This window comes from Paenibacillus wuxiensis (assembly GCF_040195695.1).
Classification (GTDB): Bacteria; Bacillota; Bacilli; order Paenibacillales; family Paenibacillaceae; genus Paenibacillus_B; species Paenibacillus_B suaedae.
The window spans coordinates 1-57671 of the sequence record NZ_JBEFZI010000013.1 but is presented as its reverse complement, the minus strand read 5'-3'; the positions used below and the strand labels follow the sequence as shown (position 1 = coordinate 57671).

The following is a 57671-nucleotide window of genomic DNA, read 5'->3' as shown; positions in this document are numbered from 1 at the left end:
TTCAGTTAATACATCCGGATCCTTCGTATATGTACCGTAATCTGCCAGTGTTTCGAATATGGTCACCAGATCGCGAATGGAGATCTTCTCTCGCAGAAGCTTCGCCAGAACTTTCTGAACATCCCCGATCGTCAATACATTTGGAATCAGTTCATCCACAAGAGCAGAATATTGTTCCTTAACCGTTTCAACAAGCGATTTCGTCTCCTGACGTCCAATAAGCTCGTGTGCATGCTTTTTAACGATTTCAGTCAGATGCGTAGCCACAACAGAAGGCGGATCTACTACCGTGTATCCCGCCAATTCGGCACGCTCCTTCATCGCATCATCCACCCATAATGCTGGTAGTCCGAATGCCGGCTCTACCGTTTCAATTCCTGATACCGATTCATCATCATAACCGGGATTCATCGCCAGATAATGATTGAGCAGAAGCTCCCCTCGGGCTACCGCATTGCCCTTAATCTTGATGACATATTCATTCGGCTTCAATTGGATATTGTCTCGAATGCGGATGACAGGAACGACCAAGCCGAGCTCTAACGCGCATTGGCGTCGAATCATAATAATACGGTCGAGCAAATCCCCGCCTTGCTGTGTATCCGCAAGCGGAATGAGTCCATAACCGAACTCAAATTCAATCGGATCAACCTGCAGCAAATTGATTACACTCTCTGGACTGCGCACTTCTTCAATCTGCAGTTCTTCCTCAAGCTGCTCTTCTTCGATTTGCCGCTCATCGATGTTCTTCTGCATCCGATATCCGGCAATCCCAAGAATGACAGCAAATGGAATCGTAGATCCAATTCCAATTGGCGTAAGTAATCCAAGTAACGCGATCGTGCCTGATACGATATAGAGCAGCTTCGGATAAGCAAACATCTGCGCTCGCAAATCTTCTGCCAAGTTTCCATCAGATGCCGCCCTTGTTACGATAAGACCTGCTGCGGTCGAAATAAGAAGCGCTGGAATCTGGCTGACAAGTCCATCACCGATCGACAATATCGAATAAGTAGATGCTGCATCGCCAAATGATTTTCCATGCATCGCCATTCCGATAATGAAGCCGCCGATCAAGTTAATAAGCAGGATGATGATACTTGCAATCGCATCCCCTTTTACGAATTTACTGGCACCGTCCATGGCGCCATAGAAATCCGCTTCTCGGCTAATCTTATCGCGGCGATCACGGGCCTGCTGTTCGTTGATAAGTCCTGCATTCAAGTCTGCGTCAATTGCCATTTGCTTACCCGGCATCGCATCGAGCGTAAAGCGTGCTGATACTTCAGCGACCCGCTCAGAGCCTTTCGTAATAACAATAAACTGTACAATGACAAGAATGAGGAAGACGACAAGACCAACCGCAATATTTCCCTGGGTTATCCACTCACCGAATGTGGCAACAACGTCACCAGCTTCGCCATTCGTAAGGATTTGCTTCGTAGTGGATATGTTCAATGCGAGTCGGAACAATGTCGTAATGAGCAGCATAGCCGGGAAAATCGAGAAGTTCAACGCTTCCCTCGTATTCATGGCAATGAGCAAAATCATGAGCGCGATCGATATATTGATTACGAGTAAAATGTCAAGCAACCAGGTCGGTATAGGTAAAACCATCATGAGTACGATACCGATAATACCGACCAAGACGAATAAATCTCTCGTTTTCACGGAATGCACCCTCCATCCTTGATCAAGATTAATCAATTGCCTTTGCCTTTTACTTTGTATACGTATGCCAGTACCTCAGCCACGGCTTGGAACAAATCGGCCGGAACGGTATCGCCAATATCGGCCCTCTGATACAAAGCACGGGCGAGCGGCTTGTTTTCCATCGTTATGACGCCGTGTTCCTTGGCAATCTGTTTAATTCGGAGCGCGACGTAATCCTGTCCCTTGGCTACAATTTCCGGTGCTTCCATCGCACCACCATCATATTTCAGTGCAATTGCGAAGTGCGTCGGGTTTGTAATGACGACGTCTGCTTTCGGAACCTCCTGCATCATACGCATGAGTGCCATACGTCGCTGTCGTTCACGAATTTTACCCTTAATGAGAGGGTCACCTTCGGTCTTCTTGAATTCGTCCTTAATGTCCTGTTTTGACATCCGTAAGCTTTTCTCGTATTCATATCGTTGATACATGTAATCCAGAGCGGCAAGCACACATAACGCCACTCCAATCTTCATGCCAAGCATAAGTGTCAAATGCCCTGTAAATGACATGATGTCATTCAAAGGAACATGGGATAGCATGACGATCGTATCTCGCTCCCCCCACAATGAGGTGTAGACGATTACACCGATCGTCGTGAGCTTCATAATGGATTTCAGAAATTCAACTACAGAACGCATGGAAAAAATATTTTTGAAACCTTTTACCGGATCAATCTTCTCCAGCTTCATCTTCAGCGGCTCACCAGTAAATAAGAAGCCCACCTGCATGTAGTTGACGACGAGCGCAATAACGATTGCTGAAATAAACAACGGTGCCAGTATAACCATCAGTTTAAGAAATATGGAACTGAAGTAGTCCAGCACATTGTTCGCCGTCACATCCATAGTAAGCCGATTCTGCAGCACATCTTGGAACAGCTCGACGATCCGATCCTTCATAAAACCGCCGAGCACGAACAAGCAAGAGAACCCAGCCAAGAGAATGAACGCTCCTGAGAGATCCATACTTTTGGCAACTTGCCCTTTCTTGCGGGTTTCTTGCCTCTTTTTCGGCGTTGCTTTCTCTGTCTTCTCTTGCGAGAACAGCTGCAAATCAAGAGGATAACGCAGTACATATGCGTGGCGATTCGACTCATCTCTGTGTACATCGTGAAGCTGCTTCATCATCTCGCCCCCTGCATCATGCGTAGCAACTGATCGAGCGCTTCGAACAGCGTAGAGAACAATTGCTGCAGTACGTAAACAAGACCTGGTACGACTAGCAGCAGCATAAGAAGACCAACAATTAACTTAAGCGGAATCCCAACGACGAAAATATTGAATTGCGGCGCCGTTCGCGCTAGAAATCCAAGTGCTACGTCCGTTAAAAATAGAGCGACGATAAGCGGTGCAGACACTTGGAAAGCAATGATGAATGCTTCAGTGAATGACTTAACAATGAAATCTGTAATATTCCCATTTGCGATTTGAGCAAAAAAAGCATTCTCATCTAGCGGCAGCCACTTAAAACTTTGCATAATTCCGTCGATAAAGTAATGGTGGCCATTCATTCCAAGAAACAATAGAACAACAAATATGTATTTAAAGTTGCCCATCACAGGCGAACTTGCCCCGGTCAACGGGTCAATGACATTGGCCATGCCGAACCCAATCTGCATATCGATGAACGAACCTGCTGTCTGCACGATAGAGAAGAACAGCTGTGCTAAATATCCGATGAGCAGACCTATCATTATTTCCCGGACAATATAAATGATATAAGTTCCATCTGTCGGTACACTCTTACCAAGCCCAAACAATAAATAAGCGATTAAGCTGACAAAGAATGCAAGTCCGATCTTGAACCTAATCGGCACGCCTCGGGAAGAAAAGACAGGAACAGCGACAAAGAACGCCGTAATTCGACACATCGAGAGCAAAAAAACAGGGAAAGCTTGTACGAGCATTTCCATGGCTTCACTGCCTAACCGATATAATGATGCAAATTATTTAAAATATTGTGCGTAAAATCCACGAGTGTCGTTAAAATCCAGGGTCCGAACAACAGCACAACGATCATAACTGCCACAATTTTCGGTACGAACGCAAGCGTCTGCTCCTGAATTTGTGTCGTCGCTTGAAAAACGCTTATTAACAATCCGACGACCAAGGCAACTACCAACATCGGTGCGCTCACTTTAAGAACAGTGAACACAGCCTGTCCTGCCAGACCCATAATAAATTCTGCACTCATGTTCATTCCTCCCGTTCGCCATGTCTGACTCGCGTCATGTATTGAAGCTCATGAGCAGCGATTTCACTACAAGATACCAGCCATCTACGAGCACGAACAATAAAATCTTGAACGGCAGCGATATCATAACCGGAGGCAGCATCATCATCCCCATGGCCATAAGCGTACTGGCCACAACCATATCAATGACCAAGAATGGAATAAAGATCATAAATCCCATTTGGAACGCCGTCTTCAACTCACTGATCGCGAAAGCAGGCACGAGTACGGTTAACGGAATATCTTCGTATGTTTTCGGTTTATCCGTTTTGGTGTATTTCATAAATAAGAGCAAATCTTTCTCACGTGTATGTGAGAACATAAACTTCTTCATCGGAACAGATGCCTTCTCGAGCGCTTGGGTCTGGTTCAACTCACCCTTTAAATACGGCTGTAGGGCTGATTGATTCACTTCGCCAATTGTCGGGGACATCACAAACAAAGTTAGAAAGAGCGCCAGACCAATCAACACCTGATTGGGCGGCATCTGCTGCGTCCCTAGGGACGTCCGCACGAACCCAAGGACAACCACAATTCGTGTGAAGGAGGTCATCAGCACCAGAATTGCTGGAGCTATGCTCAATATCGTAATAAGCAGCAATATCGAAATTGATGATGCTCCCGGTTGTCCTCCGCCCCCGACCTTAATGTCGATGTCCGGAATAATGGGAGATGCCATAGCCCAATGAGCTGACATGCTGGATACAAACAGTGCGACGGTTACAGATAGTAACAATTTTTTGTTCATGAATCCATCTACCGATCTTCTTTATTATCTTCCTTCAATAACTGCTCCACTTGCTCGCTGCGCTTCGGCATGCGCTCAAGCTTCTCATGAAACATTTCATGGAATGAGACAGACTCCGTCTCTTCTGGCTTCGTGTTACTGTCAATAGTTCGTCCATTGCGTCCAACTCGCAGACGTTGTTTCCACTCCGACCAGGATGTTGGCCATGCCGCTGTCGGCTGCTCGCGTTCAAGCGCCGCGGTAAAGCGTGCCGCTTGGGCCGGATCGGATATTTTATCGATAAGCGTAATATCTTCCCCAATGCCCAATACATAGACGACATCGCCAACTTCTACGATTTGCATCGACTTGTTTGGTCCGAGGCCGGTGCCGCCCAACGTTCGGATACTTTGGTTCATTTGCCACATTCGGTTTTTGCGGCTTAACAGCTTGATGAACAGCACGATAAGTACGATGATGACGGCAAGTGACAACAACACGGTCAATAAGCTCGATAAATATCCATCGACACCAGATGATTGCATCAGTTGACCGCTGTCAGTTTTCATACAATTAACCTAATGTCTTCTTGATTGCTTCGATTACGCGATCCGCTTGGAACGGCTTCACGATGAAGTCCTTCGCTCCTGCTTGAATCGCATCAATAACCATTGCCTGCTGTCCCATCGCGGAACACATAATGACTTTGGCATTCGGATCGGATTTGCGAATTTCTTTAAGCGCTGTAATTCCATCCATTTCCGGCATTGTAATATCCATTGTAATCAGGTCTGGTTTATGTTCTTTGTACTTTTCGATCGCCTGTGCACCGTCCGATGCTTCCGCGACAACATCATAACCATTTTTAGTTAAAATGTCGCGAATCATCATTCGCATAAACGCTGCGTCATCTACGATCAAAATACGGTTTGCCATCGTTGAGAATCCTCCCCAAATCTTATTGTAGTTTTTGAATTCGATCCCACTGATTGATAATATCTGTGACACGCACGCCGAAGTTCTCGTCGATTACAACAACCTCGCCCTTCGCGATAAGCTTGTTGTTGACAAGAATATCGACAGGCTCGCCTGCCAGCTTGTCCAGCTCGATAATGGAGCCCTGGGAAAGCTCCAAGATGTCCTTGATCTGTTTGTGTGTCCTACCTAATTCTACTGTGACTTTGAGTGGGATGTCCAACAATAAATTTAGATTAGATTCATCCGTTTGTTGGTATGGAGCCGATTGGAAACTTGCGAATTGCACAGGCTGCACGTTCACATTCCGATTCGGTGCAGTCCCAAATGCTGCAGCATGATCTCCACGCATATCCATACCAGGTGTATGCATTGGAGCTGTTGTATAAGGTTGCTGCATAGCATGCCCTCCTCCCATTGGATCATGATAGCCCTGCATCGGCGGCATATGGGATTCCATTGCCGGTTGAACTGGTGCTGTCATAGACTGTTCATAAGCTGATTTGGCTTCAGGCTGCATTTCTGCAACCGGAGTTTCTGCAGCAGCCGCAGGTTCATCTGAAGCTGAGCCAAGCAGCAGTGAGACCATATTCCGCGCAAACGGAACTGTTAATATTTGCATGATCGTTGAATCGATCAGATCACTAATCGTCAATCGGAACGATACCTTAACGAGTACATTATCTTCAGGCAATGTATCTACGCCTGTTCCATTAGACATATCCAAGATGCCAATTCCAGGAGGAGAGATATTCACTAAGCGATTGAAGATGGTAGACATCGAAGTCGCTGAAGATCCCATCATTTGGTTCATAGCTTCTTGAACGGCACTAATATGAATTTCAGTCAAATCATGACTCGTGTTCGTGCCATCTCCGCCAAGCATCAAGTCTGCAATTACCTGAGCATCCGATGTTTTGATAACGAGTGAGTTTACACCCTCAAAGCCCTCTACATAGCGAACGTGTACGGCCACGTGCGGCTTTGGAAACTCATTCTCCAAGTTCTCACGCTGAAGCAGCGAAATGCGAGGCGTTGTAATCTCTACTTTCTTGCCAAGCAGCGTGGACAATGCTGTTGCTGCACTGCCGAATGTGATGTTGCCAATTTCGCCCAATGCATCAATTTGAATCGGGTCCAAAAACTTTTCAATGGAAGGAGTACCGGCTTCTTCGGCAGACGGTTCATCTGATGATCTCTTCAACAACGCGTCAATTTCCTCCTGTGACAAGTAGTCCTTACTCGTCATGCTCTTCCACTCCTTCATCTACAACGTGATCGATTTGTACTGAGACTCGATCCTTATACACACCAGGTGTTCCTATATATTTCTCGCGTTCGCCGACCCGAATTGACAATCCACTGTCAACCGGCTTATTCAACGCGATCACATCGCCAACCGCGAGCTGCATTAGCTCATGCACCGTAATATTGGATGTCCCCAGCTCCACCGATATCGGCAGCTTCGCCTTTGTTACGCGCTGGCGTAATTTTTCAACTTCAATCGGCTCTCTTGTCTTCTTCTCTGATACGAACCAATGGTGCACAGAGAGCTTCGGCATGATCGGCTCAATGACGACATGCGGGATACACAAGTTGATCATCCCCGTCGTATCCCCGATTTTCGTGCTCAAGGAGATGAGCGCTATCGTTTCATTCGGCGATACGATCTGCATGAACTGTGGATTCGTCTCCAATGCTTCAAGTCTTGGTTCAATATCAAGGACATTTTTCCAAGCTTCTTGCAAACTGTCGAACGCACGGCTGAATATTCGCTCCATAACCGTCGTCTCAATCTCTGTTAACGCATTGATTTTCGATGGAGCCATACCCGTACCGCCCAACATGCGATCCAGCATCGCAAAGGCTACGTTAGGATTTACTTCGAGTACCATTCGCCCCTTGAACGGCTCAGCCTCGAAAATATTCAGAATCGTCATCTTCGGAATAGACCGAATAAATTCGTCATACGGCAGCTGTTCTACCTGTACGACATTGATTTGTACAAATGTCCTGAGTTGCGCAGAAAAATATGTCGTTAAATATCTGGCAAAATTCTCATGGATGCGTGTTAAGCTGCGGATATGATCCTTAGAAAATCGAACAGCCCGCTTAAAATCATAGGAGCGGATTTTACGCTGCGTCTCCTCTTTCTTCAGCTCTTCTGCATCCATCTCACCTGAGGACAACGCCGCCAGCAAGGCATCAATCTCGTTCTGTGACAGCACGTCAACCAATCGTTTCACCCCCTTACAGGAATCAACTACAACAGATGTAACCGCCCTTGTTAGAGGCGTTGCATAATGAAATCGGTCAAGTCGATTTGAATGACCTTGCCCTCTGGCAACTGCTTGTTAATCAATTCGAGCAGCTTGGAACATAACTGATCTTGTCCCTTCATGCCTTGCAGTTCCTCCGGCTTCATGTCTGCGAGCGTGCGTAAGATCAATGGTTTAATACGCATGTCTTTGATCTTGTCAAACTGCTCCTTGGTTTTCTTGCTGTCCAATTGAAATGCGAATCCTGTCAGTACGATATAGTCGTGATCTGCCAGGTTCGTCTTGATTTCATTCATACTGGACGTCATTTCTACAATTTCATCGGCAGACAGTCTAGGCACAGCAATATTCCCAGTCGGGTTAGCTTGTTTCCCTGGTGTTGAGTTCGACATCATAATAACTACCAGTGCAATTAACGTGAGCGCTAGCAGCACCGTAATCATCCACGGCAGCATTCGTTTCATGGTTGTCCCTCCGATAATTCTGTCTTCTTCGTTCCGGCAATAATGCCTACAGAACGTATGTATTGTTCAATGCAACTAATGACTTCCTGCCCTTTCTCCAGCACAATAAACTTCTTGCCTGTCGTCAGGGTAATATACGTGTCGGGTGTCTCCTCTACAGACTCGATAAGAAGGGCGTTCACCCATACAGGCGATCCATTCAATCTCGTAACAGATATCATTCTATTCCTCCTTTCGAGCGCCGTCCGTCATCCCGCAGACTGGGGATTATGCCCACAGCCTGCGGGATTAAGGAAGCAGGATTACCTACCGCTTATCGCTTCAAGTTAACAACCTCTTGCAGCACTTCATCGGAAGTTGTGATGATGCGAGAGTTCGCTTGGAAGCCGCGTTGCGCAACGATCATTTCGGTAAATTCAGAAGTCAAATCAACGTTCGACATTTCCAGCTGTCCGGAAATGATCGCGCCTGTACCAGCTTCTGGACTGTTTGCTTCCGACAATTCATCAAGAGCGCCGCCCTCAATCGCATTCGGAGTCAATCGGTACAAGTTGCCTCCCACCTTCTCCAAGCCTTCTGGATTCGGGATCTTCGCAACACCAATTTTGATGCCTGTTGCTTCAGTCGTACCATCATCTCTCTTCGCGATAATTTCGCCATTTTGTGCAATAGTGAAGGCAACGATCTCTTCATCCAATTGAATTCCGCCACCGCCAGCGTCCAGCACTCGCAAACCATCGGAAGTTACCAATTGACGCATTGCATCGAGATGGAAATCACCAGCGCGAGTATAGAAGGTCGCACCATCATCACCCATTTTTACTGCAAAGAATCCATCTCCATCAATGCGCAAATCGAGCGGACGGTTCGTCGTCATCGCACTGCCGCCTGTATGCACATTGTCTATGGAAGCAACAACAGCACCAAGTCCGATCTGCTTAGCATTGACGCCCCCCATACCACCATCGCCTGGTGCAGTCGTTCCTGATACCGTTTGGCTCATAATATCCTTAAAGGTTACGCGTCCAGCCTTAAAGCCTGCTGTATTTACGTTCGCAATGTTATTGCCGATTACATCCAGCTTCGTCTGAAAGCCGCGCATTCCGGATACACCAGAGTACATGGATCGAATCATTCTTTTTACCTCCGACTATTCGTTATTCCGCTCACTTCTGTCGTTCCATGAGCGATGGCCTCCTTAACGGTCCAGCCATTTCATACCGTGCCCTGCCATTTACACATTTCTCAACCTCATCAATGTAACTGCCAATGAACATTAATTCATAAGGACGGCACTGTCTATTTGCGTAAAGATGTGATCCTGCTGAGAAGCTTCATCGAGAGCCGTGACTACCGTTCGAGAGTGAACATTCACAATGAACGCCTGCTTGTTAACAACAACCAGTGATTGCTTAGCTCCTTTGGATTCCGCTTGTGAAATAGCCTGCTTCATCTTTTGCATCAAATCCGGTGTCATGGACATCCCGCGCTCCTTCATCCGAAGTTGCGCATGGTGACTGAACCGTACGTCTTCCTGCTTATGCAGCTCTTGATTCAGCAGCTGCTGAAACTGGAGGTCAGCGCTTGTCTTTCCGCTTGATGTCGCCCTCGACAAAGAACTTGTCTGTACAGGACGAATTGGCGGCAAATGCCCTAGTGAGCCTTGGATATTCATGAATTGCCGTCCATGGCTTGTTCCGGCTTGCTTGTCGCATTCCCATCCACTTGTCCGCTTGAAGGCATGCGAATTTCAGAAATGTACTTCATTTCGACTTCGTCCTTGCCTACTTTGGCGTACATCTGATTGTCACGAACTAGAATGGAATCCACGATGCCCGTCTTGATTTGGGTTGTGCTTTCCTTACCGTCCGTACTTGCCGCATCTTTCTGCGCAATCCATGTAATCTCCTTGCCGATCATATTGGAGGACATTCCGAGTGTCTGCTGCATCGTGTTCATCTGCGTCGAAATGTTCATTAATTGTTCGACAGAGCTGAATTGCGCCATTTGTGCGATAAAATCACGATCTTGCATTGGCTGCATTGGATCCTGATTTTGCAATTGCGTGATCAGAATTTTAAGAAATTCATCCTTCCCGAGTTTCTTCTCTTCCACACGACCGGCCAACGCCATATTGTCCTTGTGATAGTTCGGGAAAGTCACGACCTTTTGGAAGTTATTGCTCTTTACATTGTTAACTTCTCCTGGCACTTCCGCCCCTCCCTTCTCCTTGCTTGCTGCTACCAAATGCGCATCAATTATACAGATGCTGAGAAGGTGGATTGACCATGAGCACGCAGTGCTTCCTTCACCTGCTCTTCGTCCTGCTTCAGCGCTGCTGTATCTTCAATAGCTGCTGAACGCTGCTTCGATTGACGCTCTGATGATTGTTGACGATTGGCATTGGATTGCCGCTGTTCCTGGAACATCGATGAAGCCATTGACGAAGATGGCTGCTGGGCAACTTCAATCTTCTCAACTTGAATGCCCTGCGTCTGTAATGCTCCTCGAAGCATTGACATTTGCTGTTCCAGCATCTCTTTCGCTATTCCATGCTCCGTCATAAAGCGAGCTGTCAATTGTCCGTTATGTATTGTCAAGCGAATATCGACCTGCCCCAAATGCTCAGGGTACAACGATATTTTCGCTTCTGATACTGGACCCAGCTTGCTAAAGCGAAGCTGCTTCACGATGAAGCCGGACATTTCATCCGCAAATCGATCCGCATGAACAACAGGTGTAGATTTCGTTGTATTCAATCCTTCCTGTCTCATCGCCCATTGACCTGCCAGCATGACCTGCTGCGTTGGCTGAGCTTCTGTGCTATCAATCGTAGTCGATTCTACAACCGCTCCTGCCGCAGCGGAAGTAGCTGCCGGACGAAGCAGTGTGTTTAATTCGGTAAGCTTCTTCATAGCACCAAGCACTTGTCCCGCCTCTTGATCATCACCACTTGTCAATGCCGCCTGATTCGCTCCACTGCCGTTAAGAAGACGCATTAGTTCTTGAGACCCATCTGCATCAGTTTCAAGCCCATCCCCCTTCGATTGAAGGGCAGCACGCAGCATATGTGCGAAGTTATCCGATTCCCCCGTGCCTTTTGGCGCATCCAAGTATGACGCTAACTGAGCCATAATATCGCGCACTGCAATGGTGATTGTCTCAGGCTGTGCAATCAGATTTTGAAATTGTACAGAATCGCCTTGCTGCCCTGGCTGCTGTTCTTGCAGCCACTGATGAGCTTGCATTAGCCATTGCTGCAGCGCAGCCATAAGAGCAGGGTCTGGATCTGCTGCAAGCTGCTCATCCAGCTGCTTTAGCGGGTCATCGAACCATTGCCCAATCGCCTCAGTCAATGATTCCTCTCCTTCCGAACCCAGTGATGCCAAAATTTCATTTGCTGACATCATTGAACCGAGTGTTGAGGACATCATTGCGTCTCCTTCTGCTCCAGCACCGCTCATGCACTGAGCAAGTGTAGCCCAGAAACCAGAAGCTCCTGTATCGCCTTTCGATTGAACTCCACCGAAAAACGATGCCGCATTACCAGCAGATACGTTCGTAATCGTTCCTGACATGTTTTCACCTCCTTCCGTTACATACGGTTATTGGTTCGGCAATAATTTGGCAACTAACTTAGCTGTCTTCGTCTTGTCTATGTCTGTCATGGCATTAATCAATTTCGAGCGTGTCGCATCGTCAACCGAACTCAGTACTGTCAGAGCTTTGTCCGGATTTATTTTCGCGGTTTCAAGCAGGAAGCTTGCTCCGCTCTTTGGTGTCATGCTCGAGAACGTTTTACTGAGCTGCGAACGATCCAGCCCTGTTTGCGCCTCTTTGCTGTTCTCATTTTTCTTGAGTCTCGCTTGCAGCGCGCGAATTTCCAAATTGTCGGACGGCTTAATATCCTTCAACATCATGGATGCTTCAGCTGCCACCTTGGGATTCATCTTCTCGAGAACTTTGACCCGGTTGTCTTGTTTCATTGCATTCAGTACGAGCACAATCTCTTCCGTTGCCATATTCTCTAAGATCGGAGCTGCTTTACTCGGCATCATCTTGGCATACACGTTCGCCAAATCCTTAATTTGACGATCATATTGCTCTTGATTCGCTTGCTGCTCCTGATGATTGCTTTTCAGACTTTGAAGCTGGTGCTTCAACTCAGAAACTTCCCCCTCAAGACTTTTACGTTTGTCGGCCAAGACTCGCAAATCCTGATCTTTAGAAGCAAGCAGCGCCTTTAACTCTGTAATTTGTTCAGATTGCGCCTTGGTTTCTTCCTTCTGTGCCTTCTTTTCTTCCTTCGCTTTATCCTTCGGAGCTTCCTCTGGAGTCACCCACTTGTTCACGATAGGAATCTCACTGGCAATCGACACGAGCTGGCTGCGCCAATTCGCATTAAAGAGTGTCAACAACACACCGATTAAAATAATCGCAAAAATGATTGGTGTCACAAAGAACAAAAAACGCTCAAAACCTGAATAATTGCTTTCTTTTTCTTCTGTCATCATCTCTGACACTGCTATCCCTCCTGCTTGTGCGGCGGGTTCGAACCGGTATCCATGTTAGCGGGCGGCCATGTGATAGCGGACCGTTGCGAGCTCGTCCATCTCACTTTGCTCCCACAATGCCATCTGCCGCTTGAACTCCTCTTCTGCTTTTTCACGGGCTTTGGTCCATACCTTTTCATCCGTCATTCGTTCTGCAAGCTCACCCTGCTTGTCCTGAACATGGATTTCTGCTGACCGTACCCGTGTCCTCGCATGTTGGATTTGCTGTTCCACATGGGAGATGTACTGCTGCCAAGCTTGAACTTCAGCTGCTGGCGCACAGCTGTCCACACTATGCTGCAGCTGCTGCCTTGCTGTCTCGAATTCCCGAAGACATTCTTGCAGGCTGTTCTCTTCCGCATGCAGATGTCCAACAGCCTCTGACAGCATCCATTCCGCTTGTTTCTTCTCATTCGTCCTCAGATCCAGAACCTTCTGGAATGAATAATGAAAAGCTCGCACTGCTCATTCAACTCCCTGGAAATTGCATCATTAATTGTTCCACCGTATCCTCATAGGAAGCTTCCTCTTCAATACGCTGCTTTGTAAAGGTTTCGATCTGCTCGATATAGGCAATCGCTTCATCGATAGCAGGATTGCTGCCTTGCTGATAAGCGCCGATGTTAATCAAATCTTCCGATTCACGGTAGACTGCCAGCAGCCGCTTCAACTGCTCTGCTGACAATTGGTGATCCTTCGGCACAATATCCTTCATAACCCGACTGACGCTGGCCAATATATCAATTGCAGGAAAATGTCCCTTATTGGCGATGTTCCGGTTCAATACAATGTGTCCATCCAGTATCCCCCGAACCGCATCGGCAATTGGTTCGTTCATATCGTCACCATCTACTAAAACCGTATAGAACGCAGTAATTGAACCGCTTGTTCCCGTTCCTGAACGCTCCAGCAGCTTCGGTAAGCTTGCAAACACGGACGGTGTATAACCGCGTGTCGCCGGAGGCTCCCCAACGGCAAGTCCAACCTCACGCATTGCCATTGCATAACGAGTTACTGAATCCATCATCAGCATCACATTCATCCCACGATCTCGGAAATACTCTGCTATCGTTGTCGCAATAAGCGCGCCCTTAATCCGAACGAGCGCAGGCTGATCCGAGGTTGCAACAATAACAACCGAACGAGCAAGCCCTTCAGGCCCTAAATCCCGTTCGATAAATTCGAGCACCTCGCGTCCGCGTTCCCCAATTAGGGCGATGACGTTTACATCCGCATCTGTATTGCGTGCAATCATGCCAAGAAGTGTACTCTTCCCGACACCAGATCCGGCAAAAATACCAACCCGCTGCCCGTTCCCAATCGTTAGCAAACCATCAATTGCTCTTACTCCTACTCCAATCGGTTCGCTTACACGCTGACGCTTAAGCGGGTTGGACGGAATATTATTTGTCGAATACTGCGACATTCGTGTCGGCAAGAAAGATCCGTCGAGCGGTCTTCCTAGCCCGTCTAACACCTTGCCAAGCAGTTCTGAGCCAACCGATACACTCAATGGCTTTCCTGTGCCTACAACATCACAGCCAGGGCCAATGGATTGCAGCTCGCCAAGCGGCATAAGAAGCACCTTATTGTCACGGAAGCCTACCACTTCCGCCATCAACGGCTCGCAGCCCTTCGTCGGGTAGATATAACATACTTCCCCAACACTTGCATCCGGCCCCTCAGATTCAACCATCAGCCCGATTACTTGCGTTACCTTACCATTAACACGAACTGGATCTATTTGCCGTAAATGATCCATATATTTATTCGCATTCCATTTGTAATTAAGCGCCATCGTCTATACGCTCCTCTTGCTGAATCGCCACCTGCAGAAGTGCCTTCTTGATTTCAGACAACTGTGTGTCTATGCGGGCGTCGATGCTTCCAAGGGATGACCGTACAACACAACCTCCATCGTTCACGCTTGTATCTGGAATAATCTCAAGTTCTGCTTGAGAGTCTATTGCAAATCCAAGCTCCTCACGTGCTGCATGGACGAAGGAGAACTGCTCAGGCGACACACACAGTGTAATTGTGCCGCTCTCACGCTTGCGAGCAAGTGTTCTTCGTGCGATTTCGAGTATAATGTCCGGGTCAACCGTGAGCTGCTGCTGAATGACCTTCTCAGCAACGGCACAGCTAAGCGTAACGACGAAAGGCTCCGCCTCCTGGAGGATTTGCTCTTTGGCCTGATACGCTTGCTGCAAAACGGCTTGAGCTTCAGCAATCTTGCGCTCATATGCCTGCTGTATTTCCTGCTCCGCTTGTGCCATCCCTTGCTGATAGCCTTCGTCATATCCTTGCTGCTTCAATGACTCGACAAGCTGCTCATCTTGTTCTCTTCGCTCTGTCCACCAGGCATCGATCTGTTCACGAGTTTCGCTTAACATCGTCTCAGCCTCGTCTGCTGCATTGCGTACATGCTCTTCAGCGAACGATTCTGCATCATCGAGAATGGACTGCCGCAAACTTGCAAGCTGCTTATCCTTATTCAAGACATGTTCCGCAGTCAACGGCTCAGCTTGTTCTTCTACAGGTGCCGCGTCCTGTCTGAGATGGCGGCGCACCGCCTCCAGCATTCTCAGCTGCTCGACAGGAACATACTCGGTTGATTTGATGACATTAGACAACGATATCATCTCCTCCGCCGCGAGCGATGATCACTTCACCCGCTTCTTCTAAGCGACGGATAGTCGACACGATTCGAGTCTGTGCTTCTTCCACATCACGAAGCCGTACAGGCCCCATAAATTCCATTTCTTCCTTGAATGTATCCGCCATACGCTTGGACATATTCCGGAATATCGACTCGCGTACCTCTTCGCTTGCAACTTTGAGTGCGAGCTGCAAATCGCTGTTGTCGATGTCGCGGATAATGCGTTGAATCGAACGGTTGTCGATATTGACGATATCCTCGAATACGAACATTCTCTTTTTGATTTCTTCGGCCAATTCCGGATCCTGAATTTCGAGAGAGTCCAGAATCGTCCGCTCTGTTCCTCGATCGACACCATTCAAGATATTGACGATCGATTCGATGCCGCCTGCGCTTGTGTAATCTTGGGTAACCGTCGACGAAAGCTTCTGTTCAAGCACCTGCTCCACCTGACTAATAACTTCCGGCGAAGTGCTGTCCATCAACGCAACTCTTCTCGCCACCTCTGCCTGCTTCTCAGGAGGAAGCGAGGATAGGATGACCGAAGCTTGTTCGGTCTGCAAGTAAGAGAGAACCAGCGCAATCGTTTGAACATTCTCGTTCTGTATAAAGTTGAATATCTGCTGTGCGTCTGCCTTGCGTGCGAAGTCAAACGGTCTCACCTGCAGCGTTGCTGTCAGGCGATTAATAATATCCAGCGCCTTCTGCTGTCCGAGTGCCTTCTCCAAAATTTCTTTTGCGTATGTAATACCGCCTTGCGATATATATTCCTGTGCTAGGCAAATTTGGTGAAATTCGCTCATTACCGCTTCTTTTTCCGCTGCATCTACTTTGCGGACATTTGCAATTTCGAGCGTAAGCTGCTCAATTTCTTCATCCCTAAGATGCTTGAATATTTGAGCTGACACTTCCGGCCCGAGCGTTATGAGCAAAATCGCCGCCTTCTGTCTGCCTGTTAATCCGCCTTTGACCATCCCGCTCACCTCGATTCCTCTACTAGCCATGTGCGCAGCAATTTAACAAATTCATCCGGTTTCTTCTTCGCTAGCGATTCCAGCTGTTTGCGTACCTGATGCTCGCCAGTCAAATTCTCTAAGTCAATAGAAGGAAGTTCGAGTTGAGACGGACCAGACATTTCGGACTCGTAATATTCTTCTTCCTCTTCTTGTCTGCGTTTGCGGACGACCGCGTAGGTAATTCCTCCTGCCACAGCTAGTAATCCAAGCGCACCCGCGCCATACCATACCCAGTTCGGAATCGACTGATTGTCCGACACGACTCCATCTTTAGAACCATTTTGAGTCATAACAGAAACTTTTTGCGTCAGATCAACGTCTGTATATGTAACACCTGAATCTCTCAATTGAGTGGCAACAATACTGCGCAGCACCTTTTCGACTTGCTGCACTCGATCTTGTTGCATTTGATCTGAGTCGATTGCTGCATGAATGGTTAAATCTTTAACAGCATATGGACTTGCTTCAATCGTGTTCGATATCCGATTCACATCGTAATTGGTCGTGCGTTGGGATTTCTCGGAGTTCGTCTCTCCGCCGTTAGATGCAGAAGGATAATTCGTTACTTCTCCATCGCCAACGCCAGCAACACCACTTTCAGGTGAACCTTTACCTGTATGGGATTCCTGCATTTCCTGTACGCTAATTTCAATTCCTTTCATCTCTTCCTTATTTACAGGCTCGACAAGATCTTCTTTCTTGTGGATTTTGTCGAAATTCAATTTGGCAGAGACAAGGATATGAACCTTGTCAGCCGGAAATTGGCCATTAAGGAACTGCTGAACGGTCATGCGAATATCGTTTTCATACTTACGCTGAATTTTGAGTTGCTCATCGACTTCACCAAGCGCGTTTTTGCCATTACCGCCGACTGAACCCGAAGCGAAGAACATACTTTCATTGCTAGAAATCGTAATATTTTCAATCGGCAAATGTGGCACAGCTGTCTTCACCAAATTGAAATATCCATCAACTTCTGCTTGGTTCGGCTGATAGCCGCCTTTAAAGCTAAGCACGATGGATGCCGAGGCTTGTTCTTGATCCGGTGTAGCAAATACCGTCTCTTTAGGCAAATTGACGATTACTTTTGCATCCTGAACGCCTTGCATTTGACGCAGTAACCGTTCGACTTCTCCGTTCAATGCGTTCTTATAGCGCACGTCAAATACATTGTCGGTCATTCCGCTCATTAGCCCGTCAGCGCCGAATGATTCGAAGCCGATCGAGCCATTCTTCACAATCCCTTGCGCACCAACATCCACCTTAACTTTTGCAGCTGAGGTGCTTGGGACGGATATTTGGCTTCCATTGGAACTTAATTGATACGGAATGTTGTTTGAATTTAGATACTCAATGATGCCAGCCGCATCATTTGCGTTCAAATCGCGAAATGCGAGTTCATACTCGGTTTTCGAAAATAAATACGTCATGATAACTGCAGCTACGAGTACAAGGCCAATTGTCGACAACAGCAACGCCTTTTGTTTCTTGCTGAATTGATTCCAATATCGAGACGCTTTATCACGATATTGGGTCACTTTTTCATTCACTTCACGTCACCCCACCCAAACTATGTAAGACATCACGCTGTTATAACTGCATGCGCATAATATCCTGATACGCTTCAACGACCTTATTGCGCACTTGAGTAGTCAGCTGCATGCCGAGTAGCGCACGCTCTGAGGCGATCATGAGTTGATCGACATCAACTTCACCCAGTATAAACTTGTCATTCATCGTCTGGACTTGCTGCTCTTGTCCTTCAAGTTGCTGGAGTGCATCTGCAAAGAAAGTGCCGAAAGACTTTGTCACTTCTGCTGGTGAATTCTGCTTCAGCCCTGCTGCGGCCGTAGAAGACGTGGCCGGCTGAGCCATATGTATTGGGAGCATTGTATTCTGAATCACTCTTTTCCCTCCTTATCCGAATGGTTCGGCAGATTTTTGTCGAAAAATAGCGAAATTATCCCTTGCCGATCTCGAGCGCCTTCATAACCATCGATTTGGAAGCATTGAGTGCTGTCACATTCGCCTCATATGATCGAGTTGCTGAGATCATATCGACCATTTCCTTCGCTATGTCGACGTTAGGCATCGTTACATAACCATTCTCATCTGCATCCGGATGTGTCGGATTGTATGCGATCTTGAAAGCCGAATTATCCGCTTTAATTTGGGATACCTTAACCCCTCTTGATGTCGGCTCACCCTTCATCGCAGCTTCAAAGGATTGTTGAAAAGTCGGCTCTGTCGGTGACATGACGACAACCTTGCGAGTGTAAGGTACGAACTTCCCGTTCACATACTGTGCACGCGTCGTCTCCGCATTCGCGATATTGGAGGAGATGACATCCATGCGCAATCTTTGAGCGGTTAAACCGGACGAGCTAATTTGAAAACTGTTGCTAATCTTCATAACTATCGATTACCTCCTAACATCCATTGATGTTCGCATCATATTAATATGATGGTTAAGCTGCTGTATAAAGGTGTTGTAGCGCAACTGGTTTTCCGCCTGCATCGTCATTTCCCGATCCATGTCGACGTTGTTGCGATTATTGCCCATCACGGTAGCTTGGTCGCGAATCACCTGCATGGACGGCGTTGATTGAGAAGGCCCAATATAAAAGTGGTTTTCATTCGTTCGGCGACCTACCAGAGACCCGCCCTCCATCTGATCTCTCAGGAGAGATTCAAATTGCACTTCCGAACGCTTAAAATATGGCGTATCGACATTCGCAATATTATTTGAAATCGCATTCTGCCTCGCTACAGAAGTTTGAATGGCACCTTCCAGGCGCGACATATGAACGCCATTCAATAGATCCACAATAACCCCTCCTTTTCGTTGTTTAAAATTTTGACTATATTACTATACCATTTACTTTGACGTTTCTCCTTCTTTTTTTCGACAAAATATTTGTTTTTGTGCATAAGTCGAAGGACGCATGTGCATGATTCGCGATTATTCATTCAATTTGTTAATTTTATGACAGAAGAAGATAATTAACGCCATACCTATCATCTTAAACTTTGGGTTATAACACAATAAGAAAAAAGCCCTATCTTTCGTCCGAAAGTCAGGGCTTTTTCTAAATAGTTTGTCGAACATTTTGACTGGTCTATATCTCAATAACAATTGTCACACTTTGTCGGATTATACTACAATATATATTGGCTCAAGTCCCGGTTCTGAGAAATATCTGCTAGTTTTTCACGTACATATTCCGGTGTAATCTGAAATGTCTCCAATGTCAGCTCTGGCGCCTCGAAAGACAAGTCTTCGAGCAGCTTCTCCATGATCGTATGAAGGCGTCTTGCCCCGATATTCTCCATGTTCTGATTCACCGTTGCAGCAATATTGGCAATCTCCCGGATTGCTTCATCCGAAAATTGTATTTCAATATTCTCTGTCTTCAATAATTCGACATATTGCTTCGTCAATGCGTTTTTCGGCTCCGTCAAGATGGACACGAAGTCATCCAGCGACAGATTGTTCAATTCGACACGAATCGGGAATCGTCCCTGCAATTCGGGAATAAGATCAGACGGCTTGGCGATATGGAAGGCACCTGCTGAAATAAACAACACATAGTCTGTTTTTACAGGCCCATACTTGGTCATAATGGTTGAGCCTTCTACGATCGGCAAAATGTCTCGCTGTACCCCTTCTCTGGATACATCCGGGCCAGAACCTCCCCGTCCGCTGGAAGCAATCTTGTCGATCTCATCAATGAAGATGATGCCGGATTGCTCTGCACGTCGAATGGACTCCTGAGTAACATCGTCCATATCAATTAACTTACCCGCTTCTTCTTGTGTTAAAACTTTGCGCGCTTCCTTAATCGTCAGCTTGCGCTTCTTCATGCGCTTAGGCAGCAGATTACCGAACATCTCCTGCATGTTCATGCCCATCTGCTCATTACCTTGGCCAGACAGGAAATCAAGCATGCTCGGTGTATTCTCTTCCACGTCGATTTCAATCATATCGTTCTCGAGCTGTCCAGACAACAATTCGAAACGTACTTTGCGGCGCTTCTCTTGGATGCCCGGGTCTGGCTCTTTCTCAGGAGATGCCTGTTCCTGGTTGTTGCTCTGGCCGAACAACATCTCAAACGGGTTACGGCCATTCTTATTCGATTGAGGTGTAGGGACTAGCAATTCGACAATACGCTCGTTTGCCATTTCCTCTGCTTTGTCCTTCACCTTCTCTGTACGCTCCAGCTTCACCATTCGAATCGATGTTTCTACCAGATCTCGAACCATGGATTCGACATCTCGACCGACATAACCTACTTCGGTGAATTTCGTCGCCTCCACTTTAACAAATGGCGCATGAACAAGCTTAGCCAGGCGACGGGCAATTTCCGTCTTCCCCACACCTGTAGGCCCGATCATTAAGATATTTTTCGGAACGATCTCATCTTGGATGCTCTCATCAAGCAGTCCACGGCGATATCGGTTGCGCAGTGCAATCGCAACGGCACGCTTCGCATTCTTCTGACCAACAATATACTTATCCAATTCAGTAACGATTTGTCGCGGTGTCCACGCTTGCTGATTCATTACTACCCCTCCGCTCCGGCTGCCATACGGCTATTAAATTTGTTCAACCACAATATTGTCATTCGTATATACACAGATTTCACTTGCAATCTGAAGTGAAGCTTCCGCCATTTCTTTGGCTGTCATATTCGGAGAATGTCGTTTCAAAGCGCGTCCAGCAGCAAGTGCAAATGATCCACCAGATCCGATTGCGATGACATCGTCATCAGGCTCAATAATCTCTCCCCCGCCCGAAATGAGCAGCATATGGGTCGCATCCATTACAATCATCAATGCTTCTAATTTGCGAAGCACACGATCTTGACGCCAGTCCTTCGCAAGCTCGACTGCTGCGCGCTGCAGATTGCCGTGATGCTCCTCCAGCTTGCCTTCGAACTTCTCGAACAATGTAATCGCATCCGCTACCGAGCCTGCAAATCCAGCGACTACCTGACCGCGATATAAGCGGCGAACCTTGCGTGCGTGCTGCTTCATCACCATGTTGTTGCCAAAGGTCACCTGACCGTCGCCTGCAATCGCAGCTGCACCATTATGTCTTACCGCACAAATCGTTGTTGCATGAAATGAATATTCCACTCTACCAAGCCTCCTGCCTTATGAACGCGCAAAGGAACCAGACATGCACAAAACGGCCGCTGCTTCCTTACGCTTCACCAATTATTTGATGTGGATGCCATGCTCTTCCTGAAATGCACGCAGCGTATCAAGCGCACGATGTGCGATGGCTTCGTTCTTTTCTTTTTTGTTGCGAATACGAGTCTCCAGCGGCGGGAACAAGCCAAAGTTCGCATTCATAGGTTGGAAATGTTTAAAGTCCGCAGTGGTAATGTAATTCGCCATGCTTCCTAATGTCGTTTGCTGCGGCAATACAAGACATGAATTGCCCGCTGCATACCGTGCTGCATTCAATCCTGCAATCAATCCCGATGCTGCAGATTCCACATAACCTTCTACCCCTGTCATCTGACCAGCAAAGAACAAGGATGGTCGGCCCTTGAATTGATAAGTTGGTTCGAGCAGCTTCGGTGAGTTAACGAACGTATTGCGGTGCATAACACCATAACGTACAAATTCGGCTTGTTCCAAACCAGGGATCATGCGGAACACCCGCTTCTGTTCTCCCCATTTCAAGTGAGTCTGGAAGCCAACCATATTGTACAGTGTGCCTGCTGCATTATCCTGACGAAGCTGAATTACAGCAAACGGCGTCTTGCCTGTATTCGGATCAACTAAACCTACTGGCTTCATTGGCCCGAACAGAGCTGTCTGTTTGCCGCGGCTCATCATGACCTCAATCGGCATGCAGCCCTCAAAGTAAACTTCCTTCTCGAATGTCTTCAGTTCAGCTTTCTCTGCTGTAATAATCGCCTCGTAGAACGCATTGAACTCTTCTTCATTCATTGGGCAATTCAAATATGCAGCTTCACCCTTATCATAACGAGAAGCCAAATATACCTTGTTCATATCGATTGTATCTTTATCAATGATAGGCGCTGCCGCATCGTAGAAGTAGAAGTACTCCTCACCCATCAATTCTTTAATACGTGCGGATAACGATTCGGATGTCAAAGGACCTGTCGCAATGACAGTAATACCGTCTTCAGGAATATCCGCAACTTCCTCGTTGCGAACCTCAACTAACGGATGCTCCTTAAGCGTGTTCGTAATCTCATCCGAGAAGCCTTCACGGTCAACCGCCAATGCTCCACCGGCTGGTACAGCATGTTTATCAGCTGCGCTCATGATTAATGAGTTCATATAGCGCATTTCTTCCTTCAGCACACCTACTGCATTGCTCAATCCATTCGCTCGCAGCGAGTTGCTGCACACCAGTTCTGCAAAACGTCCGCTATGGTGAGCTGGAGTTTGTTTGACAGGTCTCATTTCATATAGTGTGACAGGCACGCCTTGCTGTGCAATTTGCCATGCCGCCTCGCTCCCCGCCAATCCAGCTCCAATGACGGTTACTCTAGGCTGATTCATTTCTTGATATCCCCCTCAGTTGTATGCAAAAGCACTGATCGCGGCTCCTTGAATAAGCAGCCGCGATGCAGAGCTAACCTTTATTATCGTAATTCAGACTGTAAACTTGTGAAGATAGCACAAGAATTACAGCAGCGAAGCCTGACATCTCACAGCATGGTCACGTTCATTTATGTGTATGCCAGCAGCTCCTTATTCATCATCTGAATCTTCTTGCACCTGCTCATTATGATCACAGCTTGTGCAGATTAGCTTCGTTCCTTGCTTGCTCCGTTTCTCAATCATCAAGCTTCCGCACGAAGGACAAGGCTTAGCAGAAGGGCGATCCCACATCACATTATCGCATTCTGGGTAGCGGTCGCATCCATAGAAGACACGTCCCTTCTTACTGCGGCGCTCAACGAGCTTGCCTTCGTGGCACTTCGGACAAGTAACACCGGTATCTTTTACAATCGGGCGTGTATTGCGGCAATCCGGGAAGCCTGAGCATGCCAGGAATTTACCGAAACGCCCCATCTTGTATACAAAATGACGTCCGCATTTCTCACAAATCTCATCGGACACTTCATCCTCGATTTCGATTTCCTTCATTTCCTCTTCCGCTACAAGCAGTCGTTTCTCGAAGGATTCATAGAAATCGGCAAGTACTTTTACCCAATCCTGCTGCCCTTCACCGACATGGTCTAAATCCTCTTCCATGTGAGCGGTAAATTCGACATCCAAGATTTCAGGGAAGAACTCTTCCATGAGTTGAATGATCAGCTCTCCCAATTCTGTTGGGACGAACTTCTTCTCTTCAATCGCTACATATCCGCGCTTCTGAATTGTCTCCAGTGTTGGCGCGTATGTACTCGGCCGTCCGATTCCAAGCTCCTCTAGCGTCTTGACCAGTCGAGCTTCTGTATAACGCGGTGGCGGCTGTGTAAAATGCTGCTTCGGCTCAATCTGTTCAGTCTGCATGCTGTCTCCTACAGTGAGCGGAGGCAGGAACTTGTCATCCTCAACCGTGCCATCGTCGTTGCCCTCCACATACACCTTCATAAAGCCAGGGAAGCGGATTTTGGATCCGTTCGCACGGAACATCGTTTCTCCAACCTTAATATCTACGGTCATCGTATCCATAATGGCAGATGTCATCTGGCTTGCCACGAACCGTTCCCATACCAGCTTGTATAGGCGGAACTGATCCCGGCTCAAGAAGGACTTCATCTCGTCAGGAGTTCGCATTATGGATGTAGGTCTGATCGCTTCATGCGCATCCTGCGCATTCGCATTTTTCTTCACATATTGACGCGGAGTCTCAGGCATATACTCATCGCCGTAATGACCCTTAATGAACTCTCCCGCTTCTTCCTGTGCTGTCTGGGAAATACGCGTAGAGTCCGTACGCATATACGTAATGAGACCTACCGTTCCCTCTTTGCCAAGGTCGACCCCTTCATATAATTGCTGTGCAACAGACATCGTCTTCGCCGCACGGAAATTCAATTTGCGGGCAGCCTCCTGCTGCAAGGAGCTTGTCGTAAACGGAGGCGAAGGATGACGTAGACGCTCTCTCTCTTTCACTTCGCTGACGACAAATGAATTGCCCTTAATTGCTTGAAGAATTTCATTTACTTCAGCTTCGCTCGTAAGCTCTTTCTTCTCCCCATTGATACTGTAAAACTTCGCATCGAATGAAGACTTGCCCATGTTCAAGCGTGCTGTAATCGTCCAATACTCTTCAGGAATGAACGCGCTAATTTCATTTTCCCGGTCGATGATCAGTTTTACGGACACGGACTGTACGCGTCCGGCCGACAATCCTTTCTTCACCTTCTTCCACAAAAGCGGACTTATCTTATAACCGACCAAACGGTCAAGGATACGTCTCGCTTGCTGTGCATGAACGAGGTCCATATTGATTTGACGCGGGGTTTTGAACGCATCCTTCACCGCTTGCTTCGTAATTTCATTAAATACGACTCGGCAAGCTTCTGACTGATCCAATTCGAGAGCGTGTGCTAAATGCCAAGCAATCGCTTCTCCTTCACGATCGGGGTCAGCTGCGAGATACACTTTTTTTACTTTTTTCCGAGCATCCTTCAATTCTTTCAGGACACTGCCTTTACCGCGAATCGTTATATACTTGGGTGCAAAATTGTCCTCGATCTCAACGCCAATTTGACTCTTCGGCAAATCGCGAACATGCCCCATTGATGCTTTCACTATATACTTGCTTCCTAAATACTTTCCAATTGTCTTGGCCTTCGCAGGTGACTCGACAATTACTAGTGAATCCGCCACAGGCGCATCCTCCTCTCCAGCATACTGCACTATCATTCCGAGCTATATACGGCCCCCGGGCCTTCTCGGATTCGTTTTTTTAATTGTAAGGATAACAAAACTTCATGGAGTTGCGCAAATGTCGAACTGCTGCTCTGCATTAAGTCATCGATTGTACTGTCTTGATCACAAATGAGCTTATAAATGCGCTTCTCTTCATCAGTTAGGGGTTGTTCCCCAATAGCGTCGACCGTTTCATTATTGTACGGCGAAGGGATTGTTGTCAACCAACCTTTAAATTCTTCCACAATATCACTAGCCGAACGAACTAATTTAGCCGAGCCTTCGTACAGCAATTTCAACGTCCCTGCCGACTTCGGAGATGTAATCGGACCAGGAACGGCAAATACTTCGCGATTCGACTCTAACGCCATGTCCGCCGTAATTAAGGCGCCACTGCGCAAATTGGCCTCTACAACAACTGTTCCCAGGGACAACCCCGCAATAATTCGATTCCGAAGTGGGAACATTCCCGGGTGCGTCTTCATGCCGAGCGGATACTCGGTAATGACAATTCCGTTCTCTACAATTCTTCCTGCCAAGCTTCGATTCTCGGGTGGATACACTCGGTCAAATGACGTCCCCATGACTGCAACCGTTCTGCCATACTTGAGAGCGCCTTCATGACTGGATGCATCTATCCCTCTCGCTAGCCCGCTAACCACATGCAGCCCTATATGTCCTAGCTGCTCCCCTAGTGTAGCTGCGACCTTCTTGCCATATGATGTAGGCATTCGTGTACCTACGATACTAACGGAAGCTTCCCCGAGGCATTTCCAATCTCCTCTACCATATAACACCCAAGGATATTGAGGGATTTCCTTCAATAATAATGGGTACTGTTCATCAAGCGCCGTTATCCATTCAATGCCGCTGCGCTTCGTGAACTCAAGTCGCTGCTCGAGACGGTCGGAACGAAACTGTGCAGCTAGCTTGTCAGCCACATTCGGCTTCAATCCAGATTCCTGCCACTGCGAGGAAGATCGATCCAACCAGCATGGCAGCCCCAATAGCCCTATTCTATCCATTAAGTCACGAATAGTGTGCCATCCAATTCCTTCTGCTTCATGTAGTGCAAATAAAATATGACGTTCAGTCCATCTGCTCATCGCATTCTTTCCCTTCATTAGAGAAGCGCGAATCCGCTTCCCTTATTTTGCTTGAGATATTAACAGATTGCAAGTGTCAACCCATTGTTTTTGAAATTCATAGAACTTTAATTTGCTAACAAAATAAAAAAAAGCAACCTTTATACACGTTTCCGTGCAATAAAGGTTGCTTACCTTTTGAATATTAGGAATTCACAACATGCGTCGTGCAGGCCTCAAGCATCCCACGCTCTTCAAGTACAGCAACAAGCGTGCTGCCCATTTCCGAAGGAGTAGGCGCAACTCTTACACCACAAGCCTCCAGCGTAGCAATCTTCTCAGCAGCAGTTCCCTTGCCTCCTGAAATAATGGCGCCTGCGTGACCCATACGCTTGCCTGCAGGTGCTGTCGCTCCGCCGATGAAACCTACTACCGGCTTCTTCATGTTATCACGAATCCACTCTGCTGCTTCTTCTTCAGCTGTACCACCGATCTCACCGATCATGATAACAGCATGTGTATCTGGATCTTCATTGAACAGATGCAAGATATCAATGAATTCAGAGCCTTTGACCGGGTCACCACCAATGCCAACTGCAGTAGATTGGCCGATGCCGCGCGTTGTTAATTGATGAACAGCCTCATATGTGAGTGTTCCACTTCGGGATACGACGCCTACATGGCCTGGTGCATGAATATATCCCGGCATAATACCGATCTTGCATTGTCCTGGTGTGATGACACCTGGGCAGTTCGGACCGATAAGACGTGTGCGCTTGCCTTCCATGTAGCGCTTAACCTTGACCATATCCAATACAGGAATACCCTCTGTAATACAGATAACCAGATCTAGATCGGCATCTACTGCTTCCATAATCGCATCTGCTGCAAATGCTGGCGGCACATAAATAACACTCGCTGTTGCGTCTGTTGCATTCTTAGCTTCCACTACCGTATTGTAAACAGGAAGTGTAACCACTTCACCGTTATCAAGCGTAATGTCAACCGTAGTTCCGCCTTTGCCAGGGACAGCGCCTGCTACCATCTGTGAGCCATACTCAAGCCCGCCCTTTGTATGGAACATGCCTGTAGCACCCGTCATATTTTGTGTAATAATCTTGGTATGTTTATCAATTAAGATACTCATTGACTCTCATCCTCTCGTCCGTGAATTATTGAACCAAAGCGACAATTTTCTGCGCACCGTCTGCCATCGAATCGGCTGCAACAATGTTCAATCCGGATTCATTCAGAATGCGCTTGCCGATCTCCACGTTCGTACCTTCCAGACGGACGACGAGCGGCCGATCAAGACCAATTTGCTTCGCAGCTTCGACAACACCGTTTGCAATGACATCACAACGCATAATACCGCCGAAGATATTTACAAATATGCCTTTTACATTTTCATCTGACAAAATGATCTTGAATGCTTCTGTTACTTTCTCCGTTGTAGCGCCGCCCCCTACATCTAGGAAGTTAGCCGGCTCTCCACCGTAATATTTAATGATATCCATCGTGGACATCGCAAGACCTGCACCGTTAACCATACAGCCGATGTTGCCGTCGAGGGCGATATAGCTCAAATCGAACTTGGATGCTTCGATTTCCTTCTCGTCTTCTTCATCCAAATCGCGCAGCGCTTGAATGTCCTTATGGCGATACAGTGCATTGGAGTCAAAGTTCAGCTTCGCATCCAAAGCCATTACTTCACCTTCACCTGTTATAACCAGCGGGTTGATTTCTGCAATCGAGCAATCCTTCTCAACGAATGCTTGGTACAGGGCAACCATAAATTTAACAGCCTTGTTGACCAGCTCAGCAGGAATATTGATTGCATATGCGAGCTTGCGCGCTTGGAAGACTTGCAGACCGACCGCAGGATCGATAACTTCCTTCACGATCTTCTCCGGTGTTGCTGCAGCAACCTCTTCGATTTCCGTGCCACCTTCTTCAGACGCCATCATCACGACGCGACCTGTACCACGATCAACAACTACACCAATGTAATATTCCTTCTTAATGTCGCAGCCCTGTTCAATCAACAGACGCTTTACTTCCTTGCCTTCCGGACCTGTTTGATGCGTCACGAGCACTTTGCCAAGCAATTCCGTCGCATATGTACGCACGTCATCTAAGCTCTTCGCTATCTTCACTCCGCCCGCTTTACCACGGCCGCCTGCATGAATTTGCGCCTTGACGACAACAATGGGAGTGCCCAATTCTTCAGCTGCCTGGACGGCTTCATCCACCGTAAAAGCAACCTTCCCTTCTGGAACAGCAACGCCATATTGCTTCAATACACTTTTGCCTTGATACTCATGAATATTCATCGTGCATCCCCCTATCCGATCGTTAGCCTCATGGGCTTATTCCGATTCGAAGCCGAGGTTGTAGGGCAGAAGCATACTGAGTTAGCTCCTGTTACTACACCTCGCGGCGCGTCCGTGAAATTGGGGAACCGCTTCCGCCGCTTCGCCACCGCTACTCACAATAACGGAAAATATATACAATCCGAACACATTGTATCATGATTTTAAAACGCTTTCCTCTCATTTTCGTCAAGAACGTACATTTTTTTGATATTGATATCATCTCATTTTGAGATTAATAGGGAACAACTCATCGAAATCGCCACCGAAATTGACGCAAGTACTGCCTACAGCTATAATAATTATTACCTGCGCCTAATCTGCTTGCAAGAAGCCTGTTCCAATATATTAGGTAGATTAAGGAGATTAGTAGATTGAGGAGATTGCAATTACGAATTTTTTGATAAATGCTATCGTAGACGCTATAGTTATATAACGAGTGTAGATAAGGAAGCACCTTTCCCTCGTATTCCAGTTTTCGGCTGAGAATAACGATTGAGAGGTGTTTTTTGTGTACGGAAATTTATGGGGTGCTTCTGTGTACGGCGTAGAAGGAAGACTCATTCATGTGGAAATTGATATTTCGCCCGGGCTGCCTCAGGTGACGATTGTTGGCCTCCCTGATGCCGCCATTCGCGAATCCATTGAACGAGTGCGAGCCGCTGTTCGCAATTGCGGCTGGAAGTTCCCACTAGAGCGGATCACGATTAATTTGGCACCTGCTGATCTGCGCAAGGAAGGGACATCATTCGACATCGCCATGGCGATAGGACTGTTATGTACGAGCGGACAGATTCCAAACCAGCCATTTGAGGAGATGCTCCTCATTGGAGAGCTGGCACTCGATGGTTCTACCCGTGCGGTTCCAGGCGTGCTGTCTCTTGTTGACGAAGCGCGCCGAAGAAAGTTCACCCGTGTTATGGTTCCTGCAGACAATGTTGCTGAAGCATTACTGGTAGAAGGAATCCAAGTATTCCCGCTCCGCCATCTAAGTGAGCTGCAGGAAATCCACAGTGTAGATGACTTGCCGATTGCTTCACGAGAAGCGAAAGACAGAGATAGTAGTGAAATGAAAAAGGAGGAAACGGTAGCAAGGAATTTGGAGGATTACGCCGACGTAAACGGTCAACTGCATGTCAAACGTGCGTTAATAGTTGCAGCATCAGGGATGCATAATGTACTGCTGAGCGGCCCTCCGGGCACCGGCAAGACAATGCTTATCAAGAGACTTCCTACAATCTTACCGCCTATGAATGAAGCTGAAGCGCTCGAGGTATCCAAGATCTATAGTGTATCGGGGAAATGGAGCCACTATGGTATAGGTCTAATGATGACACGCCCCTTCCGCTCCCCCCATCATTCCATCTCTGCTGCTGGACTTATTGGTGGAGGTGCGATCCCGAAACCAGGTGAAATCAGCTTGGCTCACCGCGGCGTCCTCTTTTTGGATGAGCTGCCCGAGTTCCCGCGCCAAGTGCTTGAAGTGCTCCGCCAACCACTCGAAGAACGAAGCGTTACCATCGGCAGAGCACGCGCCGTCTTCCGTTTCCCTGCTCACTTCATGCTGGCAGCCTCCATGAATCCATGTCCTTGTGGATATGCCGGTTCCCGTACAGAAGAATGTCGTTGTTCACATGGACGACTTGAGCAATATCGAAGCAAGCTGTCAGGCCCCCTGCTCGATCGGATTGATGTTCAGGTTGAAGTACCTCGTTCCCCTATTTCCGATTGGTCCAGCAACAATCTAAGCTCCGAGGAGATGCGCAAGCAGGTTATGCGAGCACAACGGGTACAAGCTCAGCGCTATGAAGGACTGAATATCCAATTCAACAGCGAGCTCTCAGGCTCTTATCTGAAGACATACTGCTGCTTGTCGGACAGCGCGAAGAATATGCTGCAGCAGGCTTATGATCAGCTAGGCATGAGTGCACGAGCACATGATCGCCTTTTGAAGCTATCCCGAACGATCGCGGATATCGAAGGAAGTGAAGTTATCGAGGTTGCACACGTAGCGGAAGCGATCCAGTACCGTACATTGGACAAGCGGAATCATGCCTGAATGAACGGATTAGAATGCTCCCTGAAATAGTTCAATGTCGGGTGGAGTTCCATGATCCGTCGAGTAGGTAATCGCTACTGCATCGAAGCGTATATGAACCTCATCTAAGCGATGTCGATGCATATACGCCGTTGCCACTGCTCGCACCTTGCGCTGCTTGCGCCAATCGATTGCCTCTGCCGCACCGCCATAACGCAATCCCGCGGTGCGGCTTCTAACCTCGACAAACACCCACACATCGCCATCGTTCGCAACAATATCAATCTCACCTAACTTACAGCGCCAATTCACATCAATAATGCGGTAGCCTCTACGTTCTAAATAAGCAATCGCAAGCTGCTCTGCCTCAGTTCCCCGCGCACGACGATTAAGCTTCATCGGCACACTCCTCTTCCGGCTACCTGAAATATGAGGTGGAGTACCCGCATCAACTGATGACATCTGTTGATGTTTCTTTTGTGATGCCTTCCCATGATGTTTACGTTCCACGATTGATCCACCCCTTATCCGCTCGCTGATCCGCTTTATATACAAAGGAGAGCACCTCTGCAACCAATTGATAAAGGGCAGGCGGGATTTGCTGATCGATATCTAGTTTAGACAATACCTCAACTAAAGAAGCATCCTCTTGAATAGGGACTCCGCTCTCCTTCGCCTTTTCGAGAATGCGATCAGCTATTTGACCATGTCCCTTAGCTACAACAACTGGGGCTTCCCCTTGTTCGGGATTATAAGTAAGTGCAACTGCCTTTTTGCGTGGTGTGGCGCCACCTGCCTTCGCAGACGCATGCGTCTCTTCTCTAACACCGTGACGTGCTTCTTGCTGATTCCAATAACTCGTTCCCGAGTTAGGTGATGGCTGTACAGGCTCGACGGAAGCTGGTCGAGGGATAGACGGTTTGTTATTCATATCTTCATGTCCACCCCCTTGTAAGGCTTCGCGGCATAATCATCCATGCTGATTTCTGGAGATTGCACTGACCCCGCATCAGAACGCTTCTCAGGAAGCGGTAGTGTTCGGAAAGCGGACAGCTGGTAACCGATTTGCTCCAGTGCTTCTTCCGCTTCATCACGCAACCCATCCATCCATTCACCGAGCCGTTCATCAGCATGATGGATATGCAATGCAACCGCATTATCTACCACTTGAACATCTACGAGCGTACGCCCGAGCACCTTCATATTCAAATCGAACCAGAGTCGGCAATTGCCCGCATCAAGCTCTCCTCGCTTGCTCTGACGGGATTGAATGTGAACGGCCGCAGTTTGCTTGCCTTCCGGCGTTACAAGCGGGACAAACAATGTAATATGGGAGAATGGAGCTTGGCGATCAGACGCGAGCAGCAACTGTTGGCCGGTGACATGCTGTACAAGCTGTTGAGCTGCCTCACGGAGTGCATGCGGGACTCCATCCGCTTGCAGCAATTGAAGGAGGGCACTCTTCAGCGACTCTCCAACTGCCGCTCCCTGCTGTGTTGCACTGGCTGTCAGGTGGTTCATATCCAGCTGTGCCATCCCTGATACAACTGGTGCCGCTGCCGTCCCTGCCTTCGCTGCTGCCCCGCTAGACATCACTTCTTGAGAAGCTGCACTACGCCCCGTTCCTCCATTCATAACAGATGCTTTGTCCGCTGCTGCATCATCCGCAGCCAATGCTGAAGCATGCACAGTTGCCGCTGCAGACTGTGCGGGAGTCCCAAATTGCGGTGCTGTGTTTCCACTGCCGCTTCCTATTAGTCCACTACTTCCTGATGTGCTTGAGTTGCCTGATGCCGCAGCAGTGCTACCACCGCCGCCAACAGCAGGCTGTCCATTTTCACCCACTGTCTGCTGCGGCTGCTGAGACGTTAGCTCCATGACTGCAGCTCGATGAGCCTGCTGTTCATGCGACACGCCGAGCAATTGAAGGACTTTACCAATCCATGCACCACTCTGAACCATCGGTTGAGGAGAAGATGATGTTCCAGAAGCTCCAGCAGTCCCTGAAGCACCGTTTCCGCCAAAATTGCCGTTCTGAAGGGAGATAGATCGTACTTGTTCTCCATTTTGGACACCTCTGCCCACAGCTGATGTCGAATCCATACTCGTGCCGCTAGTACTCCTATTAAGTGTCTCAGGCATAGGAGAGGCAGAAGACTGACCACTAGGAGCACTTGTGGCGCCACCATTCGCACTTGCAGCCGCCCCCGCTCCTCCGTTAGCCTGCTGACCTGATGTTTGCAGTCCCTCTGCAAGCAGTGCACGTATGAGTGTTTGTGCCTCACGCAGCGGTTGTGTCCACAGTGTACCTGCATTGCCAGTATTGGCCCCGCTGCTGCCAAGCGAGCCGCTGCCCAAGACCAGAGACTCATCCCCAGCGCGCATAAATCCTGCAAACATATCCGTCAGCGGCTTGCCGAACAGTGCTTGCCGCAGACCGCTTAATGTATCTGCTGTGAGCGGCAATTGCCGACGAAGCGCTAGACCTGCTGCTTGCATCCATTCCGATGCTGCCACTCCAGGAGGCTTCGAGGCCATCGCTTGGCTAAGCTTGGCTGCAAGCTCCTTCGTTAGCGGCAAACCGGCCCGCTGTAAATCTTGCAGCAAGCGGCGTGCCCATGCTTCATCCGGCAATCCGGATTGCTTAAGTGCTTCTTCCATTGAAGGCAATGTGCCGACAGAAGGGCCCTCTGTCTGCTTCAATATAACCAATCCATCCGACTGCTGCCCCTGTACCTGCATCCACGTCGTTTGCCCTGGCTGCATCGGCGCATCCAGCACTGCACGTACAGGAACACCATTTACTGATACGACGGCCTCGTGCCCGTTTTCAGACACTTCCGTTACAGTCGCACGAACGACCTGACCCGTTTTTAGTTCCAATGAACGCTGCTCGCCGGGTCTCGCCTCCCCAGCCAAACTTCGTACCAATTGTGATATATTCATGTCCATCCCACGTCCTCTGCAAATAGCTATCTTATATATCGGCATAGAGCAGACGAATAATGAGTACTTATCCGCAGCTATCGTTCACTAGAACAGAAAACAGAATAATAGATAATTACTTACCGTTAACAGATGGTGCTAGAATAGCGTCAACTGCTCCTCTTCAGGAAATAAGGAGGACAAGAAGCTCTTGCGATGCATCGGCGTTGGCCCATGAAGGAGCAGCTGTTCCCGATGCAGCTTCGTTCCATACCCTTTATGAACGGCTATGCCATACTCCGGATATCGGTCATTCCACTCACCAATACATAGACGGTCACGCGTTACCTTAGCGACGATCGAAGCAGCTGCGATCGATTGACTATTGGCATCACCTTTAATAATCGCCTCTTGTGCATATGGCAAATCTATCTTCTCTGCATCGACCAACAGCACTTCTGGCTGAGTCACCAACCCTTCAACTGCTTCTTTCATAGCACGACGAGCTGCCTGCTTAATATTAATCTGATCGATAGTAGCGGCATCTACATGTGCAACTGACCATGCTATCGCTTCTGCTATAATAATGTCATACAGCTCATTCCGCTTCTTCTCCGACAGCTTCTTCGAATCATTGATCCCATCAATAATAAGACCTTGCGGCAATATGACAGCTGCTGCAACAACATCACCAAATAGACAGCCGCGGCCAACCTCATCAATACCTGCAATATGCTGAACGCTGCGTTCCCAATATTCTCGTTCCCAAGCTAATAAGTCAACGGGCTCTGCTGTTGCCTCCTGCTTCTTTCTCCCCATGCGAACATGATCCTCCCCAACCTGTCTTTACTTCACTGCCATATCTAGTAACGGCTGTACCTAAAGAAATAGCGCCGTACACCACTCCGGCGTTAACGGCGCTATCCTCATACTCCAAACATCCTACCTATATCTACCGAACAGCTATTTCACCATAAATGAATAAGGCTCTTCGAACGTAAGACGCCCCAACTTGCCAGAGCGCAGCTCTCGCAAAATAATGCCAGATGACTTCTCTAAGTCGACTCTTCCGCCACCCATTAAGCACCCGCGCTTGCGTCCAATGTCCTCCATCAAACGCACAACTTCATCTGGATTGTCCACATCTATGACTTCGTCCGTCATGCCGAACCGCTCAGACAGTCGATCCCAGTAATGGGATGCAACATATTTCAGCGCGTAAAACGCGATATCTTCCACATTCAATATTTCTTCGCGAATTGCTCCGGTTGTCGCCAATCGGTAACCTACTTCCTGATCCTCGAACTTAGGCCACAAAATCCCTGGTGTATCGAGCAGTTCCATTTCGGAGCCTACACGAATCCATTGCTGACCCTTAGTAACGCCAGGACGATCGCCAGTTGCAGCTACCGATCTACCAGCCAGCTTGTTAATGAGTGTAGACTTCCCTACGTTTGGAATTCCAACAATCAATGCACGTACTGGACGCGGCTTCATTCCCTTTGCAATTTGTTTCTGGAACTTCTCTTCGAGCAACTTGCGCGCTGCCTCAGGAATCTGCGATACATTGCTTCCTGTTGACGCATCGACAGCAATTACAGCGTGACCTTCATTGCGGAAATATTTCATCCACTTCGCCGTTACGTCTGGATCTGCAAGATCGCTTTTGTTCAGAATAATAAGGCGCGGCTTATTGCTGAGTATATCGTTAATCATTGGATTGCGGCTCGACACAGGCAGGCGCGCGTCCAACAGTTCGATCGCTACATCTATCAGTTTTAACTTCTCCTGGATCTGACGTCGCGCTCGCGTCATATGACCCGGAAACCATTGGATTGACATCGCTATCCACCTCCTTGGCAGCCGTAACTCAACTAATGATGTTGAATCAACTTAACATGCGAGATTGGCCAGAAGATGACGTCTGCGCGTCCAATGACATCTTTCAACGGAATAAATCCGAGCATGCGGCTATCGGTACTGTTGCTCCGATGGTCACCCATGACGAAGATATGTCCTTCTGGAACTTTGTTCGGCTGAGTCGAATCACTTGGGAAATTACGGTCATTATATAACATATCATTTTTATGAGCTTGATCTATTGCTTCTTGTATGTACGTCTCTTCTACCTTCTTGCCGTTAACGTACAAATCATCACCGCGATATTCGATCGTATCACCGGCAACACCAATTACACGCTTAATTAAATCGCGGTTCTCTTGTGGAACGTGAAATACAACAACTTCTCCTGTCTTAGGCTGTCTGAACTCATACAAGATCTTATTCACGATGAGCCTCTCACCCGTCCAGAAGTTAGGTTCCATCGAAGGACCATCAACTATAAACGGAGCGAACAGCAACCATCTTACGACAACGACAAGGACAACAGCTATCGCAATCGCTTTAATCCATTCCAACAATTCGTTTTTCTTCGGGCTGGCCGGCTTTTCAGCCGTTTCTTCCGGCGTATTCGGTTCCATCAATTGGTCGTTTTGATCCATTCGCTGTGCCCCGCTTTCTCCTAGGATGCGTATTTGAAGTTCACGTCATGCGCATTGCGCACTCCAATCCATACAAATAGCAAAAGGGAGCTTGCAGTCAAGCAAGCCCCCCGGTTGTTCCTTAACGGATTTCTTTGATTCTCGCTGCTTTACCGCGAAGATTGCGAAGATAGTACAGCTTCGCACGACGCACTTTACCACGGCGAGCCACTTCGATTTTATCGATTTTCGGAGTATGAAGCGGGAACGTACGCTCAACACCTACACCGTAGGAAATTTTACGAACAGTAAACGTTTCACTGATTCCGCCACCACGACGCTTAATAACAACACCTTCGAACAACTGGATACGCTCGCGAGATCCCTCGATAACTTTAACATAAACCTTCAAAGTATCGCCGGGACGAAAGCTTGGAATATCCTTGCGAAGCTGTTCTTGCGTAATCGCTTGTACGATATTCATCTAGGACTCCCTCCTTCCACACAGGTGTTCTTGCATCTCAGCATGCCTAGTGCATTCGCCTCATCGTATGCAGAGGACCACCGTATTCCAAACAACGAAATTAATTGTAGCATATGAACGAATAGAACACAAGCGCCTTTTCAAGGCTTGGCTTCTTTCCAATAATCATAGGCATGCACCGCATAACCGGTATAAGAATGGTGATCTGCAAGCATCTCTGGAAGCTTGTCCAACTGCTTCAGCATCTCTTCAGCACCCTTCTCATAAAAAGAAACATGCGTGCCTTCAAAACTCTCCTTCATTTCCACTGCAACTACGAGACGTTTGCCTAACCAATCCGCCATCTGCATCTCCTGCTTCACCAAAGCAACAATTCCATTGCTGCCCCCAGCCATATTACGGAACGCCATCAATGTCACATGATCCATACGCCCTATCATCCATTCACTAACCGACAGTTCCGACTTCCCCGGAATAAAGGTTCGATCCAGCCACACTGCGAGATCGACACTCGTCTCAAGCTGAGAATCAGCCTTGGTCGATTCGACAAAAAACGCCATATTGTCTATCCACTGTACAATGACCTCGTCCTTATCACTGCGCCATTGCGGAATTACATAAGGCTCTACATCCAAATGAATGCCATAGAAGCGCTCTTCAGGCGCGGCAGCACGATTGTAGCGTTTGACATAATCAACGAGCTTCCACATCCGCTGCCGATTCTCTGTTAACGCCCAACCAGGATGTCCACCCATAGCATGCATCTCAATTCCAGCATCATGCGCCTTCTTCACAAATTCACGGTACGCTTCAAACGGTTGCTGAAGATCCAAGCGAACATATAAAAAGTTGATTCCCTTTTCCTTCGCAAATGCAATGATGTCATCAGACTGATTTATCGCTAACTCCGCTTGCCATACGTAGGTTCCAATAATGGTTCCTGTACGATCAATTGGTGGCGGCATCGGGACTGTAATCTCCCCTGGATCAGGATTCGGATCTGGTTTTGGATCTGGTTTTGGATCTGGTTTTGGATCTGGTTTTGGATCTGGTTTTGGATCTGGTTTTGGATCTGGAACTGGGTCAGGCTTTGGCCCTGGGGGATCCCCTGGTTCACCATCTCTCTCCAGCATATGATTCCAATAACGATAATCATGGATGGCAACTCCTGTGAAGGAGGAATGATGCCGCAGCCGCTCCTGAACCTGATTCAACACCGACTCCATTGCCTGCACACCTGCATCATAGAAGGTAGTGTGAGCTTCCTTCATTGGCTTCGTGTTGACCCCAATCCATATCGGTGTCCCGACACGGTCTGCGATCTCTATTTCATTCTGGACAAGCTCCAAAATTCCGTTCCCGCCTTCTATCTGCTGACGGTACGCCATTAACGTTACATGATCAAAACGGCGAATGATCCATTCCGACAACGAAGTCTCTTGTGCATCTGGAACCGTGATCGAGTCGAACCATACCGGCATGTCGACGCTGAGCTCTAAATCGCTGCGGCTCTTGACAGCATTCAGCCAATCGCTCATATTCGCCGTCCAAGAACGAATGATCGATGGCTGATCATCTTCCCAATCTGGAAGCACGTAGGGCTCAACATCCAAATGCAGCCCCTTGAAACGCTCATCCGCAGCAGAATGCTGATTATAAGCGCTAACCCACTCTGTCAACTTCATCATCTTGTCCCGATATTCACGCAAAGCCCATAAGGGATGCCCTGCCAAGCCATGCACTTCAACTCCTGCTTGACCTGCCTGCTTCAGAAAGCGCCGATATGATGCTTCTGGAATCGTCATATCCATATGCAGATACATCACATTAATGCGATTCTTTTTGGCAAAATCAATCAGTTGCTCCGATTCTGTTTCTATTCTCTCCGCCTGCCATATCCACGTCGCCTTTCGCGTATCATCCGGCTTTGAAAAACCGACCAAAAGCATGGTCGTAATCAGAAGCAGCAGCGTTCCGATACGCGAAGCATATCTCTCCACGATATCCCTCCATTCACAATTTATATTGCTTTTTCAACCATTTTCGACATGCTCAAAATGGTGACTCCATTATAAATGTGTAAGATTGGAAAATATACGTGAGGATAGACCTGTTTTTCAAGACGTCGTATTAACGAGGCCTGACCCAATGATTGCAGCACATGTACATTAGACTATCCTTGACCCAGAGTAAAAGTATGCAAACGCTCATACATAGGACTTTGATTCATATGTGTCTGGAACAGCACGATCTCTTCCCCCGTCCATTGATTCGGAGGAAGTGGTTCGCTGTTCATGGTGAAGGGCTGACCTTCCCCTCCGCGATACTTGCGGGCCAGCGTAATATGCGGGCGATAAGGGCGTTCCTCCGGTTCGAATCCTAAAGGCGAAGTAGCGGCTGTAACGCTATGGTGCAATTGTCGCAGTTTGTCGATTGCTCCTCCTAGACCAGCCCATAGTACACGGGGTGCTTCTTTTGCCCCAAAGCTTCCCACGCCATCGAATTGCAGATCAATTGGAGCGCCCCCTCTGGACACCTCCTTCAATACATGTACAATCCGCTCAATAACATGCTCATCTACCGCCCCAAGGAATTGGAGCGTAATATGAAGATCCTGCGGGTGTACCCATTTCGCAAATTGCCAGCGCTGCTTCCCTGCTGTGCACCACTCTTCCAATACTTGAACAGCAGACTTCGGCAGTGGCATCGCAATAAACAACCGCAATCCATTCTTACGAATCTCACTTTTACTCATAACTTTGCCTCACTTCATTGGAATTCATGATGTCCCATGTTACATGCGACCTATGAACAATATTGTCCCCATTATTTATTATTTTCGTAAACAACGGTTATGCAAATTGGGCTTATACGCGTAACGAATGAATCCAATAAAAAAAGACTGAGATTTTATGTCCATCGTACATAGAATCTCAGTCATTTATGGTGGAGCAGTCTATTCACCAATCCACTCATTGAACCGGTTAGCTCTCATTAAGCGTTGCTTCGCTCGGCATCACTTTTCAAGCGTTGTACTATTTTCAGGTCGTCCTTACTCAGCTCCACATGCTCCAGCAAATCAGGACGCCGTTCCAGCGTCCGCTTCAGAGCCTGTTCGCGTCTCCATATCTCTATATTGGCATGATGGCCACTGATGAGTACATCAGGAACCTTCCAATCGCGGAACTGTGCAGGACGGGTATAATGCGGATATTCAAGCAGTCCTGTACTGAACGAATCCGTTACCGCAGACATCTCATTGCCCAGCACGCCAGGAAGCAGACGAACAACAGAATCAACCACGGTCATTGCGGGCAATTCACCGCCTGTCAATACATAGTCCCCTATAGATAGTTCATCCGTCACCAAGTGCTCGCGAATGCGCTCATCATATCCTTCATAATGACCGCACACGAATATTAAATGGGACTCCTGTGAAAGCTCCTCTGCTTTCTTCTGCGTGAAACGCTCTCCTTGCGGGCACATTAAAATAACGCGTGGTTTCGCTGCTTTCTCGTGACCATCCATCGATTCTGCTATTCCTGATGTCCGCTCTTCCACTGCCTTCACCATTAAATCTTCGACCGCCGCAAAGATCGGCTGCGGTTTTAACACCATACCACCGCCACCGCCATACGGATAATCGTCAACAGTTTGATGCTTATTATCGGAATAATCGCGGAAGTTGACCGTGTTAATAACAACATGTCCATTCTCACGCGCTTTCCCTAATATACTGGATCCGAATACCCCTTCGCACATCTCTGGAAAAAGGGTCAACACATCGATACGCATATTAAATAAGTCCTTCCATAATATGAACCGTTACGACCTTCTCCTGCACATCAACCGTAAGCACAACTTCATCAATGACCGGAATCAAGATTGATTTTCCTTTCGCAGGCTTCACAACCCAGACATCATTCGCGCCTGGAGACAGTATCTCGTCAATGATTCCAAGGTCTTCGCCTTCGTCTGTCACGACTTTACAACCAATAATCTCATGGTAGTAATATTCGTCTTCATCGAGCTCATCCAGCTGCTCTTCGCTTACTTTCAGCATCCAACCTTTATATTTCTCAACCTCATTGATATTGTCGAATTGCACAAATTTAATGATGTACATATTTTTATGTAAACGCGACCGCTCAACGGTAACGGATACACTGTTATTGGAGTTCGGTTGCTGCAGAACTAACTCGCTCTTTTGAGCGAAGCGTTCCTCCGGGAAATCTGTTGTCGGGATAATTTTCACTTCACCCCGAATGCCGTGCGTATTGACCAATTTGCCGACATTAAACATTCTTTGAGCCATGACTTATCCTCCTGCCGTTGGTAATCACCATTCATTCAATCTATCGTAAATATTCGGAGGCCCAACCTGCGAATATCTTCTTTCTAGTGTAACACATTCAGCCTCATGCATACGAAAAAGGGCTAGGATTTCATCCTAACCCTCTTGCGTGCAATTATGAAATAATGTCCACGGCAACTCGTTTTGGAACTTTAACAGCTGCCGACGTGACGACCGTGCGAAGCGCCTTAGCGATACGACCTTGCTTCCCGATAACCATTCCGACATCGTCAGGATGAACGTGAAGCTCATACACGATGACATGGTCCTTCTCCACGACGTCCACACGGACCTCCTCCGGATGATCGACCAAAGCGCGTGCAATTACTGACACTAACTCTTCCATTCGCGACCCTCCGAACGGTTAGATTATTTCTGGTGTTTCAGTTCATGGAACTTCTTCATTACGCCAGCTTGGCTGAGCAAGTTGCGAACCGTGTCAGATGCTTGAGCACCAGTTTGCAACCATTTCAAAGCTTTTTCCTCGTCGATGTTAACGACTGCTGGTTGTGCTACCGGATTGTAATGACCGATTTCCTCGATAAAACGACCGTCACGCGGGGAACGGGAATCGGATACAACTACACGATAGAATGGTGCTTTATGAGCACCCATGCGTTTCAAACGGATACGTACTGCCACGAAATTCACCTCCTTAACGGAATTCGAATAATCAATCGAGCGAGTATAAAAGCTGCGCTCGTCTATGCATTAACGGAAAGGAAATCTCATTCCTTTACCAGCCTTGCCTGCTTTACTCTTCAAGTTCTTCATCATCTTAGGGCCTTTCGGTCCCATCATGTCGGAGAACTGTTTCATCATCCGGCGCATCTCATCAAATTGCTTGATAAGACGGTTCACATCAGCCAACTGAGTTCCGCTGCCCGCTGCAATCCGCTTACGACGGCTGTGATTAATTAGATCTGGATCTTGGCGTTCTTCGTTCGTCATCGAACGGACAATCGCTTCGATTCGACCCATTTGACGCTCATCCACCTTCAGGTTCGCATTTTGCTTCACCTTATTCATCCCTGGAATCATATCCAGAATCTGATCGATAGGGCCGAGCTTCTTTACTTGTTGCATCTGTTCAAGGAAATCATCGAATGTGAAGGCTGCGTTGCGCATCTTCATTTCCATTTCCTTGGCTTTCTCTGTGTCGATGTTCATTTGCGCCTTCTCGATCAAGGAGAGCATGTCCCCCATGCCGAGAATCCGTGATGCCATCCGCTCTGGATGGAACGGTTCAAGCGCGTCCATCTTCTCACCGAGTGTAGCGAATTTGATTGGGCAACCCGTAACTGCCTTAACAGACAAGGCTGCACCACCACGTGTATCGCCATCGAGCTTGGTCAGCACAACACCAGTAAGCTCAAGCTGTTGGTTGAAGCTCTCTGCAACGTTGACCGCATCTTGACCAGTCATCGCGTCAACGACGAGCAGCACTTCATCTGGCTTCGCTGTAGCATGAACTTGCTTCAGCTCTTCCATCAATGCTTCATCGATATGCAGGCGACCTGCAGTATCGATAATGACATAATCAAGGTTATTCTCCTTCGCATGCTCCAATCCGCGACGAGCGATTTCTACCGGACTCACTTGGTCACCAAGTGCAAACACCGGAACCTTAATCTGCTCGCCTACTACTTGAAGCTGCTTAATCGCAGCTGGTCGATAAATATCGGCAGCGACAAGAAGCGGCTTATGATTCTGCTTCTGCAGCATCTTCGCAAGCTTGCCTGAAGTAGTCGTCTTACCAGCACCTTGGAGACCGACCATCATAATGACAGTTGGCGGCTTGTTGGCCTTGGCCAGCTTCGCAGCTGTACCACCCATCAATTCCGTCAATTCCTTATTGACGATGTCGATAATGACCATGCCCGGTGTGAAGCTATTCATCACTTCCTGACCAACGGCCTTCTCTTTCACCTTGCCAATGAATTCCTTAACGACCTTGAAGTTAACATCCGCTTCGAGCAGCGCCAGGCGTACCTCGCGCATCGCTTCGTTGACGTCATCTTCACCAACCTTGCCTTTGCCGCGCAGCTTGCTGAATACATTCTGTAATCGGTTCGTTAATCCTTCAAATGCCATATTATCTCACCCCGTTCCCTTAATCCAACGCCTGCAGTTCACGGACAATCGTCTGCAGTTCCGCGCGCTGCGGGTCGGGTATGCTATCCATATCGTCCATTGCACGTTGCAGCGCCATTACGATCTCTGTCCGACGTTCGAACTTCGACAGCAAGCCGAGCTTGCTCTCATAAGATTCGAGCGTCTGCTCCGCCCGCTTAATATGTTCATACACCGCTTGGCGGCTGATACCGAATTCGGCTGCAATCTCGCCTAGTGAAAAATCATCTTGAAAGTAACATTTCAGGAACGTCTGCTGCTTCTCTGTGAGCAGTGGTTCATAGAAGTCGAACAGCATATTAATTCGGTTCGTCTTAGCCAGTACCTGTTCCTCGTTCATACGGGCCACTCCTTTCGTAAAGGAAAAACACTTTACAGCCCATCGACGTTTCTTATCATACCTAAATCACAACTCCATGTCAAGGGTTGAACCTTAACATGATTGAATTATTTTTTTGAGACGCAGATCTCAGTGTTTCTTCCTGCCTTCTAACTAGATTACATAGCGGTAGATACATACAAAGTGCAGGACAGAGCCGGCTAATACGAACAGATGCCAAATTGCATGATGATAAGGAAGCCGGTGCCACACAAAGAATGGGATGCCTGCCGTATAGCATACTCCCCCAATCACCAGCAGCATAACACCTTCAAAAGGGATCGCCTGCACCAAGCTGTCCCATACCGTTATCATCAGCCACCCCATAATTGCATAGGCAATCGTAGAGAACCACATATGACGTCCTGTATAGAATGCTTTGTATATAATTCCTGCAATCGCAGTCCCCCATATTAATCCTAACAGCTGCTGGCTGAACTCATCATGCAGCACGACGAGCAGGAAGGGAGTGTACGTTCCCGCAATAAATAAGTAGATTGCCATATGATCAAGGATTGTAAATCTGTACTTTGATCTGCCCTCCGGCAAGCCGTGCATAATCGTCGAGGTTGTAAACATCATAATCAACGTAATCCCATATATTGAAGCCCCGATGATATGCGCCGACGTCCCGCGCTCCCACGCGGCACTGATAAGCACGCCTAATGCCCACACACTGAACAATAATCCAACTGCGTGGGTAATTACGCTTGCCCACTCCTCACTGGATATATTACGGCTCCACTTCATAGTCATCCCTCCCCGTGGCATTCCTAGCTGCCTGCTGTGCATACGCCCAAATTTCACGGCGGATCACATTATATGCACATCAGATAGTGTCGGTGAGAAGGAAGGACTTAAGCGAGTTTACCTATTTTATTTGCACTGACTCTTCATAAATCGAATGCTTTCTCTTGTATCATTTAAATACTGAACGGCCGCATCATATTGATTGGACGCCACATAAATGAACAATACGTCAATAATGTGCAGCTGCAAAAGCCGCGAAGAAGAAGCTGCCCTGCCTGCTTGGAATTGGCTAGAAATAAAGAGTGAGAAAGGGAGAAGAGCCCGCAAGGATTACGTAATATGTCACATTTATCATCCCATTATAGACAAAAAACCCCAGCGCGTATGGTTCTGCCGGGGTTCCTTATCGTTGTTCCAAAGACTTACTCAACCTCGTTCTGAGCAAAGTTGATCTAGTGGAGGCTCAAGGATCAAAGATTCTTATCCATATCTTTCAATCCGTCTTCCACGCGTTTCATTGTTCACCGCACTATCGTTCGGTATGTCGTTTTGAACTCACAATTTACAAGGCCTTGCTCATAAGGTCATAGCTCTTCCACGTATGGAATCCAAGCTTCGCATAGAAGTCGACCAGTTCCGTCCAGTCAATGACTAGCTGGCGCATGCCGCGCTGCTGCAATTCAGCGATTCCTGCCTTGACCAGACCAAGACCATATCCCTTGCCGCGGTACTGATCATCAACACCAAGCGGCCCAATACCGCCAAGCGGCTCTTCGAACAATGGCGCCCAATACGTATTCTGCGCAATCAGCGGAGAATGCTCGTCATTGACCCGGCAGAAGCCGATCATTTCACTGCCTTGGAACAATCCTATGAATTCTCTTCCCTGTCCTCCGCGTTCCCAATAGCATTGTGCCTCATACAGCCATCTGCCCGGAAAGCAGCGACGGAAAAATGTCAACATTTCTTCCTTGTCCTCAGGCGTGAGCAACTTCACGTTCGCTCCATCTGCAAATTCTGGAGTCACTATCAGATCGGTCTCATCTGAGGACAGCATGTCGCTAACCTCATAGAGCTGCTTGAATCCTCTCTTCTCGAGCCATTGACGGTGCATTGACAACGCTTTCGGGAGACCTGGAACATAATGCCACGGATCACGTCCGATGAATACTTGAGACGCGCCAGCTTCACGCAATGCCTCTTCAGCCCGTCCGAGCAATTCAGAACCTATCCCCTTCCCCCTTGCTTCGGAACGAACGACAAGTGCCTGAATCCAGCCTCCTCCTTCTCCTAGCTTCATCTCGCGATCTGTTTCCTGCCATTTCTTCGCGATGATAAATCCTAGAAGTCTGCCATCTGAATCTTGGGCGATCCAGGAGCCAGGAAAGTAAACGTTTACATCTCGAAAACTATTTTGTACGAACAGCTGTTGTCTCATTGGGAACAGGTCGCCCAGTTCACGGTTCCACAACTCGCACATCGGCTCCGCCCATGCTTCATTAAGTGGAATGACGTTCACATTTAACCCCTCCTACGATGAAGTCAATCGTCCCCGCCAATTGACTACATGGATGTCTGTTAGTATGTTATTAAAATATAATTACAAGATTATTATAGGTAATCTGAAATATTACTTCAACATCTTTTCCGCAAAATAGTCTACGACGTGCATGACCTTCACTTGCTCGGCTACGCCATCCCGTTCTACGCCTACTTTCATTTGCATTAAGCAGCCCGGGTTGCTTGTCAGGATAATCGAAGCCTGTGTCTCGCGAACAGCATCCATCTTCCGATCAACAATCGAGTTAGCCATGTCTGGCTGTACAATGTTGTAAATACCAGCGGATCCACAGCATACATCCGCGCCTTCCAGCTCTTTGTATCGGATGCCAGGAATGCGGCGAATAAGCTGTCTTGGCCCACTCGAAGCCCGCATAACGTTCCGCAAATGGCAGGAATCCTGATAGGTTACCGTTTCAGATGGTTCGGATGATTCAGCAGTACCACAGTTGCCTTGCGGCATTACCGGAAGATTGCTCCAACGCTGTGAACGCATAAGCAAATCACTGATATCCTTCACTTGCTTTGCGAATTTCTTAGCCGGCTCCACCCATTCCGACTCTTCTTTCAGCAAATGATCATACTCTACAAGCAACGCTCCACATCCGCCTGCATTTGAGGCAATATAATCAACACCCGCATCACGGAACGCCTCAATATTTTGCTTCGCCAAATCCCTAGCTGTAGCCGTATCACTTCCGCCATGAGCGAACAAAGCTCCACAGCAGCCTTGGGATTCCGGAATGATGACATCATAGCCGGATTCGGTTAGCAATCGGATTGTATTCACATTCGTTTCAGTGAACAAGACGTCCATAATACACCCACGGAATAACCCTACTGTGCCGAGCTTTTCGCCTTTGGCCAGGAAGTGACGGCCACCAGCCCGCTTCACTACACCTTGGCTGTCCGCTTCAGGCAGGATGCGCTCCATCATTTGCATCTGTGGAGGAAGCCAGCGCAGCAAGTTCTTCTTCCGTGCAAAACCCTGCAATCCCGAACGCTGATACGTTTGCAGAAGCTTACTCATCCGCAACAGACGATTGTGCTTCATAAATACAGGGCGCGCGATGCGATTCAATCCCTTAACCGCAACCGGCGGCTTATTGTGCGCATGCATTGCTTCTTTCGTCTGCTCAAGCAGCTGACCGTATTTCACATCCGACGGACATACAGGCTCGCAGGCCCTACAGCCCAAGCACAAGTTCATCTGTTTCTGGAAAGATTCATCCGGTTCCATAATGCCATCTGCTACTGCCTTCATGAGTGCAATTCGTCCACGAGGGGAAGCAGCTTCCAATCCAGTCTCTTGATAAGTCGGGCAAGTCGGCTGACAAAATCCACAGCGCATACAGTTCATCAGCTGCTCATAATCGAGCGTCTTCACGAGTTCTTTCTGCAGCGGATTGTTTGTCTTCTCTAGTTGTTGTTGACTCATCGGGAAACCACCAGCCTTTTGCGAGCAGCCTTAGCAAATATCTTGCCTGGATTCATAATTCCATTCGGATCGAACACTTGCTTAATGCCTTTCATCACGTCGATGCCTGTAGGTCCAACCTTCCATTCAAGATATGGAGCCTTCACCGTTCCCACTCCGTGCTCACCGGTAATCGTGCCGCCCAAGCGAATCGCTTCCTCGAAAATGTCCGCGAACGCTTGCTCAACACGGTGAATCTCATCCTCATTCCGCGCATCTGTCGGACAGGTCGGATGAAGATTGCCGTCTCCTGCATGCCCGAACGTACAAATATTTACCCCATATTGCTCTGCAATACGATTGATGGCCAGTACCATTTCCGCAATCTTCGAGCGCGGTACGGTCGCATCCTCTAAAATTGTCGTTGGACGAATACGCGCCAATGTGGACAATGCGCTGCGGCGTGCCTTCATCAGCTGTTCAGCCTCAATTTCATCCTTCGCAGTCTGAACGCGATCTGCACCTTCCTCACTGCATATCTTCGCAATCGCTTCCATATCGCGCATGACAACGTTCTCATCTTGACCGTCCTGTTCAATAAGCAGAACTGCCTGCATGTCTGTTGGAAGCCCGATATGATTATACTCCTCAACTACGCGAATCGTCGGCTGATCCATGAATTCAAGTGTTGCTGGGATGATGCCTGCGCCTACAATACGTGACACGCTGCGGGCAGCAGCATAAATATCTTTATAGGATACGAGCATTGTCTTGCGGATACCCGGTGCGGGCAGCAGCTTAACCGTTGCCTCTGTAATCAACGCAAGCGTTCCTTCGGAGCCTACTAACAGCTTCGTTAAATCGTAGCCTGCTACATCCTTGTACAACTTGCCTCCCGTGCGGATCACTTCGCCATTCGGCAGTACCGCCTCGAGTGCAATCACATAATCCTTCGTCGTTCCGTATTTCAAACCGCGCAGGCCGCCGGCCCCTTCCATGATATTGCCGCCCAAGGTTGAGATGGACATGCTACTAGGGTCAGGCGGATAGAACAGTCCACGCTTCTCCACTTCCCGATGGAACGTCTTCGTGTTCAAGCCAGGCTGGAAGGTTGCTGTAAGGTTCTCGGTGTCCATTTCAATGAGCTTATTCATACGAGTCATGGCTACGACGATTCCCCCTGCTACAGGGACAGTTCCGCCGCACAGGTTGCTTGCAGCGCCCCTAGGAACAATGGGAATACGGTATTCGTTCGCCGTGCGCAAGATCTCCTGCACATCTGCTGTCGATTCCGGATATACAACAGCATCAGGCAGAGACTGCATCATCGGTGTAGCATCATAAGAATGCGTGACCAAGCTCTCCTTATCATCGCGATACCGCTCTGGCCCAAGCAGCTTGAGCAGTCGCTCGCGTGCTTCAATCGTTATCATGAATGAACTCCTCCTTGGTGTCTTGGATCCAAGTCAACATCTGAAGTGAACGATTCAACACTCTCCTCCACATCTGCTGAATTGTTCAGGTCATCTGATGACTTTTGGCATATTATAACGTATGATTGAGACAAATGTCACTCGATTTCGAAAAATAATTTTATAATATTTATTATTTTTGATTTAATATTTCAGAAAGAGAGGTTTACAGCAATATGACCGAATTTCGATTAAAAAAAGGCTGGGAGCTCATTCAAGAACATTTACTAGAGCAGCTGCGTGGAGGAATATATATGCCCGGCGACAAGCTGCCTTCTGTCGAAGCACTCGCTCAACAATATGCAGTAGGTCGTTCTACCATACGTGAGGCCCTCAGCGCACTTAAGGCAATGGGCTGGCTTGATATCCGTCACGGCGGCGGAACCTTTGTACGTAAGTATGAGCAAACACCATCTGAGCAGCTCCAAGGATGGCTAACCGATGTGGAGTCTGTGAAGTCACTGATCGAGGTTCGTAAAATGATAGAGGTTGGATCAGCCGGACTCGCAGCCAAAAGACGTACATCCGCTGATTTGCAGGCTATGGCTGCGTGTCTGCATCGTATGGAGAAGCATCTGGAGGATGAAGAAGCTAGTCAGCATGATGACTTCCTGTTCCATGTTCGGCTGGCTGAGGCCAGTCACAATGAAGTGCTTATTCCGATGCTGCAAATGTTCCATCAGAAATGTGCTGAGCATATGGGCGAGACTAGACGCATGTGGTTGTTCGGAGAGCGTTCCTCCACCACTCAGCTTCTGGAAGAGCATCGGCGAATCTACGAGGCAATTGACGCGCAGGATGACAAACTCGCGTCTCACCGCATGCTCGAGCATTTATCCAAAATCGAAGCACGACTGGATTAAGAGAAACAAATGATGAGAGCTTCAATTCACCCAGTCTAGTATTATTATTTTTTTAAAATAGTTATTAAAAAGAAAGATCATCCATGCTATAATGTTAAAATTATGAAATTGCATAGGATGTGAGACGCATTGAATCGTTCGTTCTACTCGCTTCTATCCAGCAGATCCTTCGCTAATCTCGCAGGATCTCTGTACATGATGACATTGATTGCAGCAGTCTACCAAATGACGGATTCAGCTGCCTTTGCCGGAGCCGTGTCCTTTGTCCGTTCAATGGCGATACTGGCGAGCAGCTTCATGCTGCCAATCTGGTACCGCCGCATGAGTATCGCTCATGTTACGCGATTGTTTTTGCTTTTACAATTCACATTATCAGCCGTTGTCGCCTTCTCTATATCGCCACTTGCATCAATGTTATCGACAACACAGTTTCTCGCCTATTCTTTCTGTGCCATAGTTGGTATCGGATACGTAGAAGGCTGTGCTTCTGCAGCGGCAAACGCCTTATATCCGCGCCTAGTTGAAGAGGATAAGAGAGTTCACGCCAATAGCCTTGTTTCGACCAGTATGCAAATGCTGTCTCTGCTTGGATGGACTATGGGGGGAATTCTCGTCGCTAAGCTTGGACATTCCCTTGTTCTTCAATTGTCTGCAGGCCTTCTCTTTCTTGGTTGTCTCTGTATCTTACGATTGTCGCACAATCAAGAATCAAGTGTAGGCGCAGATAAGAAATCTCATTCCATTATGGCCGGCTGGACGTACCTGTTCACACATCCGAAGCTGCGCGTTATTACGTGGATGGACATCTTGGAGGGAGTTGCAGGCGGAATATGGATTGGCGGTGTGACACTCGTCTTTGCGCAAGAGGTACTTCATAAGGATGAAGCCTGGTGGGGATATATTAATGCTGCCTATTATGCGGGAACGATTCTCGGCGGACTCCTTACACTGAAACTGTCTGCACGCATTCATAAACATCTAGTCGGCACAATTCTGATCGGATCATTTGGAGTTAGCTTACTCGTATACGGATATGCATGGAATACGCAAGCATTTGTCGCTTTAGCTATCGTAGTTCTGATGGGTCCATTTTATCAGCTGCGAGATATTGCCCAGCGTACCTATGTGCAGCACATCACCCCACTTGATGAGCAGCCGCATGTATTTGCCGCTCAGAGCACCATCTCATACATATTGTTCGGAGTTTCCGTACTGTTCGCCGGAACAATCTCCGATATTTGGGGAGCACAGGCCGTATATATCGTTGGCGGCACGATGTATCTGCTGTCTTCCGTTACAGGATTTTTATTGCGGCGCAAGCAAGGAGCTTCAATCTCGGAGGACAATCCCCCTTACTCCACCTGACTCGCAAAAAAATGCTGTCAATAATGAAGAAGACGGAGAGCCACTTCAGGTTCCCCGTCTTTGCGTCGTCCACATTTATTCACTTATATATTGCGGTGCAATGAAATCAGCTAACCAGATCGTATGATTGCCGTGATAGAATAAAGTTCCTTCATGCGCGGCTCTCGCCGCATCAATAACAAGTATTACAGGGCTATTGTCCTTTCGTCTTCCTACAACCATGGCCGTCTCTTGATCCGCAGATAGGTGAACATACTGTCTCGCCATGGGGCGCAGTCCTTCTCTGCGTATTTGGTCTACGATGCGCCGAGACGTTCCGTGATACAGCAGGTCTGGCGGATGAGCTGCGCTTTTCTTTATTTTGTGCGGTATCGAATGGCCATACATTGCCCGAATCCTTCCATCCAGCACCTCGAACCTTTTCTTGTCTGACAGCTCAATCATTCTTACAAAGTCTGTCTCTAGCAAACTTCGCTCTGGATGGCTGAAATGAAGTGCATGGGAAAGTTGTTCAATCCCCACCCAGCCCTCTTCATCCATCTCCAACTCATACTCCCATGGCGCATGACGAAGCGCGTAAGAAACCTCTTTACTTAATCTCGCGTAATCCACAGGCTCACCATCCTATACTGGAACGATATGCTTATTATTATATCATTAGATTCAACATTCACCTATGAGAGTTGGGCGCGAGCTAGGAACGAATCTTGCGTTCTCTGCGCAATAAGTAAAGGAAATACGGAGCACCGATTACGGCAGTCACTAACCCCGCCGGGAATTCGATTGGCGGAACGATAGCGCGTCCAATCGTGTCGGCCGTCAACACCAAAATAGCGCCTAACAAGCCTGATACGGGCAAGAGAATGCCATGTTTGGCGCCAACAAGCCGGCGCGCCATATGCGGAGCGATCAAGCCCACGAAGCCAATCGCGCCGACAACCGCCACCGATGCTCCTGCCAAGGCGACCGAAACAGCCACCAGCGCAAGACGAAGACGCTTCACCCGTTCTCCCAGGCCTGTCGCTACATCATCGCCCAGGCTCAGTACATCCAGCCTTGAAGACAGCAGCAGCGCAAGCGGGATGAGTGTCAGCATCCACGGCAGCACACCCATCACCTCGTCCCAGCCTCTGCCCCATATGCTTCCGGTAAGCCAAATAAGTGCTGCATTGACGCTAACCGGATATTTGAACATGAAGTACTGGATACCTGCATCGCACATCGCTCCAAGCGCTATGCCCGTCAGTGCCAGCGTCGTGGGTCGAGCTCCGCGCCTGTATACGAATGCAAATAGAAGCAGGGCTACCAAAGCCGCTCCTGCAAACGCGGATAAAGGTAGTGCGACTGCCGATGACCCGGGAAATAAAATAATGGTTGCACAAGCCGCCAGGCCTGCCCCCTTCGTAATTCCGATCACATCCGGAGAGGCCAGCGGATTCCGCAGTACGCCCTGCAAGACAGCTCCTGATATAGCAAGTCCGGCACCCACAAGAACGGACAAGACGATTCTGGGCGAACGGTATTTGCCAAGGATGAACGCATGTTCCTTGCTATGCCCCAGCATTGTCTCTATCACTTGGTTTGGCGTTATATAGACCGCCCCCACTCCAAGACTGATCAGACCCACGATGAGAAGCAGCGCAACTAATGCGAGCACGACGAGCCGATGGCGGCGCGCCATATTTGCAGATTTATTCATTGTGCTTCCCTCCTGCATATGCCAAGTACAAGAAGAATGGTGTCCCCAGCATGGCAGTAACAATCCCGATTGGCGCCTCATACGGATACGATATATAGCGCGAAACAATATCCGCATACACCAACAGAACTGATCCATACAGGGCGGAGCAAGGCAGTACATAACGCAGATCAACACCGACCATCAGCCGGACGATATGCGGTACCAGTAGACCTACGAAGCCAATCGGGCCAGCAACGGACACCGAGCCTCCCGCCAAAATAATGACGAGCAGACCGCCGGCTAACCGTGTTACCTCGATTCTTGCCCCGAGCCCCCTTGCCACATCATCCCCCATACTCAGCATCGTTAACGGCTTCGACAGAGCCAAGGCGCCCAGCAAGCCGATGCTTGCCCACGGAAGAAGCACGCCGACATGGTGCCAATTCCGATTACCTATCGCGCCGACCAGCCAATAGAGAATGCTGTCCGTCGTGTTCTCATGGAACAAGATCAATCCTTGTGTTATGGACGAAAGAAAAAAATGGATGGTCATTCCGGCAATGGCGAGCCGAGCCGGCTTCAAATCCCCACCTGCGCTGATGAAATACACGATAAAGCCGCCTAAGGCCGCTCCTGCAAATGCGGAATAAACAAGCTGCTGCTGCGTCAGCTCCGGCAGGAATACCGTTGATGCTACGACTACGAGCGAAGCGCCCGCATTGACGCCGAACACCTGTGGATTAGCAAGCGGGTTGCGCGTCATCGCCTGCATAATCGTACCCGCAACTGCCAAACTCGCACCGATCAGAATCGCGATTAGCGCACGGGGCAATCGGATCTCCTGCACGATAAGCATCTCCTTCGTTCTGTCCGCGAAGAACAAGGCCTTCAGCAAAGTTGGAAATGAAATCGAGGAAGAGCCCAGTGACACATTAATCATGACCCCTGCCGATAATAATGCGAAGCCAATCAGCAGTGACAGGCCGAACGCCTTGCGCCTTCCGCCGCGATGTAATCCCGTCATGCGTTACAATGCCTCCTTCTTTCTCGTTCCTAGGCAGACAAAAAATAGGCGTTAACAAGTAACGCCTACCTCGCCCGCTTCCTGTCGCACAAATTATTTCTCCGCTTTCCCGCTGCCGTACAGTTTCGAAATTGCTTCTTCCATCATTAATTCCCCGGCAACGATGCCACGCCAGCGTGTCCATAAATTGCGATCCACTTCAATGACCTTTTGGTTCTTCACGGCCTTGAGCTCCTGCCACAACGGACTTACGGACCACTCGTCCACGATCGTTTGCTCTCCGTCTGTCTTCATCAGGAACAAAATATCGGGATTGATATTCAGCAACTGCTCCAAAGTTAGCTCCGCATAGGGTTCCTTCGGATCCTGTATCGCATTCATCAGGCTGACTTTTTCTAATACGGCTCCGTCATAGGAGGAAGATGTATGCGCCTTGAAGCTTTCTTTGCGCAAAGCAGCCGACATGACGGTCTGCTTCTCGTCTGATGGCGGCACTTGAGCCTTCAAAGCATTGATTTTATCCTTATGCTGCTCCAACCGCTTTTTCCCTTCCTCACTCATGTTCAGGGCATCCGCTATCGTCTGGAAGGAAGCCAAATTGTCTTCATAGCTTGCTTCTAGACTCTTCAGCACGATTGTAGGAGCAATTTGCTTCAAGTCTTCATAAATCGCTTTATGACGTTTCCAATCCGCGATAATCAAATCCGGCTGCAGCGAGCTTATTACTTCCAGGCTTGGCTGCTTGCGAGTCCCAACTGACGTATAATCTCCAATCTTATCCACCAGACTCTTCAAAATTCGATCTTTATTTCCGTCATCGGCAATGCCGACAGGCTTCAAATTAAGTGATGCAAGTGCATCAACAAAGGAATATTCGAGCACAACGACCCGCTTGGGCGATCCTTTCACTTCTGTTGTACCAAGCTCATGCTTAATTTCTCGCACGGCTTCTGTTTCCTTAGCGGCTGGTTGATTTCCGGCAGCTTGGCCGCCCTCACTTGCTTGAGAGCCGCATCCCGCAATAAGAAGTACTGTGAATAAAATCGCTAGTATTGCTTGATATTTCTTTTTCAAAAGTTACTACCCCCTGGTGTCCAACATAAAGCTAAATACACTTCTCATTATTACTGAGAATCATTATCACCTGTACATCATATTTAGATTTGATCTAACTGTCAATATAATCTGAAAATATAAGTTATAGTATTTTATGGTAGTATGAATCTCGCTTATATTTTTGTCTCCAATGCACCTTCATTCGAACTTGATTTTGCATTCCCTTTTTCGTGAACGTTCGTTTTGTGGTAAACTAACACTAACCTATTTTGAATCTTTTATTGTGAATAAGGGAGAAAGCCATCATGTATCCGGATATTCAGCATTTTAAGGCGGAGTTTTTCAAAGCTTTAGCGCATCCTCTTCGAATTAAGATACTTGAGATCTTATGTGAAGGGGATAAAACGGTTAACGAGATACAAGCCATACTTGGCACGGAGGGATCTTCTGTTTCGCAGCAGTTGGCTGTTCTGCGCAATAAAAACGTAGTATACGGCGTTAAGGATGGAACCTCTGTCATTTATTCCTTGCGTGACCCAATGATCAAGGATTTACTTGAAGTCGCGAAGCAAATATTCAACAATCACTTAGTCAATTCCATATCCATGTTGAAAAACATGAAAAACCAAGAATCATCCTAAAAAAGAGAGGAATATGAGTCCGTGACTCCTGTTTCCTCTCTTTTTTGTATAAAAGCATGCCACACCCCTTCCTATACACTTTGACAGGGATGCGAAACACCTTTATCATTTTAAATATTCAAATAATCAAATATTTAGAAATGGTGGGTATTATACATGAAACCGTTGTGGTGCGGACGCTATGCCAACTACAGCTTCCAATCATTCAAGAAAGATATGATTGCAGGCTTAATTGTCGGTGTGGTTGCCATCCCATTAGGCATGGCATTTGCCATAGCCTCCGGCGTCAAGCCTGAATATGGCTTATATACGACGATTATCGCCGGATTTTTAATTTCGTTGCTTGGTGGATCCAAGTTTCAAATCGGAGGCCCTACAGGCGCATTTATTCCAATTTTGTTCGCCATTGTCATGCAATATGGATTTGAGAACCTGCTAATCGCTGGCTTCCTTGCAGGTATTATGCTTGTATTGATGGGATTGCTGCGCTTAGGAGCCGTGATACGTTTCATCCCGCGGCCTGTAACCATCGGTTTTACCTCAGGGATTGCCGTCATTATTTTTACAGGTCAAATTGCCGATTTTTTAGGGCTTCACTTAGAGAAGCAGGACAGCTTCATAGCCAATATGCGCGAGCTGATCATTCATATCCCAGCGTTCAACATCTACAGTGTTCTAACATCCTGTATTTGTCTTGCTGCCCTCCTTCTCGTGCCAAAGTATATGCCGAAGATTCCGGCTTCTCTAGTCGGTCTACTCTTAGCCAGCTTGGCAGCAGCCTGGTTGTACCCTGATCAGGTTGCTACGATTGGAACGACGTTCGGAACGATACCTAGCGGCATTCCAGCTTTCCACTGGCCAGCGCTAAGCTGGGATCGTATCATTCTGCTGCTTCAGCCAGCATTCGTCATTGCACTGCTTGGCGGAGTGGAATCTCTGTTATCCGCGCTTGTTGCCGACAGCATGACAGGTGAAAGACACAACAGCAATCGCGAGCTGATCGGGCAAGGCATTGCGAATATGATCGCACCATTATTCGGGGGAATTCCTGCAACCGGTGCAATTGCTCGTACGGCTACCAATATACGCAGCGGAGCTGCTTCTCCGATTTCCGGGATGGTGCATGCCATCGTCGTACTGCTCGTGCTGCTGTTCCTTGCTCCTTATGCTTCGGCAATCCCACTGGCTGCAATGGCACCGATATTGATGATGGTTGCCTGGAACATGAGCGAGCGTAAAACATTTGCGAAGATTGCACGTACCAAAACGGCAGATTCACTTATTTTATGTATTACCTTTTTGCTCACTGTGTTCACGAACCTGACAGTTGCCGTTCAAGCAGGTCTCGCGGTGTCCATTATTTTGTTCATCAAACGAATGAGTGAAGAAGTGAAGGTGAATAAAGTTCTGCCCGATCCGCAGGATCACAAAGCCAAAGTATCTGCGAGAGTCGTAAATGATGGACGAAAATGCCCGCAAATTAGTATCGTAAGCATCGAAGGAACGCTGTTTTTCGGTGCTGCTCATATGCTGGAGCAATCACTCGCCTCACAATTCGAGGAAACTCCTCGTGTACTAATCTTGCGAATGGGCCGCGTGCCGTATATGGATACAACAGCCGCTGCGCATCTATCTGCATTCGTTAGTCGCATCCGCCAGCATGGTGGAATCGTGCTGATAACCGGCATTGCTCCCCAACCTGAAGGGATCATGAACAAAACGGGTCTGGCAGCGTTGATCGGGACTGAACATTTCTTCCAACGTACTGGAATTGCCATAGATTATGCACTGACTCGTATTGTTAACGTTCAATGCCAGGGCTGTACGCATTTTGCTTTTCGGGAATGCAGGCAATTATCAAACGCTCAGGCTCTGCCTGAACTGTCCAATCAGCCGCTTTCGCAGCGCAGCACTCTACAAATTTGATATCGCTATACTCAAGTTCATATTCAAAAGACCTATGAAACCAAGAGGTAAGAGACACCATTCCTTCTTCTCAAGCAGCATCATCTTACAAAAAAAGGGGCTGTCCCATAAGTAGGTTTTTACTACCTGTGAGACGACTCTAGATTTGAAAAAGGTCGAGCTATGGGTTAC

General features: G+C 48.0%; 58 protein-coding genes and 1 pseudogene (1 of these 59 running past the window's edge). 5 read left to right on the top strand and 54 right to left on the bottom strand.

Features of this window, described 5'->3' with window-relative positions:
* The 31 genes from flhA to sucC form a co-directional block, all read right to left on the bottom strand.
* A protein-coding gene (flhA, locus tag ABN764_RS25255; RefSeq protein WP_021256538.1) for a flagellar biosynthesis protein FlhA crosses the window boundary here: on the bottom strand, positions 1 to 1671 show its 5' portion. The gene continues 363 nt to the left of window position 1, outside the view; 1671 of the gene's 2034 nt are visible here — the first part of the coding sequence; the start codon lies at positions 1669 to 1671; its stop codon lies off the left edge, out of view.
* A gap of 32 nt (positions 1672 to 1703) precedes the next feature.
* On the bottom strand, positions 1704 to 2840 hold the full coding sequence (gene flhB, locus ABN764_RS25250; protein ID WP_021256539.1) for a flagellar biosynthesis protein FlhB: 1137 nt from the start codon (positions 2838 to 2840) through the stop codon (positions 1704 to 1706).
* Positions 2840 to 3628 carry a flagellar biosynthetic protein FliR gene (gene fliR / locus ABN764_RS25245; RefSeq protein WP_021256540.1) on the bottom strand — a complete coding sequence of 263 codons (789 nt, stop codon included), beginning with the start codon at positions 3626 to 3628 and terminating at the stop codon, positions 2840 to 2842. The genes flhB and fliR overlap by 1 nt, the downstream gene beginning before the upstream one ends.
* Before the next feature lie 11 nt (positions 3629 to 3639).
* Positions 3640 to 3909, bottom strand: coding sequence for a flagellar biosynthesis protein FliQ (gene fliQ / locus ABN764_RS25240; RefSeq protein ID WP_021256541.1), 270 nt, complete (start codon positions 3907 to 3909; stop codon positions 3640 to 3642).
* 34 nt (positions 3910 to 3943) lie between these two features.
* Positions 3944 to 4696 (bottom strand): flagellar type III secretion system pore protein FliP, encoded by a 753-nt coding sequence (gene fliP, locus ABN764_RS25235; protein ID WP_021256542.1) that lies wholly within the window; start codon positions 4694 to 4696, stop codon positions 3944 to 3946.
* A gap of 8 nt (positions 4697 to 4704) precedes the next feature.
* Complete coding sequence (locus ABN764_RS25230) at positions 4705 to 5244, bottom strand: flagellar biosynthetic protein FliO (protein WP_021256543.1); 540 nt, start codon at positions 5242 to 5244, stop codon at positions 4705 to 4707.
* Between the two features lie 4 nt (positions 5245 to 5248).
* Positions 5249 to 5611, bottom strand: a complete 363-nt coding sequence (locus ABN764_RS25225) for a response regulator (protein ID WP_005550576.1) — start codon at positions 5609 to 5611, stop codon at positions 5249 to 5251.
* A 22-nt stretch (positions 5612 to 5633) separates the two neighbouring features.
* Entirely contained in the window at positions 5634 to 6899 is a 1266-nt protein-coding gene (fliY, locus tag ABN764_RS25220) for a flagellar motor switch phosphatase FliY (protein ID WP_446673449.1), read from the bottom strand.
* Complete coding sequence (gene fliM, locus ABN764_RS25215; RefSeq protein WP_021256545.1) at positions 6889 to 7887, bottom strand: flagellar motor switch protein FliM; 999 nt, start codon at positions 7885 to 7887, stop codon at positions 6889 to 6891. The genes fliY and fliM overlap by 11 nt, the downstream gene beginning before the upstream one ends.
* A 50-nt stretch (positions 7888 to 7937) precedes the next feature.
* The gene (locus ABN764_RS25210) at positions 7938 to 8393 is read right to left on the bottom strand and encodes a flagellar basal body-associated FliL family protein (protein WP_021256546.1); all 456 of its coding nucleotides are present in this window, start codon (positions 8391 to 8393) and stop codon (positions 7938 to 7940) included.
* Positions 8390 to 8614 carry a flagellar FlbD family protein gene (locus tag ABN764_RS25205; protein WP_021256547.1) on the bottom strand — a complete coding sequence of 75 codons (225 nt, stop codon included), beginning with the start codon at positions 8612 to 8614 and terminating at the stop codon, positions 8390 to 8392. The genes ABN764_RS25210 and ABN764_RS25205 overlap by 4 nt, the downstream gene beginning before the upstream one ends.
* 92 nt (positions 8615 to 8706) lie before the next feature.
* Positions 8707 to 9528, bottom strand: coding sequence for a flagellar basal body rod protein FlgG (flgG, locus tag ABN764_RS25200; RefSeq protein ID WP_021262460.1), 822 nt, complete (start codon positions 9526 to 9528; stop codon positions 8707 to 8709).
* A gap of 141 nt (positions 9529 to 9669) precedes the next feature.
* Positions 9670 to 10068 carry a TIGR02530 family flagellar biosynthesis protein gene (locus ABN764_RS25195; RefSeq protein ID WP_174807810.1) on the bottom strand — a complete coding sequence of 133 codons (399 nt, stop codon included), beginning with the start codon at positions 10066 to 10068 and terminating at the stop codon, positions 9670 to 9672.
* Positions 10065 to 10604, bottom strand: a complete 540-nt coding sequence (locus tag ABN764_RS25190) for a flagellar hook capping FlgD N-terminal domain-containing protein (RefSeq protein ID WP_446673448.1) — start codon at positions 10602 to 10604, stop codon at positions 10065 to 10067. Before ABN764_RS25190 ends, ABN764_RS25195 begins: the two co-directional genes overlap by 4 nt.
* A 47-nt stretch (positions 10605 to 10651) precedes the next feature.
* Positions 10652 to 11971 (bottom strand): flagellar hook-length control protein FliK, encoded by a 1320-nt coding sequence (locus ABN764_RS25185; protein ID WP_174807808.1) that lies wholly within the window; start codon positions 11969 to 11971, stop codon positions 10652 to 10654.
* 27 nt (positions 11972 to 11998) lie between these two features.
* On the bottom strand, positions 11999 to 12907 hold the full coding sequence (locus ABN764_RS25180) for a MotE family protein (RefSeq protein ID WP_065291910.1): 909 nt from the start codon (positions 12905 to 12907) through the stop codon (positions 11999 to 12001).
* Positions 12908 to 12961: 54 nt separating this feature from the next.
* Positions 12962 to 13408 carry a flagellar export protein FliJ gene (gene fliJ / locus ABN764_RS25175; RefSeq protein WP_065291897.1) on the bottom strand — a complete coding sequence of 149 codons (447 nt, stop codon included), beginning with the start codon at positions 13406 to 13408 and terminating at the stop codon, positions 12962 to 12964.
* A gap of 7 nt (positions 13409 to 13415) precedes the next feature.
* Entirely contained in the window at positions 13416 to 14744 is a 1329-nt protein-coding gene (gene fliI / locus ABN764_RS25170; protein ID WP_021256554.1) for a flagellar protein export ATPase FliI, read from the bottom strand.
* The gene (locus ABN764_RS25165; RefSeq protein ID WP_446673447.1) at positions 14734 to 15579 is read right to left on the bottom strand and encodes a FliH/SctL family protein; all 846 of its coding nucleotides are present in this window, start codon (positions 15577 to 15579) and stop codon (positions 14734 to 14736) included. Before ABN764_RS25165 ends, fliI begins: the two co-directional genes overlap by 11 nt.
* The gene (gene fliG / locus ABN764_RS25160; protein WP_005550597.1) at positions 15572 to 16579 is read right to left on the bottom strand and encodes a flagellar motor switch protein FliG; all 1008 of its coding nucleotides are present in this window, start codon (positions 16577 to 16579) and stop codon (positions 15572 to 15574) included. The genes ABN764_RS25165 and fliG overlap by 8 nt, the downstream gene beginning before the upstream one ends.
* A 5-nt stretch (positions 16580 to 16584) precedes the next feature.
* Positions 16585 to 18171 carry a flagellar basal-body MS-ring/collar protein FliF gene (fliF, locus tag ABN764_RS25155; protein WP_268624437.1) on the bottom strand — a complete coding sequence of 529 codons (1587 nt, stop codon included), beginning with the start codon at positions 18169 to 18171 and terminating at the stop codon, positions 16585 to 16587.
* 40 nt (positions 18172 to 18211) lie between these two features.
* Positions 18212 to 18526: a flagellar hook-basal body complex protein FliE gene (gene fliE / locus ABN764_RS25150; RefSeq protein ID WP_021256557.1), complete on the bottom strand. Its 315-nt coding sequence runs from the start codon at positions 18524 to 18526 to the stop codon at positions 18212 to 18214.
* A gap of 55 nt (positions 18527 to 18581) precedes the next feature.
* Positions 18582 to 19034: a flagellar basal body rod protein FlgC gene (gene flgC, locus ABN764_RS25145; RefSeq protein ID WP_021256558.1), complete on the bottom strand. Its 453-nt coding sequence runs from the start codon at positions 19032 to 19034 to the stop codon at positions 18582 to 18584.
* Between the two features lie 9 nt (positions 19035 to 19043).
* Complete coding sequence (flgB, locus tag ABN764_RS25140; protein ID WP_446673446.1) at positions 19044 to 19448, bottom strand: flagellar basal body rod protein FlgB; 405 nt, start codon at positions 19446 to 19448, stop codon at positions 19044 to 19046.
* Between the two features lie 332 nt (positions 19449 to 19780).
* Positions 19781 to 21184 (bottom strand): ATP-dependent protease ATPase subunit HslU, encoded by a 1404-nt coding sequence (gene hslU, locus ABN764_RS25135; protein ID WP_090511267.1) that lies wholly within the window; start codon positions 21182 to 21184, stop codon positions 19781 to 19783.
* A 33-nt stretch (positions 21185 to 21217) separates the two neighbouring features.
* Entirely contained in the window at positions 21218 to 21760 is a 543-nt protein-coding gene (gene hslV, locus ABN764_RS25130) for an ATP-dependent protease subunit HslV (protein WP_021256561.1), read from the bottom strand.
* An 81-nt stretch (positions 21761 to 21841) separates the two neighbouring features.
* The gene (trmFO, locus tag ABN764_RS25125) at positions 21842 to 23167 is read right to left on the bottom strand and encodes an FADH(2)-oxidizing methylenetetrahydrofolate--tRNA-(uracil(54)-C(5))-methyltransferase TrmFO (RefSeq protein WP_021256562.1); all 1326 of its coding nucleotides are present in this window, start codon (positions 23165 to 23167) and stop codon (positions 21842 to 21844) included.
* 192 nt (positions 23168 to 23359) lie between these two features.
* Positions 23360 to 25453 carry a type I DNA topoisomerase gene (gene topA / locus ABN764_RS25120; protein ID WP_174807804.1) on the bottom strand — a complete coding sequence of 698 codons (2094 nt, stop codon included), beginning with the start codon at positions 25451 to 25453 and terminating at the stop codon, positions 23360 to 23362.
* A 32-nt stretch (positions 25454 to 25485) separates the two neighbouring features.
* Complete coding sequence (gene dprA / locus ABN764_RS25115; RefSeq protein ID WP_174807803.1) at positions 25486 to 26601, bottom strand: DNA-processing protein DprA; 1116 nt, start codon at positions 26599 to 26601, stop codon at positions 25486 to 25488.
* Between the two features lie 184 nt (positions 26602 to 26785).
* Positions 26786 to 27727, bottom strand: coding sequence for a succinate--CoA ligase subunit alpha (gene sucD, locus ABN764_RS25110; RefSeq protein ID WP_174807802.1), 942 nt, complete (start codon positions 27725 to 27727; stop codon positions 26786 to 26788).
* A 25-nt stretch (positions 27728 to 27752) separates the two neighbouring features.
* A complete protein-coding gene (sucC, locus tag ABN764_RS25105; RefSeq protein WP_021262475.1) occupies positions 27753 to 28913 on the bottom strand; it encodes an ADP-forming succinate--CoA ligase subunit beta in 1161 nt (386 codons plus the stop codon).
* 550 nt (positions 28914 to 29463) lie between these two features.
* Here sucC and ABN764_RS25100 point away from each other — a divergent pair.
* Positions 29464 to 31011, top strand: coding sequence for a YifB family Mg chelatase-like AAA ATPase (locus ABN764_RS25100; protein ID WP_446673445.1), 1548 nt, complete (start codon positions 29464 to 29466; stop codon positions 31009 to 31011).
* A 9-nt stretch (positions 31012 to 31020) separates the two neighbouring features.
* Here ABN764_RS25100 and ABN764_RS25095 read toward each other — a convergent pair whose 3' ends face one another.
* The 19 genes and pseudogenes from ABN764_RS25095 to ABN764_RS25005 form a co-directional block, all read right to left on the bottom strand.
* The gene (locus ABN764_RS25095; RefSeq protein ID WP_268624442.1) at positions 31021 to 31389 is read right to left on the bottom strand and encodes a YraN family protein; all 369 of its coding nucleotides are present in this window, start codon (positions 31387 to 31389) and stop codon (positions 31021 to 31023) included.
* A gap of 100 nt (positions 31390 to 31489) precedes the next feature.
* Positions 31490 to 31774: pseudogene (locus tag ABN764_RS25090) on the bottom strand (EscU/YscU/HrcU family type III secretion system export apparatus switch protein); the annotation flags it as partial.
* Between the two features lie 143 nt (positions 31775 to 31917).
* Positions 31918 to 33936 (bottom strand): TP0910 N-terminal domain-containing protein, encoded by a 2019-nt coding sequence (locus tag ABN764_RS25085; protein ID WP_446673444.1) that lies wholly within the window; start codon positions 33934 to 33936, stop codon positions 31918 to 31920.
* Between the two features lie 138 nt (positions 33937 to 34074).
* On the bottom strand, positions 34075 to 34734 hold the full coding sequence (rnhB, locus tag ABN764_RS25080; RefSeq protein ID WP_021256571.1) for a ribonuclease HII: 660 nt from the start codon (positions 34732 to 34734) through the stop codon (positions 34075 to 34077).
* 144 nt (positions 34735 to 34878) lie between these two features.
* Positions 34879 to 35757 carry a ribosome biogenesis GTPase YlqF gene (gene ylqF / locus ABN764_RS25075; RefSeq protein ID WP_446673443.1) on the bottom strand — a complete coding sequence of 293 codons (879 nt, stop codon included), beginning with the start codon at positions 35755 to 35757 and terminating at the stop codon, positions 34879 to 34881.
* A 32-nt stretch (positions 35758 to 35789) separates the two neighbouring features.
* Positions 35790 to 36416 (bottom strand): signal peptidase I, encoded by a 627-nt coding sequence (lepB, locus tag ABN764_RS25070; RefSeq protein ID WP_021256573.1) that lies wholly within the window; start codon positions 36414 to 36416, stop codon positions 35790 to 35792.
* 121 nt (positions 36417 to 36537) lie between these two features.
* The gene (gene rplS, locus ABN764_RS25065; protein ID WP_005551919.1) at positions 36538 to 36879 is read right to left on the bottom strand and encodes a 50S ribosomal protein L19; all 342 of its coding nucleotides are present in this window, start codon (positions 36877 to 36879) and stop codon (positions 36538 to 36540) included.
* 140 nt (positions 36880 to 37019) lie between these two features.
* Positions 37020 to 38879: a hypothetical protein gene (locus ABN764_RS25060; RefSeq protein WP_446673442.1), complete on the bottom strand. Its 1860-nt coding sequence runs from the start codon at positions 38877 to 38879 to the stop codon at positions 37020 to 37022.
* 173 nt (positions 38880 to 39052) lie between these two features.
* The gene (gene thpR, locus ABN764_RS25055) at positions 39053 to 39634 is read right to left on the bottom strand and encodes an RNA 2',3'-cyclic phosphodiesterase (RefSeq protein WP_072728783.1); all 582 of its coding nucleotides are present in this window, start codon (positions 39632 to 39634) and stop codon (positions 39053 to 39055) included.
* A 239-nt stretch (positions 39635 to 39873) separates the two neighbouring features.
* Complete coding sequence (gene trmD, locus ABN764_RS25050; protein WP_072728784.1) at positions 39874 to 40674, bottom strand: tRNA (guanosine(37)-N1)-methyltransferase TrmD; 801 nt, start codon at positions 40672 to 40674, stop codon at positions 39874 to 39876.
* A 1-nt stretch (position 40675) separates the two neighbouring features.
* On the bottom strand, positions 40676 to 41194 hold the full coding sequence (gene rimM, locus ABN764_RS25045) for a ribosome maturation factor RimM (RefSeq protein WP_065290326.1): 519 nt from the start codon (positions 41192 to 41194) through the stop codon (positions 40676 to 40678).
* A 154-nt stretch (positions 41195 to 41348) separates the two neighbouring features.
* Positions 41349 to 41579, bottom strand: coding sequence for a KH domain-containing protein (locus ABN764_RS25040; protein ID WP_005551913.1), 231 nt, complete (start codon positions 41577 to 41579; stop codon positions 41349 to 41351).
* A 23-nt stretch (positions 41580 to 41602) separates the two neighbouring features.
* Positions 41603 to 41875: a 30S ribosomal protein S16 gene (gene rpsP / locus ABN764_RS25035; RefSeq protein WP_021256578.1), complete on the bottom strand. Its 273-nt coding sequence runs from the start codon at positions 41873 to 41875 to the stop codon at positions 41603 to 41605.
* A 69-nt stretch (positions 41876 to 41944) separates the two neighbouring features.
* A complete protein-coding gene (gene ffh / locus ABN764_RS25030; RefSeq protein ID WP_021256579.1) occupies positions 41945 to 43327 on the bottom strand; it encodes a signal recognition particle protein in 1383 nt (460 codons plus the stop codon).
* Between the two features lie 19 nt (positions 43328 to 43346).
* Positions 43347 to 43706 (bottom strand): putative DNA-binding protein, encoded by a 360-nt coding sequence (locus ABN764_RS25025; RefSeq protein WP_021256580.1) that lies wholly within the window; start codon positions 43704 to 43706, stop codon positions 43347 to 43349.
* Between the two features lie 153 nt (positions 43707 to 43859).
* The gene (gene trhA / locus ABN764_RS25020) at positions 43860 to 44495 is read right to left on the bottom strand and encodes a PAQR family membrane homeostasis protein TrhA (RefSeq protein ID WP_072728785.1); all 636 of its coding nucleotides are present in this window, start codon (positions 44493 to 44495) and stop codon (positions 43860 to 43862) included.
* 562 nt (positions 44496 to 45057) lie between these two features.
* On the bottom strand, positions 45058 to 46014 hold the full coding sequence (locus ABN764_RS25015) for a GNAT family N-acetyltransferase (RefSeq protein ID WP_446673441.1): 957 nt from the start codon (positions 46012 to 46014) through the stop codon (positions 45058 to 45060).
* Positions 46015 to 46125: 111 nt separating this feature from the next.
* The gene (locus ABN764_RS25010) at positions 46126 to 47493 is read right to left on the bottom strand and encodes a (Fe-S)-binding protein (protein ID WP_021256584.1); all 1368 of its coding nucleotides are present in this window, start codon (positions 47491 to 47493) and stop codon (positions 46126 to 46128) included.
* Positions 47490 to 48905, bottom strand: a complete 1416-nt coding sequence (locus ABN764_RS25005; protein WP_446673440.1) for an FAD-binding oxidoreductase — start codon at positions 48903 to 48905, stop codon at positions 47490 to 47492. Before ABN764_RS25005 ends, ABN764_RS25010 begins: the two co-directional genes overlap by 4 nt.
* A 215-nt stretch (positions 48906 to 49120) precedes the next feature.
* On the opposite strand from ABN764_RS25005, the gene ABN764_RS25000 reads away from it, so the two are divergent.
* Both ABN764_RS25000 and ABN764_RS24995 read left to right on the top strand, forming a co-directional pair.
* Positions 49121 to 49807 (top strand): FadR/GntR family transcriptional regulator, encoded by a 687-nt coding sequence (locus ABN764_RS25000; protein WP_446673439.1) that lies wholly within the window; start codon positions 49121 to 49123, stop codon positions 49805 to 49807.
* A gap of 129 nt (positions 49808 to 49936) precedes the next feature.
* On the top strand, positions 49937 to 51172 hold the full coding sequence (locus tag ABN764_RS24995) for an MFS transporter (RefSeq protein ID WP_326848314.1): 1236 nt from the start codon (positions 49937 to 49939) through the stop codon (positions 51170 to 51172).
* Between the two features lie 75 nt (positions 51173 to 51247).
* Here ABN764_RS24995 and ABN764_RS24990 read toward each other — a convergent pair whose 3' ends face one another.
* The 4 genes from ABN764_RS24990 to ABN764_RS24975 form a co-directional block, all read right to left on the bottom strand.
* On the bottom strand, positions 51248 to 51784 hold the full coding sequence (locus ABN764_RS24990; protein ID WP_268624451.1) for an RNA 2'-phosphotransferase: 537 nt from the start codon (positions 51782 to 51784) through the stop codon (positions 51248 to 51250).
* A gap of 82 nt (positions 51785 to 51866) precedes the next feature.
* Positions 51867 to 52871 (bottom strand): FecCD family ABC transporter permease, encoded by a 1005-nt coding sequence (locus ABN764_RS24985; RefSeq protein WP_021256589.1) that lies wholly within the window; start codon positions 52869 to 52871, stop codon positions 51867 to 51869.
* Positions 52864 to 53877, bottom strand: a complete 1014-nt coding sequence (locus tag ABN764_RS24980; protein ID WP_446673438.1) for a FecCD family ABC transporter permease — start codon at positions 53875 to 53877, stop codon at positions 52864 to 52866. Before ABN764_RS24980 ends, ABN764_RS24985 begins: the two co-directional genes overlap by 8 nt.
* A gap of 93 nt (positions 53878 to 53970) precedes the next feature.
* Positions 53971 to 54951: an ABC transporter substrate-binding protein gene (locus tag ABN764_RS24975; RefSeq protein WP_446673437.1), complete on the bottom strand. Its 981-nt coding sequence runs from the start codon at positions 54949 to 54951 to the stop codon at positions 53971 to 53973.
* Positions 54952 to 55238: 287 nt separating this feature from the next.
* On the opposite strand from ABN764_RS24975, the gene ABN764_RS24970 reads away from it, so the two are divergent.
* On the top strand, positions 55239 to 55574 hold the full coding sequence (locus ABN764_RS24970; protein WP_021256592.1) for an ArsR/SmtB family transcription factor: 336 nt from the start codon (positions 55239 to 55241) through the stop codon (positions 55572 to 55574).
* A 156-nt stretch (positions 55575 to 55730) separates the two neighbouring features.
* Positions 55731 to 57500, top strand: coding sequence for a SulP family inorganic anion transporter (locus tag ABN764_RS24965; protein ID WP_446673436.1), 1770 nt, complete (start codon positions 55731 to 55733; stop codon positions 57498 to 57500).
* Positions 57501 to 57671 lie beyond the last annotated feature (171 nt).

What these genes read in the sequence shown, in the direction of transcription:
- fliQ (WP_021256541.1), bottom strand. Translation starts at nt 3,909, where the DNA reads ATGAGTGCAGAATTTATTATGGGTCTGGCAGGACAGGCTGTGTTCACT.
- fliR (WP_021256540.1), bottom strand. Translation starts at nt 3,628, where the DNA reads ATGGAAATGCTCGTACAAGCTTTCCCTGTTTTTTTGCTCTCGATGTGT.
- rnhB (WP_021256571.1), bottom strand. Translation starts at nt 34,734, where the DNA reads ATGGGGAGAAAGAAGCAGGAGGCAACAGCAGAGCCCGTTGACTTATTA.
- ABN764_RS25180 (WP_065291910.1), bottom strand. Translation starts at nt 12,907, where the DNA reads ATGATGACAGAAGAAAAAGAAAGCAATTATTCAGGTTTTGAGCGTTTT.
- ABN764_RS25005 (WP_446673440.1), bottom strand. Translation starts at nt 48,905, where the DNA reads ATGATAACGATTGAAGCACGCGAGCGACTGCTCAAGCTGCTTGGGCCA.
- thpR (WP_072728783.1), bottom strand. Translation starts at nt 39,634, where the DNA reads ATGAGTAAAAGTGAGATTCGTAAGAATGGATTGCGGTTGTTTATTGCG.
- flgC (WP_021256558.1), bottom strand. Translation starts at nt 19,034, where the DNA reads ATGAAGATTAGCAACAGTTTTCAAATTAGCTCGTCCGGTTTAACCGCT.
- ABN764_RS24965 (WP_446673436.1), top strand. Translation starts at nt 55,731, where the DNA reads ATGAAACCGTTGTGGTGCGGACGCTATGCCAACTACAGCTTCCAATCA.
- lepB (WP_021256573.1), bottom strand. Translation starts at nt 36,416, where the DNA reads ATGGATCAAAACGACCAATTGATGGAACCGAATACGCCGGAAGAAACG.
- ABN764_RS25000 (WP_446673439.1), top strand. Translation starts at nt 49,121, where the DNA reads ATGACCGAATTTCGATTAAAAAAAGGCTGGGAGCTCATTCAAGAACAT.
- ABN764_RS25040 (WP_005551913.1), bottom strand. Translation starts at nt 41,579, where the DNA reads ATGGAAGAGTTAGTGTCAGTAATTGCACGCGCTTTGGTCGATCATCCG.
- fliG (WP_005550597.1), bottom strand. Translation starts at nt 16,579, where the DNA reads ATGGTCAAAGGCGGATTAACAGGCAGACAGAAGGCGGCGATTTTGCTC.
- ABN764_RS25095 (WP_268624442.1), bottom strand. Translation starts at nt 31,389, where the DNA reads ATGAAGCTTAATCGTCGTGCGCGGGGAACTGAGGCAGAGCAGCTTGCG.
- fliI (WP_021256554.1), bottom strand. Translation starts at nt 14,744, where the DNA reads ATGGCGCTTAATTACAAATGGAATGCGAATAAATATATGGATCATTTA.
- sucD (WP_174807802.1), bottom strand. Translation starts at nt 27,727, where the DNA reads ATGAGTATCTTAATTGATAAACATACCAAGATTATTACACAAAATATG.
- ABN764_RS25210 (WP_021256546.1), bottom strand. Translation starts at nt 8,393, where the DNA reads ATGAAACGAATGCTGCCGTGGATGATTACGGTGCTGCTAGCGCTCACG.
- rplS (WP_005551919.1), bottom strand. Translation starts at nt 36,879, where the DNA reads ATGAATATCGTACAAGCGATTACGCAAGAACAGCTTCGCAAGGATATT.
- ABN764_RS25025 (WP_021256580.1), bottom strand. Translation starts at nt 43,706, where the DNA reads ATGAACGAGGAACAGGTACTGGCTAAGACGAACCGAATTAATATGCTG.
- rimM (WP_065290326.1), bottom strand. Translation starts at nt 41,194, where the DNA reads ATGGCTCAAAGAATGTTTAATGTCGGCAAATTGGTCAATACGCACGGC.
- flhB (WP_021256539.1), bottom strand. Translation starts at nt 2,840, where the DNA reads ATGAAGCAGCTTCACGATGTACACAGAGATGAGTCGAATCGCCACGCA.
- dprA (WP_174807803.1), bottom strand. Translation starts at nt 26,601, where the DNA reads ATGAGCAGATGGACTGAACGTCATATTTTATTTGCACTACATGAAGCA.
- ABN764_RS25205 (WP_021256547.1), bottom strand. Translation starts at nt 8,614, where the DNA reads ATGATATCTGTTACGAGATTGAATGGATCGCCTGTATGGGTGAACGCC.
- fliY (WP_446673449.1), bottom strand. Translation starts at nt 6,899, where the DNA reads ATGACGAGTAAGGACTACTTGTCACAGGAGGAAATTGACGCGTTGTTG.
- trmFO (WP_021256562.1), bottom strand. Translation starts at nt 23,167, where the DNA reads ATGAATCAGCCTAGAGTAACCGTCATTGGAGCTGGATTGGCGGGGAGC.
- trhA (WP_072728785.1), bottom strand. Translation starts at nt 44,495, where the DNA reads ATGAAGTGGAGCCGTAATATATCCAGTGAGGAGTGGGCAAGCGTAATT.
- ABN764_RS24970 (WP_021256592.1), top strand. Translation starts at nt 55,239, where the DNA reads ATGTATCCGGATATTCAGCATTTTAAGGCGGAGTTTTTCAAAGCTTTA.
- ABN764_RS24985 (WP_021256589.1), bottom strand. Translation starts at nt 52,871, where the DNA reads ATGAATAAATCTGCAAATATGGCGCGCCGCCATCGGCTCGTCGTGCTC.
- ABN764_RS25195 (WP_174807810.1), bottom strand. Translation starts at nt 10,068, where the DNA reads ATGAATATCCAAGGCTCACTAGGGCATTTGCCGCCAATTCGTCCTGTA.
- sucC (WP_021262475.1), bottom strand. Translation starts at nt 28,913, where the DNA reads ATGAATATTCATGAGTATCAAGGCAAAAGTGTATTGAAGCAATATGGC.
- fliP (WP_021256542.1), bottom strand. Translation starts at nt 4,696, where the DNA reads ATGAACAAAAAATTGTTACTATCTGTAACCGTCGCACTGTTTGTATCC.
- hslU (WP_090511267.1), bottom strand. Translation starts at nt 21,184, where the DNA reads ATGAATCAGCAAGCGTGGACACCGCGACAAATCGTTACTGAATTGGAT.
- ABN764_RS24980 (WP_446673438.1), bottom strand. Translation starts at nt 53,877, where the DNA reads ATGACGGGATTACATCGCGGCGGAAGGCGCAAGGCGTTCGGCCTGTCA.
- ABN764_RS25185 (WP_174807808.1), bottom strand. Translation starts at nt 11,971, where the DNA reads ATGTCAGGAACGATTACGAACGTATCTGCTGGTAATGCGGCATCGTTT.
- ABN764_RS25225 (WP_005550576.1), bottom strand. Translation starts at nt 5,611, where the DNA reads ATGGCAAACCGTATTTTGATCGTAGATGACGCAGCGTTTATGCGAATG.
- ABN764_RS25010 (WP_021256584.1), bottom strand. Translation starts at nt 47,493, where the DNA reads ATGAGTCAACAACAACTAGAGAAGACAAACAATCCGCTGCAGAAAGAA.
- ABN764_RS25085 (WP_446673444.1), bottom strand. Translation starts at nt 33,936, where the DNA reads ATGAATATATCACAATTGGTACGAAGTTTGGCTGGGGAGGCGAGACCC.
- ABN764_RS25230 (WP_021256543.1), bottom strand. Translation starts at nt 5,244, where the DNA reads ATGAAAACTGACAGCGGTCAACTGATGCAATCATCTGGTGTCGATGGA.
- ffh (WP_021256579.1), bottom strand. Translation starts at nt 43,327, where the DNA reads ATGGCATTTGAAGGATTAACGAACCGATTACAGAATGTATTCAGCAAG.
- flgG (WP_021262460.1), bottom strand. Translation starts at nt 9,528, where the DNA reads ATGATTCGATCCATGTACTCTGGTGTATCCGGAATGCGCGGCTTTCAG.
- ylqF (WP_446673443.1), bottom strand. Translation starts at nt 35,757, where the DNA reads ATGTCAATCCAATGGTTTCCGGGTCATATGACGCGAGCGCGACGTCAG.
- trmD (WP_072728784.1), bottom strand. Translation starts at nt 40,674, where the DNA reads ATGCGTATCGATGTGTTGACCCTTTTTCCAGAGATGTGCGAAGGGGTA.